Annotated in this window: 49 protein-coding genes and 4 pseudogenes (1 of these 53 running past the window's edge); 25 read left to right on the forward strand and 28 right to left on the reverse strand. The window is 65.3% G+C overall.

The features are described from left to right. Positions 1-52: 52 nt before the first annotated feature. Both E3O45_RS16435 and E3O45_RS16440 read right to left on the reverse strand, forming a co-directional pair. Positions 53-919, reverse strand: a complete 867-nt coding sequence (locus E3O45_RS16435) for a DUF222 domain-containing protein (RefSeq protein WP_134444554.1) — start codon at positions 917-919, stop codon at positions 53-55. Between the two features lie 490 nt (positions 920-1409). Beyond that, positions 1410-1604 (reverse strand): hypothetical protein, encoded by a 195-nt coding sequence (locus E3O45_RS16440; RefSeq protein WP_134444555.1) that lies wholly within the window; start codon positions 1602-1604, stop codon positions 1410-1412. A gap of 299 nt (positions 1605-1903) precedes the next feature. Between E3O45_RS16440 and E3O45_RS16445 the strand changes: the two genes are divergently transcribed. Beyond that, the gene (locus E3O45_RS16445) at positions 1904-2902 is read left to right on the forward strand and encodes an LLM class flavin-dependent oxidoreductase (protein ID WP_134444557.1); all 999 of its coding nucleotides are present in this window, start codon (positions 1904-1906) and stop codon (positions 2900-2902) included. Positions 2903-2911: 9 nt separating this feature from the next. Next, a complete protein-coding gene (locus E3O45_RS16450) occupies positions 2912-3280 on the forward strand; it encodes an MmcQ/YjbR family DNA-binding protein (protein WP_134444559.1) in 369 nt (122 codons plus the stop codon). A gap of 58 nt (positions 3281-3338) precedes the next feature. Here the strand turns inward: E3O45_RS16450 and E3O45_RS16455 are convergent, their stop codons facing one another. Beyond that, entirely contained in the window at positions 3339-4001 is a 663-nt protein-coding gene (locus tag E3O45_RS16455) for a histidine phosphatase family protein (RefSeq protein ID WP_134444561.1), read from the reverse strand. A gap of 116 nt (positions 4002-4117) precedes the next feature. On the opposite strand from E3O45_RS16455, the gene E3O45_RS16460 reads away from it, so the two are divergent. Further along, positions 4118-4444 (forward strand): antibiotic biosynthesis monooxygenase, encoded by a 327-nt coding sequence (locus E3O45_RS16460; protein WP_092452218.1) that lies wholly within the window; start codon positions 4118-4120, stop codon positions 4442-4444. 48 nt (positions 4445-4492) lie between these two features. On the opposite strand, the gene E3O45_RS16465 is transcribed toward E3O45_RS16460, so the two are convergent. From E3O45_RS16465 to E3O45_RS16480, 4 genes are read right to left on the reverse strand one after another with little or no spacing between them, the layout of a single operon-like run. Further along, positions 4493-4786 carry a putative quinol monooxygenase gene (locus tag E3O45_RS16465; RefSeq protein WP_092452215.1) on the reverse strand — a complete coding sequence of 98 codons (294 nt, stop codon included), beginning with the start codon at positions 4784-4786 and terminating at the stop codon, positions 4493-4495. A 31-nt stretch (positions 4787-4817) separates the two neighbouring features. Further along, positions 4818-5273 (reverse strand): hypothetical protein, encoded by a 456-nt coding sequence (locus E3O45_RS16470; protein WP_134444563.1) that lies wholly within the window; start codon positions 5271-5273, stop codon positions 4818-4820. Further along, positions 5270-6274, reverse strand: a complete 1005-nt coding sequence (locus E3O45_RS16475) for a DUF6545 domain-containing protein (RefSeq protein ID WP_134444565.1) — start codon at positions 6272-6274, stop codon at positions 5270-5272. Before E3O45_RS16475 ends, E3O45_RS16470 begins: the two co-directional genes overlap by 4 nt. Continuing rightward, complete coding sequence (locus E3O45_RS16480; RefSeq protein WP_134444567.1) at positions 6274-6768, reverse strand: hypothetical protein; 495 nt, start codon at positions 6766-6768, stop codon at positions 6274-6276. The genes E3O45_RS16475 and E3O45_RS16480 overlap by 1 nt, the downstream gene beginning before the upstream one ends. A gap of 327 nt (positions 6769-7095) precedes the next feature. Here E3O45_RS16480 and metH point away from each other — a divergent pair, with 327 nt between their 5' ends. Continuing rightward, a complete protein-coding gene (gene metH / locus E3O45_RS16485; RefSeq protein ID WP_134444568.1) occupies positions 7096-10713 on the forward strand; it encodes a methionine synthase in 3618 nt (1205 codons plus the stop codon). Positions 10714-10814: 101 nt separating this feature from the next. Here metH and E3O45_RS16490 read toward each other — a convergent pair whose 3' ends face one another. From E3O45_RS16490 to E3O45_RS16510, 5 genes are read right to left on the reverse strand one after another with little or no spacing between them, the layout of a single operon-like run. Further along, complete coding sequence (locus E3O45_RS16490; protein ID WP_241985410.1) at positions 10815-11744, reverse strand: ECF transporter S component; 930 nt, start codon at positions 11742-11744, stop codon at positions 10815-10817. Continuing rightward, on the reverse strand, positions 11741-13714 hold the full coding sequence (locus tag E3O45_RS16495) for an ATP-binding cassette domain-containing protein (protein ID WP_134444570.1): 1974 nt from the start codon (positions 13712-13714) through the stop codon (positions 11741-11743). The genes E3O45_RS16490 and E3O45_RS16495 overlap by 4 nt, the downstream gene beginning before the upstream one ends. Then, complete coding sequence (locus E3O45_RS16500) at positions 13714-14301, reverse strand: hypothetical protein (RefSeq protein ID WP_241985411.1); 588 nt, start codon at positions 14299-14301, stop codon at positions 13714-13716. Before E3O45_RS16500 ends, E3O45_RS16495 begins: the two co-directional genes overlap by 1 nt. A 20-nt stretch (positions 14302-14321) precedes the next feature. Further along, a complete protein-coding gene (locus tag E3O45_RS16505) occupies positions 14322-15764 on the reverse strand; it encodes an O-acetylhomoserine aminocarboxypropyltransferase/cysteine synthase family protein (protein WP_241985412.1) in 1443 nt (480 codons plus the stop codon). Further along, entirely contained in the window at positions 15764-16936 is a 1173-nt protein-coding gene (locus E3O45_RS16510; RefSeq protein ID WP_134444572.1) for a MalY/PatB family protein, read from the reverse strand. Before E3O45_RS16510 ends, E3O45_RS16505 begins: the two co-directional genes overlap by 1 nt. A 1328-nt stretch (positions 16937-18264) precedes the next feature. Between E3O45_RS16510 and E3O45_RS16515 the strand changes: the two genes are divergently transcribed. Further along, on the forward strand, positions 18265-18996 hold the full coding sequence (locus tag E3O45_RS16515; protein WP_134444574.1) for a hypothetical protein: 732 nt from the start codon (positions 18265-18267) through the stop codon (positions 18994-18996). Positions 18997-19115: 119 nt separating this feature from the next. On the opposite strand, the gene E3O45_RS16520 is transcribed toward E3O45_RS16515, so the two are convergent. Then, positions 19116-19964 carry an alpha/beta fold hydrolase gene (locus E3O45_RS16520; RefSeq protein WP_134444576.1) on the reverse strand — a complete coding sequence of 283 codons (849 nt, stop codon included), beginning with the start codon at positions 19962-19964 and terminating at the stop codon, positions 19116-19118. A gap of 228 nt (positions 19965-20192) precedes the next feature. On the opposite strand from E3O45_RS16520, the gene E3O45_RS16525 reads away from it, so the two are divergent. From E3O45_RS16525 to E3O45_RS16570, 10 genes are all read left to right on the forward strand, one after another. Next, positions 20193-20924 carry a GAF and ANTAR domain-containing protein gene (locus tag E3O45_RS16525; protein WP_370450396.1) on the forward strand — a complete coding sequence of 244 codons (732 nt, stop codon included), beginning with the start codon at positions 20193-20195 and terminating at the stop codon, positions 20922-20924. A gap of 333 nt (positions 20925-21257) precedes the next feature. After that, the gene (locus tag E3O45_RS16530) at positions 21258-23489 is read left to right on the forward strand and encodes a UvrD-helicase domain-containing protein (RefSeq protein WP_134444577.1); all 2232 of its coding nucleotides are present in this window, start codon (positions 21258-21260) and stop codon (positions 23487-23489) included. A 221-nt stretch (positions 23490-23710) separates the two neighbouring features. Beyond that, positions 23711-25300 (forward strand): HNH endonuclease signature motif containing protein, encoded by a 1590-nt coding sequence (locus tag E3O45_RS16535; protein WP_134444579.1) that lies wholly within the window; start codon positions 23711-23713, stop codon positions 25298-25300. Between the two features lie 62 nt (positions 25301-25362). Beyond that, a complete protein-coding gene (locus tag E3O45_RS16540) occupies positions 25363-27474 on the forward strand; it encodes an alpha/beta fold hydrolase (RefSeq protein WP_134444631.1) in 2112 nt (703 codons plus the stop codon). Between the two features lie 58 nt (positions 27475-27532). Further along, positions 27533-29029 (forward strand): DUF3375 domain-containing protein, encoded by a 1497-nt coding sequence (locus E3O45_RS16545; protein WP_166789543.1) that lies wholly within the window; start codon positions 27533-27535, stop codon positions 29027-29029. Continuing rightward, entirely contained in the window at positions 29022-29681 is a 660-nt protein-coding gene (locus E3O45_RS16550) for a DUF4194 domain-containing protein (protein ID WP_134444582.1), read from the forward strand. Before E3O45_RS16545 ends, E3O45_RS16550 begins: the two co-directional genes overlap by 8 nt. Continuing rightward, complete coding sequence (locus tag E3O45_RS16555; protein ID WP_134444584.1) at positions 29678-33046, forward strand: ATP-binding protein; 3369 nt, start codon at positions 29678-29680, stop codon at positions 33044-33046. Before E3O45_RS16550 ends, E3O45_RS16555 begins: the two co-directional genes overlap by 4 nt. 87 nt (positions 33047-33133) lie before the next feature. Next, positions 33134-33787 (forward strand): hypothetical protein, encoded by a 654-nt coding sequence (locus E3O45_RS16560; RefSeq protein ID WP_134444586.1) that lies wholly within the window; start codon positions 33134-33136, stop codon positions 33785-33787. Positions 33788-33935: 148 nt separating this feature from the next. Beyond that, positions 33936-35156 carry an amidohydrolase gene (locus E3O45_RS16565; protein ID WP_134444633.1) on the forward strand — a complete coding sequence of 407 codons (1221 nt, stop codon included), beginning with the start codon at positions 33936-33938 and terminating at the stop codon, positions 35154-35156. Next, on the forward strand, positions 35146-36483 hold the full coding sequence (locus E3O45_RS16570) for a DUF3100 domain-containing protein (RefSeq protein WP_134444588.1): 1338 nt from the start codon (positions 35146-35148) through the stop codon (positions 36481-36483). The genes E3O45_RS16565 and E3O45_RS16570 overlap by 11 nt, the downstream gene beginning before the upstream one ends. A 15-nt stretch (positions 36484-36498) precedes the next feature. Here E3O45_RS16570 and E3O45_RS16575 read toward each other — a convergent pair whose 3' ends face one another. Together E3O45_RS16575 and E3O45_RS16580 are read right to left on the reverse strand one after the other, a co-directional pair. Then, positions 36499-37020 carry a UPF0158 family protein gene (locus tag E3O45_RS16575; protein WP_134444589.1) on the reverse strand — a complete coding sequence of 174 codons (522 nt, stop codon included), beginning with the start codon at positions 37018-37020 and terminating at the stop codon, positions 36499-36501. Positions 37021-37152: 132 nt separating this feature from the next. After that, the gene (locus E3O45_RS16580) at positions 37153-37686 is read right to left on the reverse strand and encodes a GNAT family N-acetyltransferase (RefSeq protein WP_134444591.1); all 534 of its coding nucleotides are present in this window, start codon (positions 37684-37686) and stop codon (positions 37153-37155) included. A gap of 258 nt (positions 37687-37944) precedes the next feature. Between E3O45_RS16580 and E3O45_RS16585 the strand changes: the two genes are divergently transcribed. After that, positions 37945-40239 (forward strand): FdhF/YdeP family oxidoreductase, encoded by a 2295-nt coding sequence (locus E3O45_RS16585; RefSeq protein WP_134444593.1) that lies wholly within the window; start codon positions 37945-37947, stop codon positions 40237-40239. A gap of 66 nt (positions 40240-40305) precedes the next feature. On the opposite strand, the gene E3O45_RS16590 is transcribed toward E3O45_RS16585, so the two are convergent. Next, on the reverse strand, positions 40306-40623 hold the full coding sequence (locus E3O45_RS16590) for a DUF6457 domain-containing protein (RefSeq protein WP_134444595.1): 318 nt from the start codon (positions 40621-40623) through the stop codon (positions 40306-40308). Between the two features lie 99 nt (positions 40624-40722). Continuing rightward, the gene (locus tag E3O45_RS16595) at positions 40723-41211 is read right to left on the reverse strand and encodes a DUF427 domain-containing protein (protein WP_134444597.1); all 489 of its coding nucleotides are present in this window, start codon (positions 41209-41211) and stop codon (positions 40723-40725) included. 272 nt (positions 41212-41483) lie between these two features. Between E3O45_RS16595 and E3O45_RS16600 the strand changes: the two genes are divergently transcribed. Together E3O45_RS16600 and E3O45_RS16605 are read left to right on the forward strand one after the other, a co-directional pair. Further along, positions 41484-42317: an aldo/keto reductase gene (locus E3O45_RS16600; protein ID WP_134444599.1), complete on the forward strand. Its 834-nt coding sequence runs from the start codon at positions 41484-41486 to the stop codon at positions 42315-42317. Between the two features lie 107 nt (positions 42318-42424). Beyond that, positions 42425-43030: pseudogene (locus E3O45_RS16605) on the forward strand (ATP-dependent DNA ligase); the annotation flags it as partial. A 10-nt stretch (positions 43031-43040) separates the two neighbouring features. On the opposite strand, the gene E3O45_RS16610 reads toward E3O45_RS16605, so the two are convergent. Then, positions 43041-44042: a glutathione S-transferase family protein gene (locus E3O45_RS16610; RefSeq protein ID WP_134444600.1), complete on the reverse strand. Its 1002-nt coding sequence runs from the start codon at positions 44040-44042 to the stop codon at positions 43041-43043. A gap of 29 nt (positions 44043-44071) precedes the next feature. Continuing rightward, positions 44072-44386 carry a hypothetical protein gene (locus E3O45_RS16615; protein WP_134444602.1) on the reverse strand — a complete coding sequence of 105 codons (315 nt, stop codon included), beginning with the start codon at positions 44384-44386 and terminating at the stop codon, positions 44072-44074. A 253-nt stretch (positions 44387-44639) separates the two neighbouring features. On the opposite strand from E3O45_RS16615, the gene E3O45_RS16620 reads away from it, so the two are divergent. Next, positions 44640-45443 carry a DUF1206 domain-containing protein gene (locus E3O45_RS16620; RefSeq protein WP_134444635.1) on the forward strand — a complete coding sequence of 268 codons (804 nt, stop codon included), beginning with the start codon at positions 44640-44642 and terminating at the stop codon, positions 45441-45443. Between the two features lie 27 nt (positions 45444-45470). On the opposite strand, the pseudogene E3O45_RS18475 reads toward E3O45_RS16620, so the two are convergent. From E3O45_RS18475 to E3O45_RS18160, 4 genes and pseudogenes are all read right to left on the reverse strand, one after another. Beyond that, positions 45471-46163, reverse strand: a pseudogene (locus E3O45_RS18475) (phosphatase PAP2 family protein); the annotation flags it as partial. Positions 46164-46189: 26 nt separating this feature from the next. After that, on the reverse strand, positions 46190-46897 hold the full coding sequence (locus tag E3O45_RS16630) for a phosphatase PAP2 family protein (RefSeq protein ID WP_134444604.1): 708 nt from the start codon (positions 46895-46897) through the stop codon (positions 46190-46192). A 70-nt stretch (positions 46898-46967) separates the two neighbouring features. Continuing rightward, complete coding sequence (locus E3O45_RS16635) at positions 46968-47558, reverse strand: hypothetical protein (RefSeq protein WP_166789544.1); 591 nt, start codon at positions 47556-47558, stop codon at positions 46968-46970. Further along, on the reverse strand, positions 47543-47806 hold the full coding sequence (locus E3O45_RS18160) for a hypothetical protein (protein WP_166789545.1): 264 nt from the start codon (positions 47804-47806) through the stop codon (positions 47543-47545). Before E3O45_RS18160 ends, E3O45_RS16635 begins: the two co-directional genes overlap by 16 nt. 93 nt (positions 47807-47899) lie before the next feature. Here E3O45_RS18160 and E3O45_RS18165 point away from each other — a divergent pair. Beyond that, positions 47900-48065: pseudogene (locus tag E3O45_RS18165) on the forward strand (Ku protein); the annotation flags it as partial. 119 nt (positions 48066-48184) lie between these two features. Next, positions 48185-48655: a hypothetical protein gene (locus E3O45_RS16645; RefSeq protein WP_166789542.1), complete on the forward strand. Its 471-nt coding sequence runs from the start codon at positions 48185-48187 to the stop codon at positions 48653-48655. Here E3O45_RS16645 and E3O45_RS17830 read toward each other — a convergent pair. After that, positions 48626-50536, reverse strand: coding sequence for a M12 family metallopeptidase (locus tag E3O45_RS17830; protein WP_198418284.1), 1911 nt, complete (start codon positions 50534-50536; stop codon positions 48626-48628). The two genes, E3O45_RS16645 and E3O45_RS17830, sit on opposite strands and share 30 nt — an antisense overlap. A gap of 147 nt (positions 50537-50683) precedes the next feature. Beyond that, positions 50684-52246 (reverse strand): phosphotransferase, encoded by a 1563-nt coding sequence (locus E3O45_RS16655; RefSeq protein ID WP_134444610.1) that lies wholly within the window; start codon positions 52244-52246, stop codon positions 50684-50686. Positions 52247-52458: 212 nt separating this feature from the next. On the opposite strand from E3O45_RS16655, the gene E3O45_RS16660 reads away from it, so the two are divergent. Then, positions 52459-53136, forward strand: a complete 678-nt coding sequence (locus tag E3O45_RS16660; protein WP_134444611.1) for a GntR family transcriptional regulator — start codon at positions 52459-52461, stop codon at positions 53134-53136. 75 nt (positions 53137-53211) lie between these two features. Here E3O45_RS16660 and E3O45_RS17635 read toward each other — a convergent pair whose 3' ends face one another. The 3 genes from E3O45_RS17635 to E3O45_RS16670 form a co-directional block, all read right to left on the reverse strand. Beyond that, on the reverse strand, positions 53212-53349 hold the full coding sequence (locus E3O45_RS17635) for a hypothetical protein (protein WP_166789546.1): 138 nt from the start codon (positions 53347-53349) through the stop codon (positions 53212-53214). A 173-nt stretch (positions 53350-53522) separates the two neighbouring features. Beyond that, positions 53523-54026 (reverse strand): GNAT family N-acetyltransferase, encoded by a 504-nt coding sequence (locus tag E3O45_RS16665; protein WP_134444613.1) that lies wholly within the window; start codon positions 54024-54026, stop codon positions 53523-53525. Between the two features lie 45 nt (positions 54027-54071). Further along, the gene (locus tag E3O45_RS16670; protein ID WP_241985414.1) at positions 54072-55028 is read right to left on the reverse strand and encodes an ornithine cyclodeaminase family protein; all 957 of its coding nucleotides are present in this window, start codon (positions 55026-55028) and stop codon (positions 54072-54074) included. Between the two features lie 106 nt (positions 55029-55134). On the opposite strand from E3O45_RS16670, the gene E3O45_RS16675 reads away from it, so the two are divergent. The 3 genes and pseudogenes from E3O45_RS16675 to E3O45_RS18170 all read left to right on the forward strand — a co-directional run. Next, positions 55135-56853 carry an AMP-binding protein gene (locus E3O45_RS16675; protein WP_134444614.1) on the forward strand — a complete coding sequence of 573 codons (1719 nt, stop codon included), beginning with the start codon at positions 55135-55137 and terminating at the stop codon, positions 56851-56853. Positions 56854-57188: 335 nt separating this feature from the next. Continuing rightward, positions 57189-57236 (forward strand): annotated as a pseudogene (locus tag E3O45_RS18480) (hypothetical protein); the annotation flags it as partial. Between the two features lie 74 nt (positions 57237-57310). Then, positions 57311-57314 carry the 5' end (the start) of a hypothetical protein gene (locus tag E3O45_RS18170; protein ID WP_241985416.1) on the forward strand. It continues 140 nt past the right edge of the window, so 4 of the gene's 144 nt are visible here — the first part of the coding sequence; the start codon lies at positions 57311-57313; its stop codon lies off the right edge, out of view.

The raw sequence follows: 57314 nt of genomic DNA on the forward strand, positions 1-57314 counted from the left end.
ACGAATTGGAAGCAAGCCCTCAGCCAGCTCGTGATGATTTACCCCGACCGAATCAACCCCCACCTCTAACCAATTCCCAACACTTACACAAAAGATTTGACAGGCTCCGATCGAGGGTGGTCATCCAGCCATTCAGGCTGTAGCCCCCGTTCGCCAGCCCACCAAAGGAGAGCCAGCTGCGCCGTTCCACCGTCGCCTCACCGGGCGCGGACCCGTCGGGCGCAAGGCGCGCCTGCCACGCAATGCCCTGCTGGCGCAGCAACTCCGGCGCGAACGCAATCCCCGCACCGGGAAGCCCCTCGGTCTCGGGCGTGATCGCACCGGACCCACTCGCCACGAGAGATCGTTCGACCCGGTCGAGGTCATCAACCAGAACCGAGGAACGTAGGCCGTCGAGGACGGATACGATCACGCGGGCCTGCTCCACGCCGAGCGCCCCGCCCTGCAAGGCTTCGCCGACAACGGGATAGGTGGGTGTCAGGGGCCGGCCGAGCAGCATCCGCTCACCCGCAGCCTTACCCAGCGACGCACGCTGCCGCACCTCACTGCGCGAGATCCGGGCCAGGGTCGAAACCAACACGAGACCGCTACGGCAGCCCAGCCTACGCGCCAGAGACACCGCGCCCGCCGCTTCAATCTCGGTCTGCTGGGCCGTTTTCACGGCGGCCTTCTTCGCCACGGACGCATCAAAGTACTCGGAACGACGCAGCACATCCGTCGTGGACAGCACCCGGGCCCCATCAACAACCCGGCCCACACTCTCCAGCGCGAGCAACATGCTCAAGGATTCTTCATCACCGAGCAGCCCGAAGGACAGCCCACCCAACGCCGCCAACAACGCATCCCGCGCCTGCTCCACCGCCACAATAGTGGGGTTCAAACTGACCTCGCTCGGGTTTTCCATGAACATGGGCGCCATTGCCTCCTTCCCATGATTCTACCCCCAATCGAACACAAAAGCGAGAGAAACTCAGGTAGATTTCTACACGAATTTCGGTGCCACAGCGAGTTGGCGGAGCTTCCCGCGCGCTGGAAGGCCCTGAATCACGTTCGATTGAAAGGTTCGTGCCATCGGAGGCGTTGCGGTGACGCGAGCGACAAATAAAAATAACTATCGAAACTCTGTCATTATTTTCTGCAGGGCAGATTCGGCCGATTGGAATGGCGTCCCGATCCACAAGCAGCGTGTGCCGCCATGCCGTGCCGATGTTGCGAACTCGGTCCCAGCTGCTAGACAGGCCAGGACCAAGAACAGTGCGCGCCGGCGCAGCCCGACGGCCGGCGCAGAGAACTGTAGGGGCACCGGCGCAACGCAGCCGCAACGCAGCCGCAACCGCCGGCAAAGTGGACGCGCAGGCGCAGGAGCGCCCCGGACGCGCAGGCCCAGGCGGAGCCCTCCAGCGCCGCCGTTACGCGGCCAGGGGAGTGGGCTCTACACTCCAGCGGATGGCGCGGACGCCGGCCCGGGTGCCGTGCGGCTCGCCGCCGTGGCCGCGCAGGCGGCGGCACTCCACGAGGTCCGCGGCCGGGGTGATGTGCGGGTCGCGGCAGGAGCTGTCGTAGCCGGTGTAGTCGATTTCAAGCAGAAGTTCGTCGTCGGTCATGGTTGTGGTTCCACTTCAGCGGGGCATCTCGTCGGAGCTGCCGGGCGAATGCACCTACCGGAGCAGGCGTTTGCCTCGAATTGATCGTGCGCGAATTGTTGGCACGCGATCGGGATCGAAACCCGATGTCACTCTCCGGCGATGCTGGCGGAGCTGGTCTATGCGTACGAGGCTAGGTCGCCCGGGTACGGATTGTCTGCAAGAAGGCGAAAATGTTTCAGTTCGTTACCTGATGGAAATGCCTCTTGCCCATTTCGGGTAGCGGGTAACGATTTGCGCGCGCCAGCGTTGGTCCCAGTATGACTATTCCGCTGTCCATTCTTGACCTCGCTCCGATTGCCCCTGGGGAGACCGCTCGGGAGAGCTTTGCGGCGAGTGTCGCGCTGGCCCAGACCGCCGAAAAACACGGGTACGAGCGCGTCTGGTACGCGGAGCACCACAATATGCCGACCATCGGATCGTCGGCGACCAGCATTCTGATCGGCCACGTCGCCGGGCAGACCAGCACCATTCGGCTGGGGTCCGGCGGCGTCATGCTGCCCAACCACTCGCCGCTCGTGATCGCCGAGCAGTACGGCACCCTCGCCGAGCTCTACCCCGATCGCATTGACCTGGGGTTGGGCCGGGCGCCCGGCAGCGACCAGACCACCGCTCGGGCGATGCGACGCGATCCGCGTGCCTCCGACCAGTTTCCCCAGGACGTCATGGAACTGCAGGCTTACCTGCGCGGCCAGTCGATCGTGCCCGGTGTGCAGGCGGTTCCCGGGGCCGGCACCAACGTTCCGCTGTACATTCTCGGCTCCTCGCTGTTCGGCGCCGGTCTCGCCGCCGCACTCGGCCTGCCCTACGCCTTCGCCTCGCACTTCGCGCCGGACGCGCTGCACGAAGCCATCGCGCTCTACCGCCGCGACTTCAGGCCCTCGGAGCAGCTCGCCGCCCCGCACCTCATCGTTGCCGCCAACGTGATCGCGGCCGATGAGAAAGCGGATGCTGTGGCGCAGTTTGACACGACCCGTCGCATCCGGGTGCGCGGCATGCTCTCCCGCGGACCGGCCACGCCCGAGTACAGCGACGACCAGATCGACGTCTTCCTGACCACCCCGGAGGGCCGGAACATCGCCAACATGATGCGCTACTCGGCCGTCGGAACGGCGGACGAGGTGCGCGCCTACCTCGAGGAATTCGCCGAGGGAACCGGGGCCGATGAGCTCATTCTGGCCCACCAGTCCCCGCGGATCGAGGAACGCCTGCGGTCGGTCGAGCTGACCGCCGATGCGATGAATCTTGTCGCGGCCTAGATTGGCCTGATGACCCCGGACGCGCTCGTCGACCTGTGTCTGAGCCTGCCTCAGGCTGTTGAGACCTTTCCCTTCGGCGAGGAGACGAGCGTGTTCAAAACCAGCGGCAACGGCAAGATTTTTGCCCTTGCTGCCTTGGCCGGCGACCCGCTGACGGTCTCACTAAAGTGTGATCCGGAGGAAAGCCGCGCGCTGTGTGAGGAGTTTCCCGCGTGGATCACGCCGGGGTATCACCTCAATAAGAAGCGCTGGATCACGATTGTGCTCGATGGCCATGTGCCCCGCGAGCTCGTCGAAGAGCTGCTGCGGGACAGCCACGCTCTCGTGCGGCCGAGAGTTCCCCGGGCGCAGCAACGTCCCAACGTCGACGAGACGTGAGTTACAGGCCGTTGAAATCAGGTTGAGACTCACGGGTCGGCGAACGGATGCCGCCAAATCACACCTCGGCGAGCGGTTCGCCCAGTGGGTCGGCCGCGCCGAGGTCGGCCAGCGCCATGCCGCCGACCGGGAGGCCGGCCCAAGACAGCAGGGTCCAACCGTCCTCTGGCGAGCCGGTGAGCTCGACCACACCGGTGTTATCGAGCTCGTTCTCACTGGCGAAAGTGGGCGGCACGTTCTGGGCACGCGCGGCCGTCCACACCCGAATCGCCGCGCCGTGGCTGAACACCGCCGCCACTTCCGAGCGCCCTGCCGCCGCAGCAATGTCTACGTCGAACCGACGCAGGAAATCGTGGCCGTCGTGAGCACCCGGCATCCGCTTTTCAAGATCGCCGGAACCCCAGGCCACCGCGGTCTCCAGATAGGCACGAACGGATGCCCGATCACGCAGACCCTCCAGCGACCCGGCTTCGATCTCGTGCAAACCCCCGGCGACCTGCAGCTCTAGACCGCGGTCGGCGGCGAGCGGATGCGCCGTTAGCTGGGTGCGCAGGAGCGTTGATACGAAGATGGCGTCGATCGGGTCGGAGCGCAGGGCATCGGGAATCGCAGCGGCCTGGCGCAGACCGAGATCGGTCAGGCCCGGACCGGGATGCGCGGTGTCGAGCCGCCCGAGAACGTTGCCGGGAGTCTGGCCGTGACGGATCAAAAGAAGTCGCATGGTCCCTCCAGCATAAGCATCGAGCCTGAATGGCGAGCGGTTCGCGGCGCGGGCACGCAGCAGACAGTGGCAGCATGGGACACACACCCACGACCGGTCAAACAGGAAGCAGCCCCATGACGATCATCAAAATCAACGCCATTACCGTGCCGAGCGATGGCGGCGACGAGCTCGCCCAGCGCTTCGCCGCCCGCGCCGGTGCCGTCGACGACCGCCCCGGTTTTGAGGGCTTCGAACTGCTCAAGCCGACCGACGACCGCCTGACCTGGCTCGTCGTGACCCGCTGGGCCGACGAGGAATCCTTTCAGGCCTGGCTCACCTCGCCGTCCTTCGCGCACGGACACCGCAGCGAGACGCCGAAAGACGGCGAGCCGGCCGCGCGCCCGGTCGGTGTGAGCAGTGAGCTGTGGTCCTACGCCATCGCCGGTGGAACCGGGCGCTGACGATGTCTGGCGGCACGGCAGAAGCGGTCGCGCACCTCGGATAGTGCCTTAGATGTCCGTGGCGATTTCGAACTTGGTCAGCAGGGGCGGGCCGGCCAGGACTGCTCCGAGGGGTGATTTTCCTGGCCCGGCTCGAAAGGTGCGGTAGGCGGCGTCGTGCTCCAGTGACGCCCACTTCTCCACGAGTACGAAGTGGGTGGGGTCTTCGGTATCGACGAGGACATCCACGCCAAGACATCCAGTGAAGGCTCTGGTAACGATGAGAGTTTCGTGCAGGATGTCAGGAGCGTCAGCGAGAGACTCGGTTTTCACATGGATGTCGAGAAAAGCAGTGATGGGCACGAAAAGCTCCTTGCGGTTGAGGATGGGACCACTATGCGTGATCTAGTGAATCCGGAGGTGGATCGGGAGTGTCGCTTTCGAGCAGCTCGGTGATCGACCGGAGGGTTTCGGGGGAGACATCGCCGAGCATCCGGGCAGCGAAGCTCACCACGCGCGCAACGCGCAGGCTCTTCACGAAGGCGAGTTGAGCGTCGACCCGTTCGGGCAGGTCGCCACCCCCGCCGAGCATGTACTCCGGAGGGATGCGGAAGAAATCGGCGATTCCGGTGAGCAATGCCGGATCGGTGACGAGCGGTCCTTCGCCGGTGATCATGTACGCCCAGCGAGCTCGCGACAGGGTCAGGCCGCGTTCCTTGAGCCCCGCTTCGATTTGGCGATAGGTGTACGGAGTGTTTCCTTCAGCGACGACGACGTCAAGCAGCAAGTTGAGTTTGCGCGCCAATTCCACCTGGGGGCTCACCTCGTCGGCGCCCCGCGCGACGGTCATCTGGTCACCCCGGCCAGAGCGGTGGTTCGGGCCTGCGTGCGCACCTCGGCCAGGTCGATCAGGCCCTGTTCGGCCGGACTGACGGCCTGCTCGGGGTGAAGTAGCAAGCTGTCCCGAATCTCGACGTGCCGCCGGTACAGGTGCGCACCTGGCACACGCACGATGAGTAGCTGAAGCGGTGACAGCTCTCGTTCGATGCTGAGCTCGGGAGTGTCGGCCAGGAGGCGTTGCCACAACGGTGTGATGCGCCATAAAAGCACACGATCGTGGAAGTTTCTCCCGCTCGAGGTCAACCCGTCGACGGTGGCGGTCAGTCCCAGGCCGATGACGAGGCTTATCGGCGAGAGGAGCAGGCTCAGAGTGTACGCGATTCGGCCCCAACCGACCAGAAGGTAGTCTGCGTACAGCACGGCCAGGATGGCGCTGGTCAGGCTGATGAGGGCGTACGCGAGTACTCCCAGGCACGCAAGGAGCACGAGACTCAGTGAGATCCGGGTCACCAGACGTCGCTGCCGTCGCAAGTCCCGAATGCACGCGATACCGAACGACACCGCAAAGATGCCCATCGCGATCCAGGTCGTGGCCGCGTAGGCAGTGAAATCCCAGCGCGGTATGAAGGATGCTGCGATGTCGTCGGTGACCCGCCAGTCGCTTCCAAAAAACAGAACGGCCTGAACGAGCACGATCGCCGTGGTGATCAGCACAGTCGCTCGCTGACGAGCCCGCGTCAGTCCGCGCGGAGACATAGCCTCCTGCACGATGACATCGAGCAGTGCGATGGCCACGATGGTGAGGGCGTGGAAGATGAAATAAGTCACGTTGCCGCCGCCGAGAAGCGCGTCAACCGGCCGGTACACCGGCTGCGGCATTAGCGTCATCGTTAGTGCAAAGACCGCCAGAAACAGCAGTAGCGGCCGACGTCGTCCGCGAATGGCCGATGGGACGCAGACCGCGGCGGCGATCCAAAAGACGGCCGACAGTGTGAAGAGAATTGTTTGCACTAGAGGACTCGTCCGAATCCGGTTGGGGTGCCCTGGGCAGCTTCGGGTGCGTCCTGCAGCATGATGAGGGCCAGTCGATCTCCGATGGCTTCGGCCAGGGCCTCCTGCTCATCGGTGAACTGGCTCCGCGACAGGGCGTAGGCGATCGCGTCGATCGGAATCAGGGGTGCCAGCAGCGCAATTCGTTCCGCAGGAATGAGTTCTTTCTCGTGATCGAGAATCATATGACCGAACTCGTGGTTGAGGAATTGCTGGCGGTGCACCGGGGAGGTGGTCGGTGCATGGTGGATGCGCTCAAAACTCTCCCCGGCCACGGCGATCCACAGCCCGCAGAGGCCCGACTCCAGCATGCGGGGGGTCGCGCTCTGCACCACGATCTTTTTTCCACGCACCGATTCCATGTGCCGGTGCAGCAATTCAGCCGTCAGTGGGCGGGGCAGACCGAGGTCGGACACCATCGTGTGTGCCCGTTTCTGCCGTGCTTCGTAGCTCATACGATGCCCCCTACTAGCCCATCAGCCTACCCCGCAGCGGGATCGGTCACCGCAAGTATGCACCGGTGCCCATATCGGGTTACGATAGACATGTCTAACGTGGGTCCTCGGGGGAGGATCGGTCAGGGCATCGCTCGATAGTGGTGGCAACGCGGGGGCTCCAGTACCGGTTCTGCACACGGTACGACCACCATTCATCGAGCGGGCCCTGGCTCCACGTGGATGTTGAGTCCTAGAATCGGGCAGACTCATCGGGCCCGGGCCCGCACACTAAGATTCGTTACGCCTCCTCGTCGGAGTGCCGATGCCCGCAGTTAAGCTGGGCGCATGAGCACTGTGCGAACTACTGTCGCTGACACCCCCATCGCTGCGGCACGCCCGGCTCGATCCCAGGCACTGCTGGATGCCGTGACCAACTCCGTCGTCATCGCGGACGGCGCCATGGGCACCATGCTGCAGGAGCACAACCCCACCCTCGACGACTACCAGCAGCTCGAGGGCTGCAACGAGATCCTCAACGTGAGCCGCCCCGATATTATCGCGGCCATCCACGACGTCTACCTCGAAACCGGCATCGACGCCATCGAGACCAACACCTTCGGCGCGAACTGGTCCAACCTCTCCGACTACGGCATCGAAGACCGCATCGAGGAACTCGCCAGGCTCGGCGCCGAGATCGCCCGCACCAGTGCCGAGAAGTTCGAAGCCCGCGACGGCCGCGTGCGCTGGGTGCTCGGCTCGATGGGCCCGGGCACCAAACTGCCCAGCCTCGGCCACACCACCTACGCCAACCTCAAGGCCACCTTCGCCGAGCAGGCGCTCGGGTTGATCCGCGGTGGCGCCGACGCGTTCCTCATCGAGACCTCGCAGGATCTGCTGCAGACCAAGAGCGCGGTGAACGGATGCAAGCAGGCCATCGCTGAGACCGGCATCCGCTTGCCGATTTTCGTGGAGGTGACGGTGGAGACCACCGGGACCATGCTGATGGGCAGCGAGATCGGCGCAGCCCTGACGGCGCTCGAACCCCTCGGCATCGACGCGATCGGCCTGAACTGCGCGACCGGACCGACCGAGATGAGCGAGCACCTGCGCCACCTCTCCAAATTCTCCCGCGTTCCCGTCATCTGTATGCCGAACGCCGGCCTGCCGCAGCTGACCAAGACCGGCGCGAGCTACCCGCTCACCCCTGACCAGCTCGCCACGGCACACGAACAATTCGTGAAGGAATTCGGGCTGGGGCTGGTGGGCGGATGCTGCGGTACGACTCCCGCACACATGACCGCCGTGGTCGAACGGTTGCGTGGTGTCACCGTTAAACCGCGAACGCTCGAAGCGGATGCCGGCGTCGCGAGCTTGTACCAGCACGTGAGCTTCGACCAGGACAGCGCCTTCCTCGCCATCGGCGAGCGCACTAACGCCAACGGCTCGCGCGCGTTCCGCGATGCGATGCTCGCCGAGAACTGGGACGACTGCGTCGACATCGCCCGCAGCCAGGTGCGGGACGGCGCCCACCTGCTCGACGTGTGCATCGACTACGTCGGCCGCGACGGCGTCGCCGACATGAAACAGGTCGTCTCCCGTCTGGCCAGCGCCTCGACCCTGCCGCTCGTGGTGGACTCGACCGAACCGGCCGTGCTGCAGGCCGGCATGGAACTCATCGGCGGCCGCCCGGTGGTGAACTCGGTCAACTTCGAAGACGGCGAAGGGCCTACCTCCCGGTTCGGTCGCATCATGCCGCTCGTGAAAGAGCACGGCGCCGCCGTGATCGCCCTCACCATCGATGAAGAAGGGCAGGCCCGCACCGCCGAACACAAGGTGCGCATCGCCACCCGGCTGGTCGAGACCCTGGTGAACGTGTGGGGTATGCGGGTCGAGGACATCATCGTCGACGCCCTCACCTTTCCGATCGCGACCGGCCAGGAGGAAACCCGCCGCGACGGCATCGAAACCATCGAGGCGATCCGCCAGATCAAGGCGAAATATCCCGGCATCCACACGACGCTCGGCGTGTCGAACGTGTCGTTCGGACTCAACCCGGCCGCCCGGTCGGTGCTCAACTCGGTGTTTTTGCACGAAGCCACCGAGGCCGGCCTCGACTCCGCCATCGTCAACTCCGCCAAGATCGTGCCGCTCGCCTCGGTGCCCGATGACCGCCGAAAGGTGGCCATGGACCTGGTCTGGGACCGCCGCGAATACGACGCCGAAGGCACCCTCACCTACGACCCGCTAGTGGCCCTGCTCGACCTGTTCGCCGGCGTCGACTCCGCCGCATTGAAGGACGAACGTGCCGCCGAACTGGCGGCCCTGCCGGTGGGCGAACGGCTGGAGCGCCGCATTATCGACGGCGAGGCCAAGGGCCTCGAGGCTGACCTCGACCTTGCCCGAGCCGGGGGGTTGAGCGCGCTCGATATCGTCAACGTGCACCTGCTCGTGGGCATGCAGGTCGTCGGCGCCCGCTTCGGCAGCGGCGAGATGCAGCTGCCGTTCGTACTGCAGTCCGCCGAGGTCATGAAAGCCGCCGTCGCGCTGCTGGAGCCGCACATGGAGAAATCCGAAGCGGCCGGCAAGGGCACGATCGTGCTCGGCACAGTTCGCGGCGACGTGCACGACATCGGCAAGAACCTCGTCGACATCATCCTCACCAACAACGGCTACGACGTGATCAATATCGGCATCAAACAGCCGATTGCTGAGTTCATTCGGGTGGCTGAAGAACACAACGCCGACGTGATTGGCATGAGCGGGCTGCTCGTGAAATCCACGGTGGTGATGAAAGAGAACCTGCTCGAACTCGAATCGCGCGGCCTCGCTGACAAGTGGCCGATCCTGCTCGGTGGCGCCGCACTCACCCGCTCCTACGTGGAGGACGACCTTGACAGCGTCTTCGCCGGGCAGGTGCGCTACGCCCGCGACGCGTTTGAGGGCCTCGCCCTGATGGAACCCCTCGTGGCCATCGCCCGCGGTGCCGACCCCAAATCGGTCGGCCTGCCGCCGCTCAAGAAACGCATCCACAAGAAGAGTCTGCTCACCTTGACCGAACCCGAGGAGATGCCCGCTCGGTCCGAGGTCGCGAGCGACAACCCGATCCCGGTGCCGCCGTTCTGGGGCACCCGCATCGTCAAGGGCGTGGCCCTAGCCGACTTTTCTGCCTTCCTCGACGAACGAGCCACGTTCATGGGGCAGTGGGGGCTCAAGCCCAGCCGGGCTGAAGATGGTGCGAGCTACCAGGAACTGGTCGATACCGTCGGTCGGCCGCGCCTGCGTTACTGGCTCGACCGCATCCTGGGCGAGGGCATGCTCGATGCCTCCGTCGCCTACGGCTACTTTCCGGTGGTTGCCGACGGCGACGACCTGGTCGTGCTGCACCACGGCGACGACCCGACCGGCCTGGTCGGCCAGGCTGGACTGCTCGCGCCCGACGGCGGTTCCGACGGCGTGCTCGGCTCTGATCGCCTGCGCTTCAACTTTCCCCGGCAGCGCCGTGACAAGCACCTGTGTCTGGCCGACTTCGTGCGCGGTCGAGCGTCTGGCCAAACGGATGTCGTCGCCCTCCAGCTGGTCACCGCCGGCTCGAACGTGGACTCAGTGACGGCCCAAATGTTCGCCGCGAACCAGTACCGCGATTACATGGAACTCAACGGGCTCACCATGCAGCTGACCGAGGCGCTTGCCGAATACTGGCACTCGCGCATCCGCTCGGAATTCGGTGTGGGCGGCGAAGACCCCACCGATATCGCCGGCATGTTCAAGCTCGAGTATCGCGGTGCTCGGTTCTCGCTCGGCTACCCGGCCTGCCCCGAGATGGAGGATCGCCGCAAGGTGGTCGAACTGTTGAAGCCGGAGCGGATGGGCGTCGTGCTGTCGGAGGAGCTGCAGCTGCACCCCGAGCAGTCGACCGACGCGTTCGTGTTCCACCACCCGGAGGCGAAGTACTTCTCGGTGTAGTGCGTCGGGGTCGGAGGGGGCTCCGCGCGGAGTTGCGCCTCCAGCGCACTGGCGCACGTCCCGCGCAGCGCGAAACGGATGCCTTCGAGCCAGAGAACGAGTCAGCGGGGGCCCAGGCGTGCGCGGCGCAGGGCGGCGAGAACGGCCGGGCCCACCAGGGAGATGCCGACCACAGTGGTGATGGCCCGCACGGTGTCCCAGGTGAGGGTTGACGTGACCAGGGAGTACAACGCGAACGAGGCGAGGTTCTGCCCGGCGTCGGCCCCGGCCGTGTAGGAGATGCCGGTACCGCTACCGACGGCGAACGGCCAGAACCAGAGGTTCATCATGAGGCCGAACAGGTACGACGAGACGACGCCGTAGACGGCCAGCAGCACGATTTCGAGGCTCCGACGCCAGCGCGTCCCGGTCGTGAGCCGCGATTGCGCGTTCAGCCTGGGGAGGTGCCAGCGCTGCGCGGGTGCGCCTGGCGCGGGCTCGCCATGCGCGGGTTGGCTTGGCGCTTGTGCGGTCGACGCCGGTTGGGTCCTGGGTGCGGTCGGGGTCGCTTTCGCCCAGTGCGGCAGCAGCCCTGCGCCGGCGCCGACCCAGCCGCAGGCGAACATCTGGAACGGGGTCCAGGGCCCGAAGCCGCCCCAGAGCAGGGAGGACACCGCGATGGTGAGCAGTCCAAGCAGAAAACCGAACCGCGCGCCGTAGACCCGTCCGGCCAGAATCAGCAGCACGAACACCGCCTCAACCCCGCCCATGCCGGCACCGGCGATTCGCACCGCGGCACCGACCGCCGCGAGCACACCGAGCAGCGCCACTGTTTTCGCCGTGTACATCTCCCGGTCGAGGGTGAGCGCGAGGGCCACGATGAGCGCCGGAATGAGCGCGAACGCCACGATCGGCACGGCGACCTGCGCGTCGGCCGGCACCGCCGCGACGAAGAACGGCCAGGCGAAGGCTGCGGCGGCGAGAACGCTGCCGCTGCCCAGAATCCACGACGTCCAGCGGATGCGCCGGCGCGCGCTCACAATGACCGTCACGAGTGCACCTCGATAGGGACTTCGAGCCGGCCGGCATCCATGCGCAGGATTCGGGAGGCGAGACCCCGCGCGAAGTCGTCGTCGTGGGTCGCGAAAATAACCGCAGCGCTGTGGCTCGCGGCTTTGAGCAAAGCGTCGCTCACCAGGGCACGCGACGTGAGGTCGAGGCCACGAGTGGGTTCGTCGATGAGTAGTAGGGCGGGCCGGGCCGCGAGTTGAATGGCCATCACGAGGCAGAGGCGTTCGCCGGAAGAGAGGTCGCGTGGGTGGCGCTGCAGCAGGTGCGCGACATCCGCGACGCCATCGAAACCCAGCAGCTGCGCAAATGTCTGTGCCGTATCGGCGCCAGCCAGAGTGCGGTTAGCCCGCCGACACTCCTCGGCCACGGTGATCGCAAACAATAGGTCGTCGAAGTTCTCGGGCACCAGCGCCACGGCCTGCCGACGGGTTCTCCACTTGAGGGAGTGCACGTCATGGCCGGCAACGGTGACGGTGTCGGCAGCCGTCGGCAACGCCATCGCCCGCAACAGGCTACTTTTACCGGCGCCGTTGCTACCCCGAAGCGCGATCAGCTCGCCGGCCTGCACTTTGAAGGACACGTCGTCGACGACCAGACTCGTTCGGTGTCGAACGCTCAGCCGGCGGATGCTTGCCAACAGCTCAGCCGGCACGGTTCCGAAATCTCGCGACGCGACCGGCGTCGGCGTGGGAGTCTCGGCGGTCGACAGCGCCTGCATCTCACCGGCGGAGACCTCGTGAAGCTGGCTGCCTCGAATCTGGAGCCAGGCATCCGCTATCGAAGCGAACTCCTTCGTGTTGTGTTCGGCGATGACGACGCAGACGCCGGCTTCGTGGGCGAGTTGGTCAAGCACGGCGCAGACCCGATCCCGGGCGGCAGTGTCGAGGTCGGCGAGCGGTTCGTCGACGAGCAGCAGAATGGGGTTGTTCACCAGCGCAGCGGCGATGGCCACGATGCTGGCCTCGCCCGCTGAGAGCCGCTCGATCGGTCGGTCGACCAAATGTTCGATTTTGAGCCGGGCGGCGATGTCACGTACCCGGGAGTGCACGATGGTGGTCGCGACGCCGCGCACCGCGAGGGCGAAGCCGATTTCGTCGTGCACGGTTTCGGCCGCAAAGCCGAGGCGCACGTTCTGCGCGACAAGCCCGACGAAACCGGCCGTGTCACGCGGGGGAGTCGAGGCCCGATCGGCACCGCCAATGTTGACGGTGCCGGTCTGAACGCCGTCGTAGAAGTGCTGGAACAGCCCGCTCATGCTGTGCAGCAGGCTGGTTTTGCCTGACCCGGTCGCGCCGACGATAACGGTGAGAGTGCCGGGCTTGAGGGTAACGTTGAGCTCGTCGAGGTGCCAGCCCGTCTTGTCAGGCGCAGCACCGAAGTTCAATCTGACATCCCGGAGCACCACCGGTGCTTCGCACACGCCGGTTACGACGCGGGTCGCCGCAAATCCGCGGGTTTCCATCGACGCGGCCAGCGCGAGCGCGCGCTCGATTGTCTGCTCGAAGATGGGCACGAGCAGCGACGCGATCGATCGTTCTCCGCGCAGGGAGCGGGCAACCCGCACGCGGCGCACGGATTCCAGCAGTGCCGGAAAGGTCGCCCAGGCGATGACAAGCGAACGAGAGATGGCGCGCAGCGGGCCGCGACCGGCACCGCGCGCAAACAGGGATTGCACGTTGATGACCGCGTTCAGCAGGCCGAAGAACACGATGATGGCGGCAACCGGCAGTGCGCTGAGCGCGGCATTGCCGAGACCGACCAAGGTGATCGGGCCCAGCAGCGTGATGTGGCTGAACGGCCCGTCGAGTCGGAGCCGGGGAAGCTCCAGGAGTACCGGGCCGGTGCCGGCGCCTGCGCCGCCGAAGACCACGCGGTAGACGACCCGCAGCAGCACGAAGCCCACCGCGAGCACGATTGCCGCGAGAAGCGGGGCCAGGCGCAGGCGAAACACTAGCTGCCGGGCGTCGGCGTTTCAGTGCCGGTCGTGTAGACGAGTCCCACTGACTGGCCGGGTTCGACCTCGAGCGTGCCGATGCCCTCCTGGGCGTACTCCCATTCGGCGTCGGGAGTGGCCTTCACCCAGAGCGCCCAGTAGGCGTAAGCCGGTGGCATCGAGGCGCAGCTCTCGGTGAAGGATTCCTGGCCCTCGACCACGACGGTTTCGTCGGCGGCCGGGCGGTCGTTGACGCGGCAGACGATGGCGTCGCCGTATTCGACGCTGCCCTCGGTCGTGGTGCCCGTCGTTGCGAGGGTCTCGCTCGCAGGGGTGGCCTTGGTCGCGTCGACGCACTCGGTGATCGTGGCGGCGTCAAGCAGACCGAAGTCCACGACGACGGCGACGCCGGCGCAGTCGGCCGAGGAAGCTTCAGCGGTCGCGGCAGGTGAGGCCGACGAGCCGGAATCAGCGGGAGCGCATCCGCTCAGTGCAGCGAGCAGAACGAGCGCGCCCAATGCAACTGAGGTGCGGGCAGCCGTGCTGCGGAAGCCCGTGTTGCGGGAGAAAATGGGCGCAGAAAAAATTGTTGCGTTGAGGTTCATTGGTTCAGATTACCTAGCGTTTAGAGGATGCCGGCGACTCGGTCGAGCCCCCCGCGGAGATCGAGCAGAAGGTCGTCGAGCGCTTCGATTCCGACTGACAGGCGCAGCATTCCGGCGGTGATGCCGAGGCGGGCGTTGAGGTCGGGGGCGAAGGAGGCGTGGGTGGTGGTCAGCGGATGCAGCACCATCGAGCGGGTGTCGCCGATACCGGTCATGCGGCTGAACACCCGCAGGCCGTTCGTGAAGGCGCGGGCACCCTCGGTGCCGCCCTTGACCGTGACGGCGAAGACCGAGCCGGTGCGCCCGTTGTAGTACTGCTGCGCAATGTCGTGCAGCGGGCTGCTCGGCAGGCCGGCGTAGTCGACGACCTCGACCTCCGGCTGCTCTTCGAGCCAGTGCGCGATGGCACGGGAATTGTCGACGTGGCGTTCCATGCGCAGCGACAGGGTTTCGATGCCCTGGTGCAGCAGAAACCCGTTGAACGGGGAGAGCGCCGGGCCGACGTCGTTGACGACGGCCTCGCGCACATACTGGGCAAAGGCGGCCGGGCCGAACCGGTCGAGCAGCGACGGCAGGCCGGGGCGCAGCGAGTCGGTCAGCAGCGGGTAGCGGCGGGAACTCGCCGCCCAGTCGAAGGTGCCGCCGTCGACGATCGCGCCGGACACACCGGCGCCGTGGCCGCTGAGAAACTTGGTGGTCGAGTGCACGACGATGTCGGCGCCGTGCTCGAACGGGCGAATCAGGTACGGCGTGGCCACGGTGTTGTCGACGACGAGGGGGATGCCGTGGCGGCGGGCGACGGCGGCAATGCGGGCGATATCCACGACGTCGTTGCGCGGGTTGGGGATCGTTTCGGTGAAAATCGCCTTGGTCTCCGGGCGAATGACCGCGTCCCAGGCTTCGTCGGAGTCGGTGTCCCAAACGTAGTCGACCTCGATGCCCATGCGGCGAAAGCTGCGACCGAGCAGAATGCGGGTACCGCCGTAAATGCTCGCGGTCGACACGATGTGTTCGCCCGCTTCGGCCAGGGCGAACAGGGCGGCGCTGATCGCGGCTTGCCCGCTCGACACGGCGACACAGGCGGTGCCGCCCTCGAGCGAGGCGAGGCGCTGCTCGGCGACCGCGTTGCTCGGGTTGCCCTGCCGGGAGTAAATGGGTTCGCGGGAGCCACCGTTGAACCGGGCGGCGCCGTCGTCGAAGGAGTCGAAGACGTACCCGGCGCTCAGGGTGAGCGGTGGAATGCGTGCGCCGCAGTTTTCGTCGGCGTATTCGCCGACGTGCACCTGGCGGGTGTCGAAGCTGAAGCCGTCCCAGTCGGTAATCGGGACCACGACCTCACGAGCGTCAGAGTTCAGCGGTGACGACGTGAGTGAAGCGGATACTGGTGCTGGCGTAGCCATGAAACTTCCTGTTGCGTCGGTGTGGGTCGGGAGCGGAGCATCCGTTTGTGTAGAGGTGGTCATCAGGCCGCAGCCTGGGCCGACACCCGGGCGACGAGCGCCGCGATGCGGACGACGGCCTCGCGCAGAGTGTCGGGGGAGCAGGCCAGGTTGAGGCGGGCGAAGCCCTGACCGCCGAGGCCGAAGGACTCACCGCTGTTGAGGGCGACGCGGGCATCGTCGAGAATGCGCTGGTACGGATTGTCCCCGAGACCGACGTGGCGAAGATCCATCCAGGCAAGATAGCTGGCGCGCGGCCGGTGATAGATCACGGCGGGAAGGTGTTCGCGGAGTAGGGAATCCAGGAGAGCATCGTTGCTGACAATTTGGTCGATGGCAGTGTCGAGCCAGTCGGTACAACCGAACGCGGCGATATTCGCGTGCAGGCCGAGAATGCTGGTGCGACAGGCAACTTCCTCGGGCAGAAGGTTCAGCAGCGCGTTGGTCGCATCATCGGCCGCGACCATGATGGCGCACTTGAGCCCGGCAATGTTCCAGCCCTTGCTCGCCGAGGTCACGGTCACCGCGCGCGCGCCGGCGGCCACGGCCAGCGGGGCGAACGGAGTGAAGGTGGCGCCGGGGTAAGTGAGCGGGGCGTGGATCTCGTCGGAGATCACGAAGACGTCATAGTCGGCCGCGAGCCGGGCGAGCTCCTCGAGTGTGGCCCCCGCCCACACGATGCCGTGCGGGTTGTGCGGGTTGCACAGGAGGAAGGCATCGACGCCGGAAGCGAAACTGCGCTCCAGCGCCGCGAAGTCGAACAGCCAGGTGTCACCGTGCTCGATCAGGGGGGTCTCCACGACGTTACCGAGGGCCTCCTCCACCAGTTCGTAGAACGGCGGGTAGACCGGCGGGGTGATCGCGACGCGGCCGCCAACCGGCACGGCCAGGCGCAGGGCCTCGACGATGCCGACGCTGACGTCCGTGGCGAGATGTACGTGGCTCGGGTCTACGTTCCAGCCCCAGCGGTTCAGGGCGAACGCGGCGAAGGCCGGAGCAAGCGGCCCAGGGCCGTCAAGGTAGCCGGTGTCGGAAGCCTGTACGCGCTCCACCAGGGTCGCGACGATCTCTGGTGCCAGGGGGTAATCCATCTCGGCAACGAACAAGGGAAGTACGTCGGCGGGAAACCGAGTCCACTTGATGCTGCTGCGCTCGCGCCGGATATGCTCCAGCGGTGCGGCCTTGATGACTGACATGACCACAGCATGTTCCTGCCGCCCCGAATTAGCGAACAGGTCCGTAAATATTCGACATATGAGAGCGGATGCCGCCGGTGCCCGGTCGCAGCGGTCAAGGGTGTTGTCACCCCTGACTCACGCCCGGGATAGGCGATAGGAACCGACATGTCCAGCGCTCCGTAAGCCAACGGCTGACGGGACGTTTCTGTATGGCCAGACTGCGAGGATTCGCTGCGTCGGCATTGCGCGTCGGCTGACCTTCTGGTTCCCACCGACGGATGGACGGGTCGTAGTGGCCCTGTTCGCGGGCGAGAAGGCAACAACGGGAGACATGTTCGCAGGATGTGGGTCCACATCCCGGCAGGGTACGTCGACCGGTCGACGGGCCGGGAGATTCGTGTTCGGAGGATTTGCCCGTCCCAGAGCGCCAACTCATAGGTGCGGTGATGCCTGACAGGCTGTCCTGATGCGCCGCGTACGAGCTGCCACTTCTCCGCCACGCAGAAATCGTCGTGGTCCTCGCGGGTCGTGGCCGGGTGCTTACTCACCGCCGCGCTCAAGCCATTCGAGGAGCTGCTCGTCGGTTGAAAGTTTGATGAGCTGCACAAGTGCCCAGTTGTCGGCGTGATTCGGAGCACGCTCCAGCCGGTCGTCCCAGTCTTTGGCTTACTCACGAAGCGACAGGGCGAGGTCAGCGAGCGCGCCGTCAACATCCGTACCCTCTGACACGAAGGGGCGACCATCCATCAACGCAATGGTGCGGTCATCTTCCCGAGTGACGCGAACGCGCGGCGATACAGTTCGAGAGAAGATATGTACGGAGCCGATCCACCGGCATGACCGCAGAGAGCTGACCATCGCGCTGCACGGTGACGGTTCGCCCGCGCGCACATGCGAACGCACGTTCAGTACGTCATGTTCATGTCATCTCGGTGTCACCTCCTCTGGCCACCGCGGCACTTGATGCACAGGGCCGACGCCGTCCGCTTGGCAGCACGACGGGCGCCCACGGTCCGAGTCAGGTCACCACCAACAATGACGAGCTCAGGCGGAACAGCGAGACTTCTCAGGTGATCGGCTACCTGGACCAACCGATTAAGCGCTTCGAGGTCTTCCATCGCGGTGGCCCGTAACTCTTTCGGGGGGAGCGGGCTGGATTCGAAAATCCGTAAAATGAATATTTGACACTTCGCTCTAACTTTGAAACGTCCTGGCGCTGATGGCTGGATTGCTTGGTTCCCGCGCGACCGCGCGGGTGAGAACCCTGAAACGACGGAGCACTCCATCTCAATGTTGAATCCTGAGTTAGTTACCCGATCCGCACACCGCCACCGAATCGCCTTCCGGTGACTTTCAATTCCCCCTCTGAGTCGCGTTTTGCGGCGGCCAGCCGGTTTATGACGGCGCAGACCTGGTGGATTGCCAGCGAATTGGTTCGCCGGCATCCGCATCTACTCATGACGCGCGTCACAGCTGAAGACGACGGGCCAGTAGTTCTGCTCCACGACGAACAAGATGGCATGCGCATTCAGTTCGATTTGGAACGCGGCATCAGATTTGTGGTTTTGGGTGAGGCCGTCAACATTGGGTGGCGACGCATTGTGAACTCGGATAGTTCGCACGAGATCGTGAAGATGATCGAGTTCGCCACGGGTCTTCAGGCGCCCCGAGTCACGCCGAATACCACGCCTCGTGCTCTCGTATACAGGCTGATCAGTAGCTTCCTGACGTCGGTCGTGAACGACCCGAATGAGTGGAACGTCGTGCCAGCGACCATGTCCATTGACGGCACCGACGATCAGAGCGCCGGGCAGTTTCTGCTCTTGTTTCCGTCAACGCGAGCGGCTGTGGCGGCTTACACCGCGCAGACCCATACCCAATTACCCAACGGCGGCACACGGCTCTTCCATCAGCCGTTTTGGGCCCTTACCCGGGACCTTGAGGCTGTGGCCATTCTAGACACTGCCGGGGTTATTCACACACGCGAGGGCGCCGTGCGCCTGATGCCGATTTTCAAGGAAGCAGGTGGTCAGATGTCAGCGACCACGGCCTGCGTGCTGGGAAAATTCCAGCCCTGACCACTCCAGCCTGCCGTTGACTGCCGCGCCACTCTCTGCGAGTAGATCTCTACACGCGAAGGGGCCAAGCCACCCACCGACAGGGCCCGGCATCGTGGGTAGGGGCCCTGTCGGGCGTGCTACTTGGCGAGGAACGCGAGTACGTGCCGGTTCCATTCGTCCTTGTGGGAAACGGTGAGACCGTGGGGGGCGTCTTCGATCAGTACGAGTACGCTGCCGGAGATGGCCTCGTGCGTGCGCTTGCCGCTGACCTCGAACGGCACGATGGTGTCAGAGTCGCCGTGAATCACCATGGTCGGGATGGTAATTTTCGTCAGGTCATCGCGAAAGTCCGTCGTCGCGAAGGCGGTGGTGCAATCGAGCGTGCCCTTCGGTGAAGCCATCTGGGCAATATCGAGGTTGTACGCAATCTGTTCGGAACTGACCTTCGGCTTGTTGACCAAGGACGGTTTACCCGCCGTGAAGAACATCGTCAGGAACTCATTCAGGAATGCCGGCCGATCGCCGGTCAAACCGTCGTGGAACCACTGGGCCAGGTCGGCGTCGACACCGCCGTCAGGGTTGTCCTCAGCTTTCCAGAGGTACGGCGGCACCGCGCTGGCGAAGACGAGTTTCGCGATGCGGTCGGTGCCGTAGGTAGTGACGTAGCGGGCGAGCTCGCCGCCGCCCATCGAGAATCCGATGAGCGTAACATCCCGTAGGTCCAGGGTATCGAGAACGGTCTTTAGGTCGGCAGCGAACGTGTCGTAGTCGTACCCGTTCCAGGGCTGTGACGACTGGCCGAACCCGCGACGGTCGTAGGTAATAACCCGGTAGCCGGCGTCGACCAGGGCGGGGACCTGACCCTCCCAGGATCTGCCGCTGAGGGGCCAACCATGAATAAGCACGACGGGCTTTCCGGCACCGACGTCGTCGTAATGCAATTCAACGCTCGGATCGTTCTGACCGGTGACGGTGATGAAAGGCATGTTCACTCCTTGCAATCGGGATGGTTCCTTGGAGGTAATCGGGATGGTTGTTTCGAGGTAACCGGTGTTCGCTGGGAGACGGCTGTAGGCGGCACCATCGGTCGGGCTCGTCCCCCACATTCGACAGAACTGACCGGGACTGAGGAGGCAGATCGTGCAACCTGCCAAAGCACTGACATTCGACTCTGACGCGCCACCCGCTGCGAGTTAAGAGCGACACTAAACCGCATGACGAGCATGACGAGCATGACGAGCATGACCCGGGCCGCGCTGGTAAGCGGAGCATTTGTAGAACTAGCTGACGCACTGGTCGGCGAATATGACGTGCTCGATCTCCTGCACACTCTGGTCGACCAATGCGTGGTGTTACTTGACGCCACCGCAGCTGGCATCCTCCTAGCGGACCACAACGGCAACCTGCAAGTTGTCGCCTCCACGAGTGAAGAAAGCCAGATCGTTGAAGTTTTGCAACGTGAAGCCGGAGCAGGTCCCTGCATCGACGCGTATCGGTCAGGGAGGGTCGTCACGCTCAGCGATATCGCCACCAACGGGGATCTCTACCCCACTTTTCAGGCCGCGGCATTGTCCCAGGGCTTCCAATCCGTTCACGCCATTCCGATGCGTTTTCGTCCCCACACCATCGGGGCGCTGAATCTGTTTCGAACGAAGAAAGGCGTGTTGAGTGCTGAAGACGCGACAATTGGTCAGGCCCTGGCCGACGTCGCGACGATCAGCCTTCTCCATGAACGCACGGCTCGAGAGAATGCAACGGTCAACGAACAGCTACAGCGTGCCCTCAATAGCAGAGTGTTCATCGAGCAGGCCAAGGGAGTCATCGCTGAACGAAACGGCATCAATATGGATGAAGCGTTCCAGCGGCTGCGCGAGCACGCCCGTTCGCGTCAGGAGCCGATGCACACAAGCGCCGCAGACGTGATCAGCAGCCGCGTCATGATCTAGGTCGGGTGTCGCGATTCACGCACTGCGTCAGCCATGCTTTCGTAGAGGTACTGGCTATAGTTCTGACCTGGATTGGTCCTCCCGACCCTGCCGAGCAGACCACGAAACCATCGAGCGCGGAACTAATGCAGCCGTGGACCGGACGGTCTGTGATCGACCAAACCGACACCGGGTCCCCGTCACCGTCGGTAATACGCCCGAGATGACGTTCACCGATCAAGGTCACCGGGAAAGAAACGTGCCCGCCCAGGCCGTCCCGAGCGTCCCAATACACACAGCAAGGCCCACACTGACCGCGACTAAACTAGTGACTTCGGTTTAAGGGGTGCGTGCGTGATCGACCAGGAGCTTGTTCGGGAACAGAACTATGTCCAGTCGCTGTATGAGCGGTTGGATGCATTAGCGGAAGAGGCCGAACATCAGCTGATCGAGGTGCGCCGCCTCGACGTGGGCGGCAACCACCAGTCCCGCAGCGAGCGCGATACCTTCGCCCGCCTGTACGAGGATCGCATCGTGCAATTGCGCGAGGTCGACGACCGGCTTGCCTTCGGTCGGCTCGAGACTATGCCGGACGACTCCGGCGACTCGGTCTACCGCTACATCGGCCGGGTCGGGCTGCGCGACGAAGACCACAAGCCCCTGTTGCTGGACTGGAGGGTGCCGCAGGCCAGCGCCTTCTATCAGGCCACGGCCGCCACGCCGCTCGGTGCCCGGGCCCGCCGTCACCTGCTGTCCAAGGGGCGCAGCATCATTCGCATCGAGGACGAAATTCTCGATGCCGCCCTGCTTGCCGACCCGGATGCGACCACGCATCAGGGCGAGGGGGCCCTGCTCGCGGCCCTCACCGCGCAGCGCACCGGGCACATGTCCGACATCGTCTCGACCATTCAGGCGGAGCAGGACCGCATTATCCGCTCGGAGCTGGCCGGAATTCTCGTCGTGCAGGGCGGCCCTGGCACCGGCAAAACCGCCGTCGCTCTGCACCGCGCCGCCTACCTCCTGTACACGCACCGGGATCGCCTGCGCGACAGCGGTGTGCTCATCATCGGCCCGTCACGCTCGTTTCTGCAGTACATCGAGGCCGTGCTGCCGTCGCTCGGCGAGACCGGGGTCGTGCTCGCCTCGGTCGGTCAGTTGTTTCCCGACGTCGAAGCGACCGAAGAGGATGCCCCGGCCGTTGCCGCTCTCAAAGGCCAGGCGTTCATGGCCGACCTCATTGCCCGGGCTGTGCAGTCCCGGCAGCGCACCCCGGCCGCCGCGCAGGTGCTCGTCGTCAACGGCGACCGCATCGTGCTGCAGCCGGAGCTGGTCGCCCAGGCGATCGCGCGCGCTCGCGGCACCGGCAAGACCCACAACGAGGCCAGGGTCACGTTCGTGAAGACGGCCATCAACGCGCTGTCCCGGGTCTGGCTCGAGCAACTGCAGCAGCAGGGCCGGTCGATGGACGATACCGACCTGCCGATGCTGCGCGAAGATCTGCGCCTGGCCGATGACGTGCGCGTAGCGCTGAACACCGCCTGGCTGCCGCTGACCCCGCAGAAGCTGCTGCAAGATCTGTATGCGCGGCCGCAGTGGCTGGAGGAGCTGACTCCGCGTTGGCGTTTTGCCCAGCGCAAGCTGCTGGCCCGCGCGCGTGACGCCGAGTTCACGATCGCCGACATTCCGCTGCTCGATGAGGCGGCCGAACTGCTCGGCGAGTACAACGCGGTCGACCAGGCGAAGAAGCGCGCGCTCAAGGAACAGCGCAAGCGTGACGTGGAGAACGCCGAAACGGCCATTGAAAACATGCGGGTGAAGGGGCTGGTCAACGCCAAAGACCTCGCCGCTCGTGCCGGCGAACTCGATGAGCGGGCCACGACCAGTGAGCGTGCCGCGCGGGACCGCAGCTGGACCTACGGCCACGTCGTCATCGACGAAGCGCAGGAACTCTCCCCGATGCAGTGGCGGCTCGTGTTGCGGCGTGGTCCGCGCAGGTCGTTCACGATCGTCGGCGACATCGCGCAGGCGGCGAGCGCTGCGGCATCCGCTAGCTGGAAGGAGGCGCTGCAGCCGGTACTCGCGGGCTCGCCGGAGGCCGACCGCTGGCGGCTCGAAGAGCTCACGGTGAACTATCGCACGCCGAGCCAGATCGCTACAGCGGCCGAAACCGTCGCGATCTCGCACGGCTTGTCGATCACGCCCTCCCGCACGGTGCGGTCCAGCGAATGGCCGGTCGAGACGGTAGCGGATGCCGCGTCGGCGGTGCGCCGTGATCTGGCGCTCGGCGCCGACGGCACCCTCGCCGTGATCGTCGTCGACGCCGGTCTCAACGACCTGGAAGCCACCCTGCGCGCCGAATTCGGCGACCTGCTCGGCGTCGGTGCGCTCGGTTTGAGCCGGGAGATTGCGCTGCTCACCCCACAGGACGCGAAGGGGCTGGAGTTCGATGCGGTTATCGTTGTTGACCCAGCTGCGATTCTCGCGGGCTCGGAGCGCGGTGCCGGGGCACTCTACGTTGCGATGACCCGCGCCACGCAGCGGCTGTACCTGGTGGGCGACGCGCCGCTCGGTGATGCGCTCGGCTGACGTCGCTGTTGACGCCGTCGTCAATGCGGATGCCGAGCTGCCCTGATCGAGAAAGTGTCTTCCCAAGGTGCGCAGCGAATTGACCTTGGCTGCTCAAACGAGCTTTGAGCCCCGTTCGCTGATCGTAGACAACTCTTAGAAAATCGCACCATAATACTGAGATTGTCTCGCTTTCACGGGCGTTTCGGAGTATAATTGTGGGTGAAGGAGGCATCGTCGCCATGACCCTCACCGTCCCGCCCGCAGCAGCCGGTTCGATGCCGGAGTTTGAGAGTTCCCGGGTTGCGGTGATTGCTCAGGCCGGTGCATTGTTGGCTTCCGTTGTTGACGGGGTGCGGTTTAGTCATCTTGATGACGGTGAAGCGGTCGCGGTCATGGCCGCGCTGGAGGGCCTCGGGCGCAAGGTCGATGCGGCCAGACTGCGGTCGACCACCGACATTGGAGTTCGCGCGGAGACCGACCTCGGCAACGGATCTTTGGCGTATAAAAACGGATGCCGTAACCGGGTTGAGTTCATCACCCAACTTGCCGGCATCTCCGGCCGTGAAGCCAAGCGTCGCCTGAAACTGGGCGAGACGGCGGTCGAACGCACCCCGCTTGGTTTGCCGGTCGCGGCCCGGTATCCGGTCATTGCCGAGGGGCTCGTAAGTGGGGAGCTTGGGGTGGAGTCGGCGGAGATTATCGCCGGCACCCTGACCGCGTTGCAGGGCCGGGTCTTGCCGGACGACCTCGACCGCGTCGAACGTGCACTGGTGGCGTCGGCGACCGGGGAGATCACGCCGGAGACAGTGGGGCTGCCGGGCGCGGGCATCCGCTTCGCGCCCGACATGCTGCGGGCACAAGCCCTGGAGTGGCAGGGCCGGCTCGACCCCGACGGCACCGCGCCCAACGACGACGCCGTCGAGGCGAAAAGCACGTTGACCTTCGGCCTGCTGCGCAACGGGCTCTACCCGGTGCGCGCCAACGTCACCCCGGAACTGCGCGGCATCATGGACACGTTGTTCGACACGTTCCTATCGGCGCGGTCCCGCACACCGCGATTTGAACCCACCGAACCCGGCAATGACCCCAGCGAGCTGGACGGCGTTGACATCGACGGCCCGAGCACGAAGGGTGAGCGCTTCGGCGCCGACCCGTTCAGTGCCGAACCGTTCAGTGCCGACCCGTTCAGCGGCGATACCCGCTTCGACGGGGACCGCCGCACCGGCGGTGAGAAGCGTGCTGACATCCTTCGCTCCGTGTTTGAAGCGGCCGCGCGCGACCCGCAGACCCCGACGATGGGCGGTGCGGCCCCGACCGTCATGATCCACATCAACGCCAGCGACCTCGACCAGGGCCGTGGCGTTGGCTGGATCGACGGTATCGAAGCCCCGGTCTCGTTCCGCCGGGTGAAAGAAGCCATCTGCACCGGCGGCGCCCGAAAGGTACTGTTCGGCGACAACGGCGACGTGCTCTACCTCGGCGACACAGTTCGCTGCTTCACCGCCAAGCAACGCACCGCCATCGCCGCCCGCGACGGAGGCTGCATCATCCCCGGCTGCACCATTCCCGCCCGGTGGAGCGAAGTCCACCACGTCATCCCCTGGCAAAAACACGGCCTCACCAACATCGACAACGGCGTCCTCCTCTGCTGGTTCCACCACCACACCATCGACACCAGCGGATGGAGAATCCGCATGATTAAGGGCCGACCCCACATACTCGGACCACTGCTCTTTGACCCAACCCAAACCTGGCGACCCGCCCACAATCACCGAGCCAACACCCCCAGCCCCGAACCTTACCGGTCCGAACGACCATGGCGCACCTGAGTCTCCGGCGACGCGTGCGCCAGCGGCTAGTCATTCCGGTCGGGTAGCGTTGAAGCATGACAATGGAGTCTCACCCCACGCCCTTTTCCAGTCTCGATGACTACGTGGCGCTGCCGCGGGTGGAGGGCCTCGCGCTCTCGCCCGACGGGCAGCGGGTCGTCCTCACTGTTGCGACCCTCACCCGCGACCAGACGAGCTATGAGCGGGCACTGTGGTCAGTGGCCGCCGACGGCACCGGCGTTCCGACCCGCCTGACCCGGTCGGCGAAGGGCGAATCCGGGGCCGCGTTTACGGCCGACGGAGACGTTTTGTTCGTTTCCACCCGCCTCGACGCGGCTGCTGACAAGGGTGCTGACACGGACGCCGTGGCCGCCCAGCTCTGGCTGCTGCCTGTTGCCGGCGGCGAGGCTCGCGCGATCACCCGCCTGGCGGGGGGAGTATCCGGCATCGCCGCGGTGGCGTCCTCCTCCTCCAACCTCGTGATCGCCGCCGAGCTCCTGCCGAGCGCCGCCGACCTCGAAGCTGAAGGCGCCGCCCGCAAGGAACGCACCGAGAAGAAGGTCGCGGCTATTCTGCACGAGAGCTACCCGGTGCGGTTCTGGGACCACGATCTCGGTCCGGCCGAACCCCACCTGCTGGCGCTCGACCTCGCCGACCTGCAGGACACGATCGCACCTCCCGCCAGCGCCAGCGACACGGTCAGCGAAGCGGATGCCCCCGCTCCTTATCCAGCCGACCTCCCGCGTCCCCGAGACCTCACGGCCGCCCCCGGTCGCACCATGGATACCGCCGGCCAGGCCCTAACCCCGGACGGATCCACGCTAATCGTCGCCCTGCGGGTTGCTGAGCAACGCTCCGGTCGCTATGTGCTGGCCTCCATCGACGTCGCGACCGGCACCCAGACCACCCTGTTCGACGAATTGAAGGTTGACTTCGAATTCCCGGCTGTGAGCCTCGACGGTAGACAGATCGCCTTCGTGCGAACAGCCGTCAGTACCCCGGAGGGTCCGGCCGACCAAGAACTCTGGGCTGCCGACCTGGACGGCCGCCGCCCGCGTCGCCTCGCCGCCGAATGGGACCGCTGGCCGACCAGCCTGGTCTTCGACGCGGACACCGAATCCAACCAGGCCCTTATCGTCACGGCCGACCACGACGGCCGCGGTCCGATCTTTCGCGTACCGCTAGACGGCGGAGCGCCCGAGCAGCTCACCACCGACGACTTCAGCTACACCAACGTCTGCGTCGATGCCCAGACCGGCGACCTCGTGGCCTTGCGCTCCTCCTGGATCGCGCCGGCGCATCCGGTGCGCATCGGCCGTTCCGGTGCCGTCAGCATGCTCGCCACACCGGCCGCGCTTCCCGAGGTTCCCGGCACGATCACCGAGGTTGAGACCGTGGCCGAAGACGGAGCGCGAGTACGCGCCTGGCTACTGCTGCCTGCGGGAGCCGGGCAGGAGCATCCGGCCCCGCTTCTGCTATGGATTCACGGCGGCCCGCTGAACAGTTGGAACGCCTGGAGCTGGCGGTGGAGCCCGCTGCTCGCCCTAGCCCGAGGTTACGCGGTGCTCTTGCCCGACCCCGCGCTCTCGACCGGCTACGGGCTCGATTTCATCGCTCGCGGCTGGAACGCCTGGGGTTGCAAGCCCTACACCGACCTGCTCGCGATCGTTGATGCAGTCGAAGAGCTGCCCGAGATCGACGAGACCCGCACCGCAGCGATGGGCGGATCATTCGGAGGCTATATGGCCAACTGGATCGCCGGCCACACCGATCGGTTCCGCGCCATCGTCAGCCACGCGAGCCTGTGGTCGCTCGACCAGTTCAACGGAACGACCGACGACTCGCAATACTGGCAGAGCATATTCTCGGCGCAAGGCATGATCGACAATTCGCCGCACCAGGCGGTGCGCGAGATCGTCACGCCGATGCTCGTCATTCACGGTGACCACGACTACCGGGTGCCGATTGGCGAAAGCCTGCGGCTGTGGTCTGAGCTCGCCGAACACCACGCAGGGGTCGACGGCAGTACCCAGCACAAATTCCTGTTCTTTCCCGACGAGAACCATTGGGTACTCAAGCCTCAACACGCGGTGGTCTGGTACCAGACCGTGTTCGCTTTTCTGGACCAGCACGTGCACGGCGCCGACTGGAAGCGGCCGCGCCTGCTTGGCTGATCAGGTCAGGGGCACCCCGCAAGTCGGTTAAAGTGGAGAGCTGGAAAGGAACCAGCTATTGAGTGACATTGCAGGCGAATTGGCGCGGGTGCGCGAAGCCTTCGACAAACCCACCCTGCGACTACTCGACCGCAAATGGGCGCCGTTCGTGCTCGCTGTGTTCAAGAGCTCATTCAGCCGTGAGCGTCGCAGCGTGTCCTGCGAGGCACTGCACACCCAGGTGGATGCCTACCTCGCCGACCTCCGCAGCATCGGCCTGGATGCGCCCGAGAAAACGGGCCGCGCCCTCTGCGTGCAGTGGATGAACGACCTCTGGCTTTACCGGGAGATCAGCGACGCGGGGGAGGAACACTACTCGCTCACCAGCCATGCCCTCGAAGCACTGCTGCTCGTCGACGGTCTCGCCCGAGATCGGGCGCTGATCAGCGAATCCCGCCTCACCACGATCGTCGACACCGTGCGTCATCGCGCCACCGAAGCCAACCCAGACCGCGAGGAGCGGGTGCGGCGTCTCGACCAGCAGATCCACGAGCTCAGCAGCGAGCGTGACCGGCTCTCCGACGGCGGCGACATTGAGCCGGCCTCCAACGAGCAGATGCACGAGGGCTACGCCAACCTCATCAACCTTATTCAGCAGCTGCCGAGCGACTTCAAACGCGTCGAAGAGTCCGTCGCGGCCATGCATCGCCAGATCGTCAACGACTTCCGCGGCGAGGAACGGCCGATCAGCGAGGTTCTCGATGACTACCTCGCCAAAACGGATGCCCTCATGTCGTCGACCGCGGAGGGTCGCGCCTTCGAGGGCGCCTTCACCCTGCTGCGCAACGACGCTCTGTTGCAGGGGCTGAAAGCGGATCTCGAGACGATTCTGCTGCATCCGTTCGCCCTCGAACTCAGTCGCACCGAACGCCGCAGCTTCATGAGCACGGTCACCCTCATTCGCAAGGGCATCGACGACGTGCTGACCCAGCGCAAGGGGCTCACGACCACGCTGCGCGAGCACATCGTCAACCATGACGTCGTGAAAGATCGCGAGCTTGAACGTGTGCTGCGCGACGTCAATCGCGAGCTCGCGACTTGGATGCAGACCGCCGGGCCCCGCTCCACTGTCACCGCCGAACTGATGCCGGGCACCCTCGACGTTGAGCACCTGCACGAACGGTTCTACGATCCGGTCGCCCACCGCGCTCCGCCCGCGCTGGCCGATGTGTCGGGCGCCGCGCCCGCGGCGCCGAGCCTCGACGCCCTGCGGCAGCAGGGTGGGCCACTGCTCCAAGAACTGCGCGACGCCCTCGTGGCCGCATTCGGGACGGGGGAGGCGGCATCCATTGGCAGCGCCTTCAACGGGCTCGACGCGAGCCTGCGTCGGCCGGTCGAGATCCTCGGCCTGCTGCAGCTCGCCGCCCAGCTCAGCCCGGGCACGGCGGGGCTGGAGCGCTTTGAAACGGTGCGACCGGATGGCTCGGTGCGTTTCTTCGAGGTGCCGCGCCTCATTTTGACCGACGACGACACGGCGGCATTGGCCGCCCAGAATTTGGGTTCCGAGAATGACTGACGACCTGGCTGACGACGACACCGGCATAGACAGCGACCCGGCCAGCCTCTCGCTGTTCGAGGGGGATGAGGGCGGCCTGAGCGTGGAGCAGCGCCGGACGCTCGTGCTGCTGCTCAAGCACCGCTATATTTCGTCGGCACTGCAGCCGGCCGAGTGGCAGACCCTGCTGAAGTCGCAGAGCCTGCTCAAATCCCGGCTCAACGACGTCTTTCTCGACCTGCACGTTGACCTGCACTACGAGATCGCCTTCAAACGGCAGGCCCTCGCCGAGGGCGGCGAACGCTTCCCCACCCTGCTGCACGACGTCGCCTACAGCCGGGAAGAGACCATTCTGCTCGTGCTGCTCCGCCAGCGTTTTCGCAGCGAACGCGCCAACGGCCTGGAAATTGTTCTGGTCGACCGCGACAACCTGGTCGACAACGTTGCCCATTTTCGGCCGGAGCACGCGACCGACCTGTCCGGCGACGCGCGCAAGGCGACGGCCGCCGTCGACAGCCTCGCCAAGGCGCGGGTGCTGCTGAAAACCAGCGACCCCGACCGCTTTCGCATCTCCGCAGTGATCGAAGTGCTGCTGCCGGTGGAGCGCCTGCGTGAGCTGCTCGAGTGGCTGCGCGTCGAAAATAACGAACCGCTGATGGAGCCCCTGGTATGAACGATTCCCCGCTGTTCTATATCAACGGCGCCACCGAGGGCACCACGCAGTGGCGTGCCGAATCGATGCAACTGGTCAATTGGGGCGGCTTTCATGGTCACCACGAGGTCGACTTCAGTGCCTCGGCCACGCTCGTCTCCGGAGCTTCCGGCACCGGCAAGAGCAGCCTGCTCGACGCCTACCTCGCCCTCATGATGCCCTCGGACACCCCGTTCAACGGTGCGTCGAACGACGCCGGCTCCGGCCGGGCCCGCAGCGTCGACCAGCGCAACCTGATGACCTACCTTCGCGGCAAGACCGACGCCAACCGCGAAGCCGGCACCGACGAGCTGACCGACCAGGTGCTGCGCGGCGCAAACGCAGCCACCTGGGGCGCCATCGCCATGACCTTTGTCGACGACAACCAGCGCCGCTTCACCGTGCTGCGGGCCTACTTCGTGCCGCGCGGCGCCCACAAATTCGCCGACGTCACCATGAAAATGGCTACGACAGACGGATGCCTCGACCTGCGCGACCTCGCCGCCATCGCCGAGAATCGGTTCGACAAGCGCGCCCTGAAAGCCCACTTCGACGGCCTCGACGTCTTCGACACCTACGCGGCGTTCGCCCAGACGCTGTACACGCGGCTCGGCATCGGCGCCAACGGTGAGGGCAGCAAAGCGTTGCGACTGCTCGCCCGCATTCAGGCGGGCCAGCAGGTGAAAACGGTCGATGGACTGTATAAGTCGATGGTGCTCGAAGAGCCGGCCACCTTCGCCGCCGCCGACAAGGCCGTCGACCACTTCGAAGACCTCGAGCGCTCCTACGGCGCCATGGTCACCGAGGCGCAGAAGGCGCAGGTGCTCGAACGCCTGCCCGAGCTCAACGCCGGCTATGAGGCCGCGACGGCCAAGGCTGATCTGGTCGACACCTTCGGCGTGCACCGGGCCGGCGATACCCCGTTCGTGCTGTGGCAGTTGCAGACCGAGCAGGCCCTCCTCGAAACCGCCGCCGACACCAACCGGGTTGCCCGCCGGGACAACCGGGTCGCCCTGAGCCAGGCGCGTGACGGGGAGACCGCTCTGAAAACCCGGGTGGCCGACTTGCAACACCAGCAGCGCAACAACGGCGGCGACCTGCTCGAACGCCTGCAGAACGAACTCACCCAGCTGCGCCACCGGCACGACGACGTGGCTCGCGAGCGCGCGAGCTTCGACGATCGGGTGCAGAATCTCGCCCTGCAGCTCGATTCGCCCGCATCCTTCGCGGCTGCTCAGCGCGCCGCCGAAGAATTCGCCGCCGGGTTCGCCGCCGGCGAGGCCGCACTGGAAGCGACCCGCTCTGCGCTGCAACGCGAGTCGTACCCGGTGGAGGAGCGCATCCGCTTGCTCAAGCAGGAACGTGCCTTTCTGACCGGACGCGAGAGCCTCGTGCCCCAGCAACTGCATCAGGCCCGGCTGCTGATCTCCGAAGCGGCGAACATTCCGGTCGATGCGCTGCCGTTCGTGGCCGAACTGATCGACCTCGCCGCCGGTGAAGAGCAGTGGCGGCTGGCCGCCGAGGTGACCCTCGCCTCGGTCGTCAAGGTTCTGCTCGTCGATGAGACCCGGATCGCTCAGCTCAGCGCGGCGATCGACCCGCTGCAGCTGCCGCTGCGCATCCACTTTGAGGGTGTTGAGCTGAAGCCGCACGTCGTGGCCGTCGGCGACGCTCGTTACGTCTCGGGCAAGCTCGACGTGAAAGACTCGCCGTTCAGCAGCTGGGTGCAGGCGCGCCTGCGGAGCGCTAACCTCGACGCACTGTGCGTGGCCAGCCCATCCGAGCTGGGTGGCGCAGGCGCCCGGGTGACTTCGAGCGGGCAGACTCGCAATGGGTCCCGGGGCGCCCACGGCACAAACGCGGGTCAGAAATCGATCATCGGATTCTCCAGCCGCGCCCGGCTCGACGACATTGCGTCGGAACTCGCGGCGCAGGGGCGGGTGGCCGATGCTGTCGCTGGACGGGCATCCGCTGTCGCAGACAGCTTGGTCGGACTGCGCGATAACCAGGCCGCTCACCAGCACATTCTCGACACCGACTGGTCGACCATCGACGTTGCGGCGGCCGCCGAGCGCATTGCGGGCAAGAAATCCGAGCAAGAACGGATGCTCGCCGGCAGCGATATCCTGCGCGCCCTGAACGATGAAGAGGGCCGGCTGGCCCTCCAACTCGATATTGCCGGAAAGCAGAAGCACGCGGCCGACCAGACCGGCGCAACGCTGGCCGAGGAGCAGAGCAGCATCGTCGACGCGCAAGACACGGTGAGCGGGCGGCTGGACCAGATCGACCAGGGCGACGCGCTCGTGCTCGCGGCCGAACATGCCGCGCACCTGAGTGAGCAGTTTGCGCTGGTCACCGACCAGAACGACCTTTCCGGTTTTCCCGCCGGCCTGAAACGCCTGCGCGAGCGGTTGATTGCGCAGTCGGCGCAGGACCGCGACAGCGCGGCACGCGATCGCGCGGCCATGATCGGCATCTTCGAGTCCTTCCAGAGCCGCTGGCCCGACCCGAACATCGGCGTCGCGCTCGAATCGGTCACGAGCTACACCGACATTCTCGACGCGATCCGCACCCTCGGCCTGTCGGAGCGGCGGCAGGAATGGAAGCGCCGACTCTCCGCCTGGAGCGGCCAGGACCTCGTGCCGCTCACCGGCGCGTTCAACTCGGCGATCGAGGAGATCGAAGACCGGCTGCGACCGATCAACGAAATTCTCGCGACCCTGCCGTTCGGCGCGGGCCGGGACCGCCTGCAGATCGCCCTGCGCCGCCTGCACCCGGGTGACGCGACCTCGTTCCGCAAGGAGCTCAAGGTGCTCTCTTCAGGCGCGACGGAGCAATTCACCGATGATGAAACCGAGGACCGCTTCACCCGGCTGCAGCGGTTCATGGCTTTGATTCGCCGGCCCGACGGGCTGAACAACTCCCAGCGGGACCTGCTGCTCGACGTGCGCCAGCATGTCGAAATCACCGCCGTGCGCGTGACGCCCGACGGCGTGGAGGTGAGCACCTATTCCTCGCTCGGCGGCAAGAGCGGTGGCGAGTCGCAGGAACTCGTGGCCTTCGTCGTCGGCGCCGCCCTGCGCTTTCAGCTCGGCGATGAGAGCCGCACCCGGCCGCGTTTTGCCCCGGTCTTTCTCGACGAGGGTTTCGTGAAATCCGATGCCGAGTTCGCCGGGCGTGCGGTCGCCGCGTGGAAGGGCCTCGGATTTCAACTCATCGTCGGTGCTCCGCTCGACAAGGTCACCGCCCTGGAACCGCACATGCAGTTGGTGCTCTCGATCACCAAGAACACCGCCACCGGTTACTCCTACATCACGCCGCTGGCGTCACCGGAAGTCGCTGCCTGATTCACTGAAGTGGATCAACGCTGGCGAACTCTACTCTTTGGGCTGCCAGCGGCTTGGGCGTAGCATGTTGGAGGGACGGCGCGTGGAGTGGCCAACGAGATTGGGGCAGAGGTGATCGGATCGCGGCAACTCCATCGCAACCCCAGCTTTCGTAACCCCACTTTTCTCTCAACATGGCTGCTCTGGCTCGTCGGTTTCCTCGCTTTTCCCATAGCCAGCCTCGCCGGAACCGCCGTCGGTGGGCGGCTCAGCAACCCCGTATCGGCCCTGATCGGTGGTGCAGTCTGCGGAGTCGTGATCGGCGTTGGACAGGTGCTGGTCAGCCGGCGTCGACTCGATCCGCTGATCTGGGTACCGCTGTCGGCCATCGGAATGGGCCTGGGGCTGCTACTCGGCTCAACCGTTGTTGACTATGGAACCACCCTGGCCGAACTAGCCCTGATGGGCGCGGTCACCGGGCTCGTTCTCGGCACCGCGCAGGCCATCGCCCTGCCGCGGCGGGCCAGACGCCGCTGGCTGTGGGCACTGGGTGTTGCCGCTCTTTGGGCTCTCGGCTGGACTTTGACCACCCTCGTCGGGGTCGACGTCGATGCCCAGCACACTAATTTCGGCGCCATCGGTGCGGCAGCTGTTACCGCATTGTCGGGGCTGCTGCTGCACTTTTTGCTACCGTATCACCCCGCTTCGGGCGTGTGGCTACCTTCCCGACGGGTCACGACCTCGACGCTTGGACCCCAATGAGGGGGATTGTTTCCGTTCAGTAAGAGCGAGAACGTCCCGACGTAATAGGCTCTGCAGAGCGGATGCCCCGAATCAGTGTCGGCATCGGCGCGACCAGAACGGGCGGCCCGGGGCCGCCAGATCGGAATTACCCGTGGACTTCTCCGCCATGCTCGCCGAGACGACCGGGCTGAGGTCGGACGTCGTCAAACAGGTCGCGTCCGTGGCCGCCGACGTGCTCCAGCTGAGCCGCACCATTCATGCCGACCCGGAGCTGTCCTTTCAGGAGCACCGGGCATCCGTTTTGGTCGCGGCCCGACTTGAAGAAGCGGGATTCGCGATAGAACGCGGCGTGGCCGACCTTGGGACAGCTTTTGTGGCGACCGCAGGAAGCGGACCGCTGACGGTGGCCGTCTGCGTCGAATACGACTCGCTGCCCAACATCGGCCATGCCTGTGGCCACAACATAATCGCCGGCGCGAGCGTCGCGGCCGCACTCGCCCTGCTCCCACTCGTGGATGACCTCGACATCACCCTGCGGGTGATCGGAACTCCAGCCGAAGAGCACGGCGGTGGCAAGGTTGTGCTTCTGGAACGCGGCGTGTTCGATGGTGTGGGCGTCGCCATGATGACCCACCCCGTTCAGGACGGAATGTCCTACAACCCGGAAGGAACGACGAGCCAGGCCGTCGGCCGATACCGGGCGACGTTCCGCGGCACAGCCGCTCACGCTGCGGCGGCACCACATCTGGGAGTTAACGCTGCGGATGCCGCAGTGTTGTCGCAGGTGGCGGTGGGGCTGCTGCGTCAGCAGATTCCCAGCGATCACCGAATCGCTCTCTATGTTTCTGAGGCCGGATTTGCGACGAACATCATTCCCGACACGGCGGTGGTGGAATTTGAATGCCGTGCTTTCACCCTGGCTCAGTACGAGGCGCTCCTCGTGCGCGTTCGTCGGTGCTTTGAGGCTGGCGCGCTGGCCACCGGGGCGACGCTGGAGTTCGAGCAGACCGAACCCCTCTACGAGCCCCTGCTGCAGGACGCGGTGTTGTGCGCCCATTGGAACGAGGGCATGGCGTTCTTCGGGCGCAACGTTGAACGATCTGCGGGGTTGAGCGGTGGGTCAACGGACATGGGTAATATTTCCCAAGTCATCCCCAGCATTCACCCGTGGGTGGGTATCCCCGGGGCTCAGGTTCCCATTCACTCTCACGGATTCGCCGCCGTCGCTGATACTCCGGAGGCCTACGAGATCATGTTCGAATCCGCCATCGCGATGGCGTGGACGGTGCTCGGCGTCAGCACCGACACAGTGCAGCGCGAGACTTTCATCGCCGCAGCACAATCACGCTCGACCGCGCAGACCACTGGGGAATCCGATGAACACTAGCGTCACGCCGACCAAGCCCGCCGAGCGGTCGGCATCCGTTCGACTGAAAAATGCCTGGCCGATCCTTGCATTGGCATTTGTCATCGCGGTGGGATGTCAGGCCATCGGGTCCCTGACGATCGACCTCGGCGTTGGAACCATCATCATTTTTCCGATGGTCTGGGCCATTCTGATCGGTGCCGTGGTGTCGGTGCAGACAATCAAGCCGCTCGGGCTGAACCTGCAAAAGATCGCCAACGCGTTCGTGGGCATCGCCGTGATGCTTCTCGTTGCCCGTTTGGCATTCTCGATCGGTCCGAGCCTTCCCCTGTTGCTCGACGCTGGGCCGGCCCTGCTGGTGCAGGAAATCGGTCATCTGCTGGGCACGGTTGCCCTCGCTTTGCCGCTCGCGGTCTTGCTGCGTATGGGCAAATCCACCGTGGGTGCCACATTTTCGCTCGACCGCGAACCAGCCTTCGCTATGGTCAGTGAGAAGTACGGCCCCGATTCCGACCAGTATCGCGGAGTGCTGGCGATGTATGTGTTCGGAACGCTGTTTGGTGCCGTGTACATCAGCCTGCTCGCGTCGCTTCTGACCTCAGCCGATATCTTCGACCCCCTTGCCCTCGCCATGGGCGCCGGGGTGGGGTCGGGGTCGATGATGGCTGCGGCCGCAGCGAGCATCGTGGCCCAGTTTCCGGCGCAGGCCGAGCAGATTCTCGCCATGGCCGCGGTGTCCAACCTCATCACCACGGTCCTCGGCGTTTACGTCGGCATCTACATCGCCCTGCCGCTCGCCGACCGGTTCTACCGGCTGTTGACTCGGAAACAGGTCGATCAGCAGCAGGCGGTGGATGCCACCGCCGTCGATGAGAACCGTCGGTTCCGGGAAGCCGCTGCGGAGGCCGCCGCGCCGGTGAAACTCCCGATCTGGCTGGCAATGAGCGTGCTCTCCATAGTCGGCATCGCGACGGCGTCGGTGGCCGCAAAGTCCTTTTCCTGGAGCCTCGTCGGCGGCTACGCCATCATGGTCGCGCTGATTCTGGTGAGCATGTTTCTGGCGAAGGTCTCCCGAAAGATTTCGGCGATTGTCTGGGCAACGACGATCGGAGCGCTGATCTCCAGCCCTTGGTCTCCGGTCGGCGAGCTGCTCACGGCTCTGGTGACCAGCGTCGACTTTCTGTCCCTGGCGACCGTCGTGCTCGTCAGTGCGGGGCTGAGCCTCGGCAAGGATATGCCCCTGCTGAAGCGGATCGGCTGGAAGATCATTCCCGTCGGACTCGTGGCGATCACGGCCTCGTTCGTGCTCTCCACCGTCTTCGCCGAGTTCTCCCTGGGTTTCTGGTAGCAGTAACGGGTGCCGTCAGGAACGGTCCCAGACCCAGCGCGCAGCCTCGCCCAAAGCCCGTTCCGCCTGGTCGGCTCGTTCCTGCACGGCGAGGGCGGCTTCGATTTCATCGCACAGATCGTTGTCGACCAGCCAATCGATCGCCCCTGAAACGGCGCGTGCCTCGGCAAAACGGTGCCAAATCAGGTCGAGCCTGGGCTCTGCCTCCTGCACCGTGTTCGTGAAGCGGCGAAATGCTCCGGCACCGTTTAACGCTCGGGCCAAGCGGTCGGCGATGACGGGATCGGTGACGGCGTCCGCAAAATCGGACATATCCCGGTATTTGTCACGGGAGTCCTCGGCTCCAATTCCAATCCAGGCGGGGTCGTCAAGATCGATGTCTTCGGCGTCGCCCGTGATGACATCGCCGTCCATGATGGTCAGCATGTCCCCGGTCGCGGCGTTGTAGTAGCCACCCTCACCGTTGCCCAAGGTCATCACCAGCAGGTCCAGGTCAATGGTGGCCAGGGTGCGGTGCCGCGGCTGTTCGATAGTCATGCCCCCATAGTGGCCGCAATTCGACGGGCAGGGGCACAAATAGTGCGATTCCGACTGCCCCCGCCGTGACCGCGCTAACTCCGGGTCGGCGCGCCCGCCATAGCTGGCGCGCCGAGTATACGGGCGACATATTTAGCCGCGCCGCAGTCCCTTTTCGAGTACCTCGAGGTGCAGGTCATCGCGCCTGGGCACGCCGAATCGCGTGTCGACGTGGAAGGGTTTCCGCACGCCCGTGCGACGATAGCCGCGTCGTTCATAGAACGCGATGAGGGCGTCGCGCAGGCCAATGACGGTCATGATCATCACGGTCGAACCCCATTCGGCCACGGCCAGGCGTTCGGCCTCGACCAGGATCCGCGTGCCGTCACCCTGACTCTGGCCCTTCGGGCGCACGGCGAACATGCCGAAATAGGCGGTGTCGCCCAGGTCTTTGGCGATGTGGGCGCAGCCGACCAGATCGACGCCGCGTTCAGCGAGAATGACGAGGCTGTCGGGGCGATCGAGGTCCGCGTGCAGCAGGTCAGCGTCGATGCGCTGCCCATCGATGAGGTCGGCCTCTGTAGTCCAGCCGGCCCGGCTGGCCTCGCCGCGGTAGGCGTTCGTCACCAGCTCCAGCAGGGCCGGAATGTCGTCGTTGATCGCGCGGCGAAACGTCAGGGTGTTCATTGCCCCACGATATCGCCCGCACCCGGCCCGGGTAATCTTCTGGCAGGTCTGGCAGGTAACCGCTCTGCACATGTTGGTGGCCTTTCACTCGGGGATGTGACGTAAAAACATACACCTCGGGGTATATTGCGAATGCGTGCAGACTGACCGAAACGGATGCCCCGGGCCCGGCCGGTGTATCGTGCCATCAACGAGCGTGTGGCTGGCCGACAATACGGCCCCGGCGCTCGTGACCCCCGCGGAGAGAGAGGCGCCCCCATGAGCAGCGACCCACCAATCGACGACGTCACCGACGACGACATCGAAGTCACCCATTCCAAGGCCTGGGCGGCTGGCGTTCCGGGCGTGCTGCACTCGATGGAACCGGCGATCACTCAGATGGGCGCCCGGCGGGGGATGCGGGCTCTGCTCTCGATGAACCAGAAGGACGGCTTCGACTGTATGAGCTGCGCCTGGCCCGACCCGGGCCAGCGCAAGGCCTTCGAATTCTGCGAAAACGGTGCCAAGGCCGTCACCTGGGAGGCCACACCGATCACAATTCCCACCACCTTTTGGGCCGAGCACTCGCTGGCCGACCTGCGCGAGAAGAGCGAATACTGGCTCGGCATGCAGGGTCGGCTGATCGAACCCGTGTACAAGCCGGCTGGCAGCGACCACTACCGCCCGGTCAGCTGGGCCGAGGCGTTTCGGGTAATTGCGGCCAAGCTCAACGGGCTCGACTCACCCAACCAGGCCGCCTTCTACACCAGCGGCCGCGCGTCCAACGAGGCCGCTTTCGCCTATCAACTGTTCGCCCGCGCCTACGGCACCAACAACCTGCCGGACTGCTCCAACATGTGCCACGAGTCCACGGGCTGGGGCATGGGCCAGACCGTCGGAATCGGCAAAAGCACGATCAGTTACGACGATTTCGCGAAATCAGACCTGATCATCATCATGGGCCAAAACCCAGGCACCAACCATCCGCGTATGCTCACGGCGCTCGAAGAAGCCAAGGATGCCGGTGCCCAGATCGTCGCCGTCAACCCGCTGCCCGAGGCGGGCCTGCGCCGCTACAAAAACCCGCAACGGGTGCGCGGAATCATCGGTCACGGCACCGACATGGCCGACCAGTTTCTGCAAATTCGCATTGGTGGCGACATGGCGCTGCTGCAGGCGGTTTCCAAGCGGGTACTGGACGCCGATGCGGCCGCCCCCGGCACAGTGCTCGACCAGGCCTTTCTCGACGAATATTGCCACGGGCTGGCCGAGTTGCGGCAACATTTGTCGCAACTTGACGAGCGGATGGTCCTGGCCGCGACAGGCCTGCGTGCGGCCCAAATTGACGAACTTGCGCAGCGCTACCTCAATGCCGATCGGGTGATTATCACCTGGGCGATGGGGCTGACGCAACAGAAAAAGGGCGTCGAGACCATCAAAGAAATCATCAACCTGCTGTTGTTGCGCGGAAACATCGGCAAGCCCGGTGCCGGAGCCTCCCCGATTCGCGGACACAGCAACGTGCAGGGCGACCGCACCATGGGCATCTGGGAGCAGATGCCGCCCGCCTTCCTCGACGCCCTTCAGGCCGAGTTCGGCTTCGATCCGCCACGTGCGCATGGCGTTGACTCCGTCGACGGCGTGCGTGCCATGCGTGACGGAAAAATGAAGGTGTGGATGGGGCTCGGCGGTAACTTCGTCGCCGCCATGTCCGACACCGGCATTGCCGAGGCTGCCATGGCCCGCACCGAAATGAGCGTGCAGATCTCGACCAAGCTCAACCGGTCCCACGCCGTGACCGGCGAGGAAGCCCTGATTCTGCCGACCCTGGGGCGCACGGAAATCGACGAGCAGGCCAGCGGCGAGCAGTTTGTCTCGGTGGAGGACTCGGTCTGCGCGGTGCATCCGTCCTGGGGCAAGCTCACGCCGGTCGCACCGAACCTACTCTCCGAAGTCGCCATCGTCTCCCGGCTGGCGAGCGCCGTCCTGGGTGAGCGGGTTACCGTCGACTGGGCCGGATTTGAGGCCAACTACGATCGCATCCGCGACCACATCGCCCACGTGGTCGCTGGGTGCGAGAACTACAACGAGCGCATCCGGCAAGACGGCGGGTTCGTGCTGCCGAACGGGCCGCGCGATTCGCGCACGTTCACCACCCCTACCGGCAAAGCGATGCTGACCACGAACACCCTCGAACACCTCGAGGTGCCACCCGGGCGCCTGGTGCTGCAGACACTGCGCAGCCACGACCAGTTCAACACCACTATCTATGGCCTCGACGACCGCTACCGCGGGATCAAGAAGGGCCGTCACGTGGTGTTCATCAACAAGAAGGACCTGATCGCCCTCGGGTTCGCCGACGGTGACCTGGTCGACGTGCACAGCGAGTTCAGCGACAACGTCGATCGGGTGCTACGCGGGTACCGGCTGGTCGCCTATCCGACGCCGCGCGGCTGCGCGGCCGCCTACTATCCAGAGGCGAACGTGCTCGTGCCACTCGACAGCGTCGCCGACGGCAGCAATACGCCGGTGTCGAAGGCGGTCATCATCCGATTGGAGCGGTCGGAGGTGTGATGCGGACGGTGGGAGCTCCTGCGCAGTTTGAGCCACTGCGCAGTTTGAGCTACTGCGCAGTTTGAGCTACTGAGCAGTATTGACCCAGCCGGTTTCGTCCGGTGCCTCATACGCAGGCTGCCGGCAGACAGCGATCACGATATCCGCTGCCCGAGCGATGGCCGCGTGCGACGCCATCGCCGAGTTGGCGGCGGCCAAACCGGCGGCATAGCCGACGACGAAAGTTGTGATCGGGGCGGCCATCGGACTGACCGCGTGGGCGGCTTCGTCTGCGACATTGAGCACGAGGTGGTTGTCTACGTCAAGGTCTAAAATCTGGAGGGCCTGGCTGAGACGGCGGGTCCACTGGTTGAGAATGTCTTCGTCTACAGCGTTGTGGGTCACAGCAGCTCCTTCAGTTGCCTGGTACCTCGGATGCATGGCTGGTGAGAGGATACCCGGAACCAGAAAACTGTGTGCGAAGCAACGGTATCGAAGGGCGAACTACCAACCCACGGTACCAGTAGAGCCCTTGAACGGCCCCACGATTTTCTTAGTGATCCAGCCGCCGTAATAGTCGCCGTCCTGCGCGCGTACCGTCTCACCGTCGACGGTGCAGCGGTCCATCGCGCCCGGGTAGACGGCGATACGTTCAGCCAGAATTTCGTACCCCGGTGACGGTGTGGAATAAAACCAGCCCGCGCGGGGGCTGGAGCCGATCGAGAGGTAGCCGGCCACGCCCTTGTATTCGCAGTAGCTGTGGCCCGCTGCCAGCTTCAGCAGACCGGCGGCAAAAGCACTTCGCGGCAGGTAGTACACGGGCGGGTGACTGGTTTCCAGCACCCTTACGACGTCGCTGGTGTCGACGATCGTCGCGCCGTTCAGCTCGATCGTGACGTGTTCCGTGGTGTGCTCAACCAGAGGTGGGCGCGGGTAATCCCACACTGATTCCTGGCCGAGACGTACCGGGTCGCGTTTCACTGGCTCAATCATGCCCCGATAATAGGGCGGCAAGCTGCGAACTACGTCGGCATTCAGTTTGTGCGTTGCCGCGCCACACTCGTTCAGCGCTCGACGGGGGCTGCTAGTGCGCCCTGCGTTGGGGTAGCCATGGAATAGGCCCGATGATTACGTGGTTCGGTTACACGTGCCAGCAACTACCACCACCCGTATGCAAGCCGGGACATTCTCGAATTGACCGAGCAACGCGGGGCAGATGTTGGCGATGCCACGACCAAAGCACATTTGAACGAGGAGATCTACCCATGACCACAGTCCCCACACTCACTCTTAACAACGGCACGTCCATACCTCAGCTTGGCTTCGGCACATTTCAGATCACCCCAGAAACGACCAAAGCGGCGACCCTCGCCGCCCTTGAGGCCGGCTACCGACACATCGACACGGCGGAGATGTACGGCAATGAGAAAGAGGTCGGTGAGGCGATTGCAGCGTCCGGTCTCGCCCGTGCCGATATCTACGTCACGAGCAAGCTCAACAATGGGTTCCACGACCGCGCCGACGCCCTCGCCGCGTTTGACCGCACCCTCGAAGCGCTCGGCTTCGACTACCTGGACCTGTTCCTCATTCACTGGCCGCTCCCGGCCGTCGGCGACTACGTCGCAACCTGGAAGGCGATGGAGGAGATGCAGAGCTCCGGGCGCGTCCGGACGATTGGCGTGAGCAACTTCCAGCAGGCGCACTTGCAGCGCCTGTTCGACGAAACCGACACGGTGCCGGCCGTCAATCAGATCGAGGTACACCCGTACCTCACGCAGGATTCACTGCGTGCATTCAACACCGAGCACGGCATTGCAACCGAGGCCTGGTCGCCGCTCGCGCAAGGGGCGGTTCTCTCTGACCCGGTGATTACCGGGATCGCCGACCGCCTCGGTAAGACCGCCGCGCAGGTTACCCTGCGCTGGCACCTGCACCGGGGCGACATCGTCTTCCCGAAGTCGGTCACCCGCAGCCGGGTCGAGGAAAACTTTGCCCTGTTCGATTTCTCCCTCACCGAAGCGGATATCGCCGCCATCACTGCGCTGAACCGCGACGAGCGCACGGGCCCGAACCCCGACGAGTTCAACTACATCCCGTAGCCTGCCGGCAGCGGCGGCCGGAGGCTGCCGCTGCCAATAAATCTGGCTACAGTGTGCGCATGGTGAGCTCGGATGCACAGGTTTTGATGGTCGACGGCCCGCACGGCGATCTGGATCCCCAACCGGGCACGGACTTCTCCGACACCATTCCGGTCGCTGTCGAACTGAAGAGCCTGCTGGCCGAGGCCGGTCTGACCGCGTTTGTGAAGACATCCGGAAATCGCGGACTGCACGTGTTCGCGCCGATCATCCCGACCCGCGAATTTCTTGACGTGCGGCACGCGGTCATCGGCGCGGCGGGTGAGCTGGAACGACGGATGCCCACCCGGGTCACCACAAACTGGTGGAAGGAAGAGCGCGGCGAGCGCATCTTCATTGAATACAACCAGGCCAACCGCGACCGCACCCTGGCCGGTGCCTACAGTCCCCGGCCGCTGCCGCACGCGCCGGTGTCCTGCCCGCTGGAGTGGAGCGAACTCGCCCAGGCCGACCCGCACGCCTTCACGATTCTCACCGTGCCGAACCGACTGCGCGACCAGGGCGACCCATGGGCGACCATGCATAAGCAGCCCGGCTCGATCGACGTCCTGTATTCGTGGTGGGAGCGCGATCTGGCCGATGGCCTGGGTGAGTTGCCGTTTCCGCCGGACTTTCCCAAGATGCCGGGGGAGCCGCCGCGCGTGCAGCCGAGCCGGGCCCGTCGCCCCGACTAGCGCTACGCGTTCAGTTCACGATGCGCTCGCCGGGCACGGGCGGCTCCGGCGGGGTGCCGGTGCCGAAGGGACGGCCACCGAGATCGGCGCGAGCATGCGGTGCCAGCCATGCGGCGGCATCCGGCCCCTTCGGCACTATGCCGCTGGGATTGATATCGACGTGGGTCACGTAGTAATGCTTCTTGATCTGATCGAAATCGATCGTGTCACCGAAACCCGGAGTCTGGAAGAGGTCTCGGGCATAGGCCCACAGCACCGGCATCTCGCTGAGCTTGTTTCGATTGCACTTGAAATGACCGTGATACACCGCGTCAAAGCGTGCCAGAGTCGTGAACAAGCGGATGTCCGCCTCGGTTATCGTGTCGCCCACGAGATACCGCTGCCCGGCCAGGCGTTCTTCGAGCCAATCCAGTCGGGCGAAGAGGGCGTCGTAGGCCCGCTCGTACGATTTCTGGCTGCCCGCGAAGCCGCACTTGTAGACGCCGTTGTTCACGTCGTGAAAGATTAGGTTGGCGACCTCGTCGATCTGGGTCCGCAGGGCTTCGGGGTAAAGGTCGGGGGCGCCGGCCCGGTGGTGTTCCGTCCACTCGGTCTCAAAATCGAGGGTGATTTGCGGGTAGTTGTTGGTGACGACCTTGCCAGAGGCAACATCGACGATCGCCGGCACGGTGATGCCGCGCGGGTAGTCGGGAAAACGGGCGAAGAAGGCCTGCTGCAGGCGTTCGATGCCGAGCACCGGGTCGAGCCCGTCGGGGTCGAGGTCGAAGGTCCAGCTGTTCCTGTCGTGGGTCGGGCCGGGTAAGCCCAGAGAGATGACGCCCTCGAGGCCGAGCAGGCGGCGCACGATCGTGGTGCGGTTCGCCCAGGGGCAGGCCCGCGCTGCGATCAAGCGGTAGCGACCCGCCTCGACCGGCCAGCCGTCCCGGCCGTCCCGTGTAATGCGGTCCTCGATGTAATTGGTGTCGCGGTTGAAGTCCAGGCCGGGCGTGATGTAACTGGGATTCAGGCTCATAGTGCCACGCTACGCGCCTCGGGCCGTCCCTAAACCGCTTCGCCGAGCTGCTCGGCGATTTCGGCGTCGGTGCGGGCGTCGATGATGCCCCACATTATGTGGGTGGGGCCGCTGCTGTCGCTCGGTTCGGTGCGTGGCCGGCTGGCCCAGCCGTGCGCAACGACGGCGGCACCGAGGTATTCGAGGGAGTCGGCGATGCGGGTTTTACGAATCTTGCCGGCCAGTACGCTGCCGTCGGGTGCCTGACGCCAGCCGCGCTTGTGGGCGACGACGCGAGCTATTTCTTCGTTGGTCAGCCAGCGCGAAAAGCTGCGGGTGGGCGGGTCGATGGCAATCAGCTTCATGCCGACACTGTACCCGCCCGGCCCGCCACCTCGTCACAGGCGCCGATCGGGGCGATAGTCACAGGACCACCCGAATCGACAAATTCGACACCAGTTGGATGGTCAATATCGCCGGTGTCGCTGCCGATTCCGGGTTGGCTCCGAGCCCGGTGACTCGGAATTTCGGGACGACGTCACCCGGTGACTTGTTGGTACGTCGGCCAAGGAAAATTTCTGCGCGCGACGGCGTGTGTCGACCTAGGCTGAGCCCGTGATGAATTCATCGGCGACACACATCGCTCGCGACGCGAGCAACAGTTCGGCACTGCAACTGCTGGCACGGCTGGGGTTCGCCGTCAACGGGCTGCTGCACATCCTGATCGGGTCGATCGCGATTACCGTGGCGATCGGTGCCGGCAGCGGCTCCGCCGACCAAAGCGGGGCACTCGCCCAGCTGGCCTCGAGCCCGGGCGGGGTGTTTTTGCTGTGGATCGTCGTGGTCGGCATGTTCGCCCTCGGGCTGTGGCTGGTCGTCTCCGCATTCGTGATGCAGGGCGAGCCCAAACGAAAATGGGCGCGTCGTCTGGCCAACATTGCCAAAGCCATCGTTTATATCGCCTTCGGCGTCACGGCGCTGACCTTCGCCCGGGGCGGTGCGTCGAGTTCGGCCGGCAGTACGCAGAGCGCCAGTTCGTCGTTGCTGTCCTCGCCGGGCGGCGTCATCGTGCTGTTCCTGGCCGGTGTGGCGGTGCTCGGCGTCGGCGGCTATTTCATCTATAAGGGTGCAGCGCAGAAGTTCCGGTCAGACCTCGCCGTGCCGGGCGGATCGGCCGGCCGCGCGGTCGTCGCCCTCGGAGTTGTCGGCTACGTCGCCAAGGGCATTGCGCTCGCCGTGGTCGCGATCCTCGTCGGCGTCGCCGCGGTCACCAATGATGCCAGCAAATCCACCGGGCTCGACGGGGCGCTCAAGGCGCTCGCCGCCCTGCCGTTCGGAACCATTGCCCTGATCCTGATCGGTGTCGGCCTGATCGCTTACGGCCTGTACTGCTTCGTTCGCGCCCGCCGCGCCCAGTTGTAGTCCGCGGGACGCATGGCGGGTGTCCCAGGCGATCACCCCGCCGAGCACGACGAGCGAGATCGATAGTGAGGCGAGGGCATCCGTTGCCCAGTGATAGCCGAGATAGAGACGGCTGATCGCGGCGACCACGATACAGAGCGCCGCGATGCTGAACCCGATGATGGCAGCACGCCGACCGGGGCGCCGGGACACGACCAGGTAGGTCAGCACCAGTACGAAATCGGCAGCACCGAGAACGTGCCCCGACGGAAACGAGTACGAGTGGTCGGCGCCGAACAGCATCAGCTCGATCGGTGGGCGGCTGCGGGCGATGAGCGGCGCCAGAATCTGCGCCAGAATGACCCCGGTGAGCATGGCTATGGCGAGTAGGAGCGGTCGCCACGCGTGCTTGCCCCAGACCCCCCAGGCGACGGTCAAAACCAGCACGATGATCGGCAACGCGACCGGCCCGAAGATGATGGCCAGACCGATCATGATCAGCGTCAGGGTCGGCGAGCGGTTGTCGACGAGCCACTCGCGAACCGGCGAATCGTAGAACGACGACCGGTCCGGTTGCAGCACGTCAATGAGCACGCCGATGAAGAGCAGGATGCCGACACCGGCCAGGGCGATGGCGGTCAGGCGCAATTGCCGACGCGTGGCCTTGGACAGCGGCCGGGCGTCGTCGAGAAACTTTCCGTAGCGGGTGCGCCACACCGTTGCGGACCGGATACCGCCCATCTGTTCGTCCTTTCGGTAGAAGAGTGTCAGTGCCGTTTCAAATGTTCGGCGGCGCGCAACCGGCGTTCGCCGTCGAGTTTTGCCGCCAACGGCGCCCAGACTACAACGGCGATGCCCGCGCCGAGCAGTACGGCGCCGATCGTGTCGGTCAGCCAATGCGCTCCCAGGTAGGTGCGGCTGATCATCATGGCCAGAGTGTAGGCAGCTCCGAGTATCCAGACCCACCATCGTGAAAAAAGGAGAGCGAAAATGGTGGCCATGACGGCCGCGTTTGCCACGTGCCCCGAGGGAAACGACCCAAAATCGACACTCACCAGAATGTCCTGGGGCCGGGTTCTCCCGAACAAATTCTTCAGCACCTGCACGGCGCCGCCGGTGAGTATCGTCGCTGCGAGGTAGAACCCGACCGCCCAATACCGCCGGGCCAGCAGCAGAACGCCCACGATCGGTGCGGGAATCAGCAGCGACGCCGTGAGCCCGAAGCCGAGGTAATTCAGCACCAGCGCTGGCACGTCCAGGGCCGGCCCGCGAAACCGATCGATCCAGGCGAGCCAGGACCGGTCGATGGCGAGCGACCCGGCATCGATGGTGTCAGCGGTGCCACGCAGCAGCACCAGATAGCCGAGGGCGATTGTGAGAGCGAGCGCACCGAGACCGCTGATCAGCGGCCACCGACGCGTGATGCGTTTCGTGCGTGGTGTCGCCGATCCTTCCGGATGCCGATGACTCACCATGGGGTAATGCTAGATCGCGCGTACATCATTCGGTGACAATTTCGCCCGGGGTCTTGTCGGGACGCCAGCCTCACCAGGACGCCAGCCTCACCAGTACGGCTGACGCAGCCGGCCGGTCGCGGTCGGCGAACCCGGTGCCGACCCGGCCGACGTAGCGCAAGGCCCCGTCGGGGGGAACCCCGAGCAGCAGGGATCCGATCGTGCCCGACCGGTTTCCTATGCCGGGTCGCCAGCCGCCGACTAAGACCTCCTGGGTGCGGAAGTGTTTGATTTTCACCCAGTCTCGCGTCCGGCGCCCCGCGCTGTAACGGCCATCTTGTCTTTTGGCCATGATGTCTTCGAGCCTGAGCTGGTCGAACAGCATGAACTGCACCGGAGTCTTCTTCGCCGCAGCGGCCACCTCCCGCGGCTCGGTTAGCCTCAGGCGTGTTTGCAGCAGCCCGAAATCGGGGCGTCCGCGCGGGTCGACGGCCACGATCTCGCCGTCGAGCACCGCGGCATCCGTTTCTGTGGTCGCCAGCGCGGCGAGCAGATCGGTCGTGAGATCGGGATAGGACACGGTCACATCGTGCCCGTTGCGGGTGACCAGACGCACGCCCTGCTCGGCCGGGGAGACGTAGGCGAGCGCCCGCATGCCGTCCCACTTCATCTGAATGCCCACTCGTCGTCGCCGAGGTCGGCTGCGGAGCCGGCGGCGGCGAGCATGGGGGAGTAGATGTTCTTGGGTGGTGCGTGGTCGATCTGCCCGGCGGCCGGGCGGGCATTGGTGTGTGAACCGCCAGCCCCGTCGCGTGGCTTCATCCGGTGAATCAGCCAGTTGTTCGCCGCCCCGCGTCCGGCGCTCGTGCGAATCAGGGCGAACAGGGCGGTGCCGCCGAGTCCGGCGTGGGGTTCGCCGTGCAGAGTCACGATCACTTCGTCGTCGCGCCATTTTTCGAGGTCGTAGTCGCCGCGATCCCAGATCGAGACGTCGCCGGCTCCGGTGTCTTGCTCGCGTCCCGCTTGTCGCGCATCTGGACCGGTGCGATCACCTTCGGACTCGTCAACGTGCCCGTCAAGGTGTACAGCGCCACCGAAGATCACGATGTCTCGCTGCACCAGGTGCACGATGCCGATGGGGGGACGCATCCGCTATCAACGTCGGTGTGAAGTGTGTTCCAAGGTCGTTCGTGGCGCGTTGCGCTGGGGTTCTGGCCAGGCGCTAACTCCCGCGTACTGGCGCAAGTCCCGCGCGGCACGCTGCCGCGGCGACGAGCACGATGTTCGGGGCGGTGGCACCATGGCGACATGCCAGAACACACCGAAAGAGACGCCACCGTCACCGGCGTCATCGAGTTCGCACCGGGGGAGCGTCCGACCGGACCGTTCACCGTGACGGTGCTGATTGAAGACGTGTCCAAAGCGGATGCTCCGAGCACCATCGTGGGCTACTCCCGCACCGAGATCCCCGCGCTCGCCACGGACACGAAGTTCGATGCCGCTGCCGGGTTGCCGGTGACCGTGACCGTGCCTGCGGACGCGCTGAACGGCATCCGTCTGCTGAATTTGCGCATTCATGTGCGGGAGGGATCCCCTGACACAGAAGTGCGCCAGAAGTCCGATTCGCGCGAACCCCTGGCCCACGTCGCGGCCGGGGAACGGCCCCAGCCTGACTCGGCCATCGAACGCCCCGACATCACCGAGGGGGATTTCGTCTCGACGCAGTCCCACCCGGTGCTGCCGCAGGGGTCAGTCCGTGTCCCGATTCAGCGTGTCTGAACCGGCACGCACTTCGGCCTCGTCGAACGACGTGATCACGCCGCCGAGGCTCTCATAGCCGGTGAGCGATGGACCCCACGCAGCGCCGTTGAACCACTTGTGGAACAGTGCGCTGTTGGTGCCGGTGAGGAACACGTCCAGCCGGCCGGGTGCCCAGGACACGACGCGCGGCTGCGAGGTGGCGATGCCGCCCATGTTTTCGTAGCCGAGCACCGAGGGCCCCCACGCGTTGCCGTCGAACCACTTGTGATACAGCGCACTGTCGGTGCCAATCACAAACAGATCGAGCCGGTTCGGTCCCCACGAGACGGCCTCGGGTTCGCCGACGACAATGCCGCCGAGCCGCTCGAAGTCGTTGACCGACGGACCCCAGGCCGAGCCGTTCCACCATTTGTGGTACAGAGCACCGTCGGTGCCGGTCACGAAGATGTCGAGTCGGTTCGGACCCCAGGTGACGACCCGCGGCGCCGAGGTGCAGACCCTGCCGAGACGCTCATACCCGGTGAGCGACGGACCCCAGGCTGAACCGTTCCACCACTTGTGGTACAGCGCCCGGTCGGTGCCGATCACGAACACGTCGAGTCGGTTCGGGCCCCAGGAGACGACTTCGGGCTGGCCCACAATGATGCCGCCCATGTTCTCGTAGCCGGTGACCGATGGGCCCCACGCTCCACCGAACCACTTATGGTACAGCCCGTGGTCACTGCCGACGACAAAGACATCGAGCCGGTTCGGTCCCCACGACACCACGCGCGGGTCGCCGAGAATCACGCCGCCCATGTACTCGTAGCCGGTGACCGATGGCCCCCAGGAGCTGCCGTTCCACCACTTGTGATAGAGCGCGCTGTCGGTACCGGTCACGAACAGGTCGAGCCGGTCTGGCGACCACGCGACCGCCTGCGGAACGCTCTCGGCGATGCCACCCATGTTCTCGTAGCCGGTGACCGATGGCCCCCAGGCTCCGCTGAACCACTTGTGAAACACGGCCCGGTTGGTACCGAGCACGAACGCATCCAACCGGTTCGGACCCCACGACACCACCGGGCTCGAACTGGCCCGTACGGTTTGCGGATACATGAGGTTGACCGCGGCGATATCACCGGCCGATAGCGCGGTGCGCTGACCGATCTGCGCTCCGGCCTGCACCGGGGTGATCGTCTCAAGCCCATTCTTCGAGAACGCGGTGCGCGGATAGTGCATGATCGAGCCGTAGTCATACCCACCGACATCGTCACCGTCGACGATGTGCTGGTCGAACTGGCTCTCCATACCCGACTCAATATTGGCCACGTTGATCGTCACGAAGGCGTTGCGATCCTCCCGACTCTGTTCGTGCCAGAGCCCGACCGCGTGGCCGATCTCGTGGATCGCGTTACCGGTGCTGCAGCCGGTCCCCAAACTGATGGTCTGCATGCCGTTACCCTGCATACCGAGCATCGACCAGCATCCGCCAGAATCGCTGAACTCGATGAAGTTGGAGAATTGACCCGCATTGGCCGCCGTGCGTTCGGTAAAGCGGATGGGAGTGCTGGCCTCCCAGTGGGAGATCGCGTCGCGCACCCGCTGCTGGTTCGGCAGGGCGGCGTTGATCCGAAACGGAACGTGGGCGTTCGGCCATCGAAAGCGCGCGCCGGTGATGGCCACGCCGCGGGCACGACCGTCGTCTTGGCTTTCGGCATCCTTGGTCTGCTCCAACTCGGCGACCGTGCCCAGCACAATGTCACCTTCGAAGACGGCCAGATTGTTGACCTTGTAGTAGACCACTTCGGTTGGCCCGAAGGTGACGCCGGAGATGAAACCGGATGCCGATTCGCCCGCTTGAAATTCACCCTCACTAACGAATTTCTGGTCGCCCCCGGGGCCGGAAATATTTTCTGCCATGGAACTACTCCCTGTGTGCTCTGTCCCTTGCTGGCACTGTGCCGGAACGCGCGTCAGGCTACGCCGCCGGGCGTTATCGGAGCGTTACTCGGGGCCGCTGAACGGGGTCGCGCCCGGCGGCCCACAGTTAGGCATTGCGCACCACGATCAGTCCGGCGTGCCGACCAGCCGTTCGATCGCAGCGAGCGGGATCGGCAGCCAGGCGGGTCGATTGCGACTCTCGTAGACGGCCTCGTAGAGAGCTTTGTCGAGCTCGAAGGCCTCGAGCAGGGCAAGCTGCTCGTCCAGTTTGAGGCCGGAGCGTTCCGCGTAACCGTCGAGGAAGGCGCCACGGCAGGCCATTGCCCAATCGGAAATCATCGGCAGATTCTGCGTCATCGCGAAGGACGACGAACCGGCTGAGGCGAGGGTGACCGCGGCTTCGGCCGTGGTCGCCGTCATCGCGCCGGACACGTAGGAGAAGGATCGCAGCATGCCGGCGACGTCGCGCAGCGGGACATCGGGCCGGGTGCGTTCCCGCAGAGTGCGCAGCGGTTCACCCTCGAAATCCAGCAGTACCCAGCCGCGGCCCTGCACGTCGAGAACCTGCCCGAGGTGAAAGTCACCGTGGATGCGCTGGAGTCTGGGCCACGCCGCGGATTCCGCCCGGGCAAACACCGCCTCGATGGCGCTCTGGTATTTGGCCAACAGCGGGACTTCACGCAGGGTCTGACTGCAGCGCAGTCTCATCTTGGCCATTTCCTCGGCAATGACTTCGGGGCTCGCCTCCAGGGTCGGCAGGGTGCGCGCGAGATCGTGGTGCACGTCGGCGGTGGCCTGCCCCAGCCGGAAGGCCGGGCCGGTGAAATCACTGCCCGCGGCGGCGGCGATCAGGGCCGTGCGCCAGGCATCCGGTGCATCGGGCAGAAACTCCTGCGCAAATGCCAGGTGGCCGACCGCTCTCTGGCCGGGCTCGGCCGGATCGTCCCACTGGCCGAGCACGGCACCGAACGGCAGCGGGATGCGAGTTGAGCCGGCACCGGCCAGCGCAGCCTGCACCGTCACATCCGGATTCTCTCCCGCATGAATAATTCGGAAGACCTTGCAAATAATCGGCACCGCTGGCGATCCGGATGCGTCGACGCGCTCCACGATGATCGAGGTATTGGATTGCTCTCCGCTGAGCACCCGACTCGATATGACTGTTGCGGCCGTCGTGCTGGAAGGGGCGGTGGAGTGCGGGCGCAGGTCCTCGCCCCGCGCGCTGGCGGCGGAGCGGTCGGTCGCCGTTGGTTTGGTGGACACGGACACGTCCTGCCGCTCCATGAATGCCAGCAACGCGGCAGCGAAGGCGGGATCGTAGGCGGCATCGTAAATGTAGCGGGCGTTGAGCGAGCCCGGTTGGCGCACGGTGATCAGGGCGTTGTCGGCGCCGGGCAATTCCTCGAAGCGTTCAGTGGTCGGCAACTGGTACAGCGTGAGGGTGAGGCTCGCTGTGTCGAGCACGAAATCAACGCGGATGGTGACTCCCGGCTCGGCGCACTCGAGGGCGAAGTGCCCGATGCTGCGCAGCGCGGGAACTCGCCCCTTGTTGCCGAACCAACGCTGCGTCGACACCCAGGCATTGACGTAGCTGGGCAGTGGGGTGCCGCGATGGTTGGGGGCGAGGTCGGCGGTGTTGTGGGGCTGCGAATCGCGGTCTGGACGGTGAGCGCTGTCTCCATCGATCATGCCGCCAGCGTAGCGTCCCAACCGGGATTCTGCCGGCGCGCCCGAGGATCCGAACCTGAGGCTTGCGGTAGCCTCTGTCAAGCCCCCTAATCGGGATGCGTCGATCGGGCGACAATTTCGGCGCCCCAAGCTACAATTGTAAACAATGGACAGCGTGGTGGGACGCCTTCAGATGATTCTAGACATCCATTCGAGAAAGAACCGTGCAGGGTATGCCCCAGCGATATTCATTGGAACCGGTCGTGCAGGAGTCCACTCCCTCGATCATCGCCCGCAAGCTGCGCTACGCGATCGCGCACGGCGAGGTCGCTCCCGGGTCGCAACTGGGTGAGGCAGAACTTGCCCGCGAACTCGGTGTCAGTCGAGGCCCCCTGCACGAAGCCATGCAGCGCTTGACGCAGGAAGGACTCCTGGTCAGCATTCGCAACCGGGGTCTGTTCGTCATCGAGATGACGGACGCTGAGATTCGCGACATGTACGTGCTGCGCACCGCCATCGAGTCGGCGGCCTGCAAGCTGCTCGTGCGCGCTGACCACGTAGCCGCCGGGCAGGACCTGCTGGGCAAGGTCGCGGAGATGGAGAGTGCCGCGGCGACCGGCGACCGGGCCGCCATGAGCGACGCCGATATGGCCTTTCATGAACGCCTCGTCGCCCTGAGTGGCAGCCGCCGCCTCGCGCGCATCCACAGCACCCTGATGACGGAGACCCGGATGTGCCTGACCGTACTCCAGGACTCCTATCGGGTCGACGGGGAGTGGATCGCGGAGCATCGCGGTATCGCCGAGGCTGTGTTCAACGGCGACGGGCCGCTGGCCGAGAGTCGGCTCAGCGACCATGCCGAGGCCGCGCTGGCCCGACTGACCGACTCGACGGCATCCATTTCGGTGTGACCGGCATTTGAATGCCCGGACCTTTGAGGTCGGGAACAGTCGTTCCCGGCGCGACGCGGCAACCGCGAGGGCAGGTCAGGCCGTGCGCGCTGCGAGGATGACGTGGGGCAGGCTGGCCGGTTCGACGCGGATGCTGGTGCGCTCGCAGCCGGTGCACTTGAGGACGTAGAGCGGAAGGGTGATGCGCAGGGCCTGCGCGGGGTTGGGTTTCAAATCAGCGGGTGACTTGCAAAACGGGCAGGTGAGTCGCATCGCGGGGGTTTCCCTTGGCTCAGTTCTGCGCAAGCGGTAGCTCACGTCAAACCGACCATAGGGTGTTCCGTGTTTCTCTGCTGCCCCTTGAATTCGCCGCCAAACTGTGTATGAAGAACAGTCTGGCCGCACCGCTAAACGGATGCCGCGAGCAGGCTCACGACCACGGTGTCATCCTTCGTCGACAGCTGGCCGACCTCGGCGAACCCGAGGCGGCCGTGGAACGCGAGGGATCCCGGATTCGGCGGTTCAAGGTTGACCTCGCACAGCACCTCGGCGAGCAGCTCGCGGCGGGCCGCACCGAAGATGGCGTCGTAGAGCACCTGGCCGAGCCCCTGCCCGCGAAAACCGTCGGCCACGACGATGCGGTCGACGTAGAGAAAATCGGTGGATCGCTGGGAGAACCAGCGGTAGTTCTCGCTCGCGTACTCGGCGCCGGCGACAAAAAGGATGGCAAAGCCGAGTGCCTCGGCGGCCGCATCGTCGTCGGCGACGACAGCGACCGCGAGGTGGCTGTGTTCTACCAGCGCGACCAGTGCCGGCGCATCCAGCTCATTGACCGCGGGAACGGCGGCATTGTTGAGCGCGAGCAGCCGCGGCAGGTCGGCGGCCACGAGGGAACGAATCGAGTAGGTCACCCACTAACGATAGGCCAACGCCCTGGCCCGCGAACCACGGGCCCGCTACGCCTCCGAGCGCGCTCCGGCCCGGTACACGGCGGTCGCGATGACGAGGTCTTCCCAGGACATCCCGGTGCTCTTGAAGACGCGCGGACTTTCCGCCGTGACGGCGACGGTTCCCGTCACGATGTCACGCAGCGGCACGAGCTCGTGCGGGGCGATGACACCCTCGGCCACCGCGATGATGACGTCGCCGGCCTCCCGCTGCGCCGTGGCCGGGTCTTCGACGACGACCTGCGCTCGGGCGAGGAGCGCTGAGTCGAGCTCACGGGCATCCGTTTCGTGCGAACCGACGGCGACGACGCAGCAATCGGCGGGCAGCAGGCTGCCGTCGAACAGCGGAGTACGCGCGGTGGTGGCGCAGACGATCAACTGGGCCGTTGCCACGTCAGCGGCCGTGCCGACCTGGGCCGGCAGGCCGCTGGCGGTCACCCGGGCGGCGAACAGCTCGGCGCGGGACTGGTCTCGGGCCACGATCGTGACCCGGTCGATTGAGCGGATGGCCCGCATCGCCTCGATATGCCCCCAGGCTTGCGGCCCCGACCCGAACACCACCAGGTGCTCCACGCGGTCCGGAGCCAGGTAGTCGGCGGCCGCGGCCGACACTGCCGGGGTGCGCAGGGTCGTGATCGCGGCGCCGTCGAACAGCGCGATCGGCGTGAGCGTCAGGGCGTCGAGCAGCAGATAGACGCCCTGAATGCGCTCCCGACCAAGGGCCGGGTTGCCCGGCGCGACCGACGCGACTTTGATGCCGACGAAATCCGAAGCTTCAGTGGGCATGAGCAGCAATTGGCCATTCGCGACCGCCAGAACCTGCCGGGCGAAGTCACGCACCGGATCGAGCCCGGTGGCGAGCGCGTTCTGCACGGCTCGCACCGCCGCACCGTAGTCCACCCGCTCAAAAATCTCTTCGGCGGTGACCATGGTGGTCGGAGCGGGTCTGGAGCTTGTAAATGTCATCCGTCGCAGACTATCGGGCGGCCTGCGTCCGCAGCACTGCCAGAATGAACTGTCGCCGTTTCAGCCTGGCGACACGTTTCACGGTGGCAAGAGGAGACAACGGCGTATGACTCACCAGGTGAGCACGACCAAACCGAGCACGGATAACTACCGGGCAGCACGCGACCAGTTGCTGGCGCTGCGGAGCGATCATGCCCGTGCCGCGCAGGAGTTTGAATGGCCCGACGTGGGGGAGCACTTCAACTGGGCCACCGACTGGTTCGACGTGCTCGCACGCGGCAACGACAAAATCGCTTTGTGGATCGTCGAAGAAGACGGCAGCGAGCAGAAGTTCAGTTTCGCCGAGATGGCGCAACGCTCCGACCAGGTGGCCACCTGGCTGGCCCGGCAGGGCGTGCGGCACGGCGACCACGTCATGCTCATGCTCGGCAACCAGCTCGAAATCTGGGAGGCGATGCTCGCCATTATGAAGGTCGGCGCGGTCATCATGCCGACCAGTGCCGTGCTCGCCGCTCATGACCTGACCGACCGGGTGCTTCGCGGCGGCGTCACCCATGTGATCGCGAACTCGTCCGATGCAGCCAAGTTCGACGATGTTCCCGGCGACTACACCCGCATCAGCGTCGGCGCGCCGCGCCCCGGGTGGGCCGACTTCGCGGACGCCTACGCGCTCACCCCGGAACCCATCGCGACGGTCGTGGCATCCGGTGACCCATCGCTGATCTACTTCACCTCCGGTACGACGAGCAAGCCCAAAATGGTGCTGCACTCGCAGACCTCCTACCCGGTCGGCCACCTGTCGACCATGTACTGGCTGGGCCTTCGCCCCGGCGACGTGCACCTCGCCATCAGCTCGCCCGGCTGGGGCAAGCACGCCTGGAGCTGCTTCTTTGCCCCGTGGATCGCCGAGGCGACCGTATTCGTCTGCAACTACTCCAAGTTCGCTCCCAGCGCCCTCATCGCCCAGCTGCATCGAGCGAAGGTCAGCACGTTTTGCGCGCCGCCGACGGTCTGGCGCATGCTCATTCAAGCGGATGTCGGCCCCCGGCCGGCCGCCCTGCGCGAGTTGCTCTCCGCCGGGGAACCGCTTAACCCCGAGGTCATTCGGCAGATCGACAACGGCTGGAAACTGACCATCCGCGATGGCTTCGGCCAGACCGAGACCACCGCCATCGTTGGAAACGGTCCCGGATCGGTGCTGAAGGCCGGGTCGATGGGCCTGCCCCTGCCCGGCGTCTCGATCAAGCTGCTCGACCCGATCACCGAACTGCCCGCCGAGGAAGGTGAGATCTGCCTCGACCTGTCGACGAGCCCGGTCAACTTGATGACCGGCTACCACGGCGAACCCGACCTTACCGCGCACGCCATTCGCGGCGGTTTTTTTCACACCGGCGACGTCGCCACAGTGGATGTCGACGGCTACCTCACCTTTATCGGCCGTACCGACGACGTGTTCAAGTCGAGCGATTATAAGGTGTCGCCGTTCGAGGTGGAGAGCGTGCTGCTCGAACACCCCGCGGTCGCCGAAGCCGCCGTGGTTCCCGCGCCCGATGCCACCCGGCTGAACATTCCCAAGGCGTACATCCACCTCGCCCCGGGCTGGGAGCCGACGGCCGAAACGGCCGAAGCCGTGCTTCGGCATGCCCGTACCGGCCTGCCCGCCTACATGCGGGTGCGCCGGGTGGAATTCTTCGAGCTGCCCAAGACCATCTCCGGAAAGATCCGCCGGGTCGAACTGCGCGAGCGCGAAGCCGACGCGGCAAAAGCCGGCACCCGGCTGCCGAATGAATGGCGCGACGACCAGTTTCCGGGGCTCACGCGCTAGGGGCATCCGCTCGAAAAATCTGCGGGAAAGTCGGGGCTTACAGCCCGAGACCGGGCCTGGCCCCCTCGTTAGCGTAGAAGCATGACCCTCCTCGACAACCCGCGTGCCACGACAACCGACGACACAGGCTGGGCTGGCTTCACCGCCGGGCCGTGGCAGCACGGCAATGATGTTCGAGATTTGATCCAGCGCAACTACACGCCGTTCACCGATGATGCGAGCTTTCTGACCGGCGCCACCGACTGCACACTGGCGCTCTGGGCCCGGCTGACGGATATGTTCCCCGGCAGCGCGCGCTCGGCGTCTACGACGTCGACCCGACCACCCCGGCATCGATTACCGCGCACGCCACCGGCTACATCGACCAGCCCAGCGAGACCATTGTCGGTCTGCAAACGGATGCCCCGCTCACGCGCGCCATTATGCCCTTCGGCGGCCGGCGCACACCCGGGTCGAGGTGC

It is taken from the genome of Cryobacterium sp. TMS1-20-1, assembly GCF_004402355.1.
GTDB lineage: Bacteria > Actinomycetota > Actinomycetes > Actinomycetales > Microbacteriaceae > Cryobacterium > Cryobacterium levicorallinum.

What these genes read in the sequence shown, in the direction of transcription:
- E3O45_RS16435 (WP_134444554.1), bottom strand. Translation starts at nt 919, where the DNA reads ATGGCGCCCATGTTCATGGAAAACCCGAGCGAGGTCAGTTTGAACCCC.
- E3O45_RS16440 (WP_134444555.1), bottom strand. Translation starts at nt 1,604, where the DNA reads ATGACCGACGACGAACTTCTGCTTGAAATCGACTACACCGGCTACGAC.
- E3O45_RS16445 (WP_134444557.1), top strand. Translation starts at nt 1,904, where the DNA reads ATGACTATTCCGCTGTCCATTCTTGACCTCGCTCCGATTGCCCCTGGG.
- E3O45_RS16450 (WP_134444559.1), top strand. Translation starts at nt 2,912, where the DNA reads ATGACCCCGGACGCGCTCGTCGACCTGTGTCTGAGCCTGCCTCAGGCT.
- E3O45_RS16455 (WP_134444561.1), bottom strand. Translation starts at nt 4,001, where the DNA reads ATGCGACTTCTTTTGATCCGTCACGGCCAGACTCCCGGCAACGTTCTC.
- E3O45_RS16460 (WP_092452218.1), top strand. Translation starts at nt 4,118, where the DNA reads ATGACGATCATCAAAATCAACGCCATTACCGTGCCGAGCGATGGCGGC.
- E3O45_RS16470 (WP_134444563.1), bottom strand. Translation starts at nt 5,273, where the DNA reads ATGACCGTCGCGCGGGGCGCCGACGAGGTGAGCCCCCAGGTGGAATTG.
- E3O45_RS16480 (WP_134444567.1), bottom strand. Translation starts at nt 6,768, where the DNA reads ATGAGCTACGAAGCACGGCAGAAACGGGCACACACGATGGTGTCCGAC.
- metH (WP_134444568.1), top strand. Translation starts at nt 7,096, where the DNA reads ATGAGCACTGTGCGAACTACTGTCGCTGACACCCCCATCGCTGCGGCA.
- E3O45_RS16500 (WP_241985411.1), bottom strand. Translation starts at nt 14,301, where the DNA reads ATGAACCTCAACGCAACAATTTTTTCTGCGCCCATTTTCTCCCGCAAC.
- E3O45_RS16505 (WP_241985412.1), bottom strand. Translation starts at nt 15,764, where the DNA reads ATGACCACCTCTACACAAACGGATGCTCCGCTCCCGACCCACACCGAC.
- E3O45_RS16510 (WP_134444572.1), bottom strand. Translation starts at nt 16,936, where the DNA reads ATGTCAGTCATCAAGGCCGCACCGCTGGAGCATATCCGGCGCGAGCGC.
- E3O45_RS16520 (WP_134444576.1), bottom strand. Translation starts at nt 19,964, where the DNA reads ATGCCTTTCATCACCGTCACCGGTCAGAACGATCCGAGCGTTGAATTG.
- E3O45_RS16525 (WP_370450396.1), top strand. Translation starts at nt 20,193, where the DNA reads ATGACGAGCATGACGAGCATGACGAGCATGACCCGGGCCGCGCTGGTA.
- E3O45_RS16535 (WP_134444579.1), top strand. Translation starts at nt 23,711, where the DNA reads ATGACCCTCACCGTCCCGCCCGCAGCAGCCGGTTCGATGCCGGAGTTT.
- E3O45_RS16540 (WP_134444631.1), top strand. Translation starts at nt 25,363, where the DNA reads ATGGAGTCTCACCCCACGCCCTTTTCCAGTCTCGATGACTACGTGGCG.
- E3O45_RS16550 (WP_134444582.1), top strand. Translation starts at nt 29,022, where the DNA reads ATGACTGACGACCTGGCTGACGACGACACCGGCATAGACAGCGACCCG.
- E3O45_RS16555 (WP_134444584.1), top strand. Translation starts at nt 29,678, where the DNA reads ATGAACGATTCCCCGCTGTTCTATATCAACGGCGCCACCGAGGGCACC.
- E3O45_RS16565 (WP_134444633.1), top strand. Translation starts at nt 33,936, where the DNA reads ATGCTCGCCGAGACGACCGGGCTGAGGTCGGACGTCGTCAAACAGGTC.
- E3O45_RS16570 (WP_134444588.1), top strand. Translation starts at nt 35,146, where the DNA reads ATGAACACTAGCGTCACGCCGACCAAGCCCGCCGAGCGGTCGGCATCC.
- E3O45_RS16575 (WP_134444589.1), bottom strand. Translation starts at nt 37,020, where the DNA reads ATGACTATCGAACAGCCGCGGCACCGCACCCTGGCCACCATTGACCTG.
- E3O45_RS16580 (WP_134444591.1), bottom strand. Translation starts at nt 37,686, where the DNA reads ATGAACACCCTGACGTTTCGCCGCGCGATCAACGACGACATTCCGGCC.
- E3O45_RS16585 (WP_134444593.1), top strand. Translation starts at nt 37,945, where the DNA reads ATGAGCAGCGACCCACCAATCGACGACGTCACCGACGACGACATCGAA.
- E3O45_RS16595 (WP_134444597.1), bottom strand. Translation starts at nt 41,211, where the DNA reads ATGATTGAGCCAGTGAAACGCGACCCGGTACGTCTCGGCCAGGAATCA.
- E3O45_RS16600 (WP_134444599.1), top strand. Translation starts at nt 41,484, where the DNA reads ATGACCACAGTCCCCACACTCACTCTTAACAACGGCACGTCCATACCT.
- E3O45_RS16610 (WP_134444600.1), bottom strand. Translation starts at nt 44,042, where the DNA reads ATGAGCCTGAATCCCAGTTACATCACGCCCGGCCTGGACTTCAACCGC.
- E3O45_RS16615 (WP_134444602.1), bottom strand. Translation starts at nt 44,386, where the DNA reads ATGAAGCTGATTGCCATCGACCCGCCCACCCGCAGCTTTTCGCGCTGG.
- E3O45_RS16620 (WP_134444635.1), top strand. Translation starts at nt 44,640, where the DNA reads ATGAATTCATCGGCGACACACATCGCTCGCGACGCGAGCAACAGTTCG.
- E3O45_RS16630 (WP_134444604.1), bottom strand. Translation starts at nt 46,897, where the DNA reads ATGGTGAGTCATCGGCATCCGGAAGGATCGGCGACACCACGCACGAAA.
- E3O45_RS16645 (WP_166789542.1), top strand. Translation starts at nt 48,185, where the DNA reads ATGCCAGAACACACCGAAAGAGACGCCACCGTCACCGGCGTCATCGAG.
- E3O45_RS17830 (WP_198418284.1), bottom strand. Translation starts at nt 50,536, where the DNA reads ATGGCAGAAAATATTTCCGGCCCCGGGGGCGACCAGAAATTCGTTAGT.
- E3O45_RS16655 (WP_134444610.1), bottom strand. Translation starts at nt 52,246, where the DNA reads ATGATCGATGGAGACAGCGCTCACCGTCCAGACCGCGATTCGCAGCCC.
- E3O45_RS16660 (WP_134444611.1), top strand. Translation starts at nt 52,459, where the DNA reads ATGCCCCAGCGATATTCATTGGAACCGGTCGTGCAGGAGTCCACTCCC.
- E3O45_RS16670 (WP_241985414.1), bottom strand. Translation starts at nt 55,028, where the DNA reads ATGACATTTACAAGCTCCAGACCCGCTCCGACCACCATGGTCACCGCC.
- E3O45_RS16675 (WP_134444614.1), top strand. Translation starts at nt 55,135, where the DNA reads ATGACTCACCAGGTGAGCACGACCAAACCGAGCACGGATAACTACCGG.